We start from the raw sequence: 57,671 nt of genomic DNA, 5'->3' as shown, positions 1-57,671 counted from the left end.
TATAGTAGTCCAACCCGTAAAGAGAGAATACAGCTGATTGGTGATTACTGATATGGAAGCCTTTGAATCCGATGATGGTCATATCGTAGTCCGAGTGGATACTGGTGACGACCTTCTCAAAGCAATAAAAAAGGTATGTCGAGACGAAGCCATTGAGACGGGTGCGGTTATTTCTGGAATTGGAACACTTAACCGACTTGAGATCCATTATTTGCACTCGGAGAATCTTGACGAATCAACCAGCGACCGCAATACGGTCATTCAGTCCGAGGAGTGTTGGGAAATCTCTGGAATCAGCGGGACAATCGCTGATAAACAGCCTCACGTCCATCTGACTGCATTCAATGGCGATCGGACCGTAGTCGGCCACCTTGAAGAAGGCTGTATTGTTAACGCACTTGGTGAAATTGTAATCCGTCCTATTGAAGGTCTTTCTATTATACGCTCACCGAATGAATTTGGTGTTAACGTTCTCAGGCCAGAAGAATAGGGCACAAAATCGCTCTAAGTATAGTCTCTCAACCTGCTCGTCTTTTCTCATCAAATAACCCAAACGCTTTCTAATGCGCCCATTCTCTTGTATAGTATGTTTCAGAGCGCTAGAGACCGCTGGGAAACCCGAGAGCAACGACTAGTACTTGACTGTTTAGCTGCCGGAATCGAGCGGGCTAGACCGACGAATATCATCGATCAGAAAATCACGCTAGATAGTAGAATATTACAGATCGAAAGTTCACAGTATGATCTCGAAGAATACGATAATATATATGTTATTGGTGGTGGTAACGCAGCAGGCCACATTGCTGCAGAACTAACGGCTGTTCTGGACGATATCATCACTGACGGTATCGTCGTTACTGATGACATAGAGCAAGCTGATCCTGTTGAGGTTCTTCAGGGAAGTCACCCGGTTCCTAGTCCAGAAGGGGTTGAACATACACGTCAGATGCGCCACCTCGCTTCCAAAGCTGGGGAAAACGATCTAGTTCTTGCTATTATCGCCGGTGGCGGAAGTGCGCTACTTACTGCACCGAGGGCAGATATCTCTCTCGAAGACATCCAAGAAACGACATCCGAACTGCTTCATAGCGGCGCATCAATTGATCAAATCAACGCAGTTCGAAAACATCTCTCAGAGATCAAGGGTGGGCAACTTGCAAGAGATGCCGCACCATCAACAATCGTCGGTCTAATCTTCAGTGATGTCATTGGTGACGATCTGTCAACCATAGCAAGTGGCCCGATTGCGCCTGATAAAACTACGTTTAGGTCTGCACTTAACGTAATAGATAGTCACAAAGTCACGGTTCCGGATTCTGTCCGACAACTACTCGAAAGGGGCGCTCGAGGTGAAATTGATGAGACACCAAATACGTCTCATCGAGTGTTCGAGAACACGACGAATCACGTATTGGCAACCGGATACGATGCCCTCGAAGGAGCGGCCGAACAGGCGACAGCAAACGGCGTAGAGGCACATATTCTTTCCTCACGTATCCGTGGTGAAGCCGCAGAAGCCGCGCTTACTCACGCTGCCATCTCTGAAGAAATCCTCGAGACCGGTAATCCCGTCGAACCACCGGTTGTCATTATTTCAGGTGGAGAAACCACTGTTACTGTCCAGGGTGACGGGCAAGGCGGTCCGAATCAGGAATTTGCACTGAGTGCAGCCTTGGAGGTACCCACTGATGTCGTTCTAGCCAGTGTCGACTCAGACGGAATCGATGGGGCGACCGATGCAGCGGGAGCTCTCGTGGACGGAAAGACAGTCATCGACGAAGAATTGGGGCGGCAAGCTCTCGCTAACAATGATGCATATGGGTTCCTTGCTGAACATGATGACCTTCTCTTTACGGGTCCAACTGGAACAAATGTCAACGATCTTCGAGTGATCGTTGTCGGAGATATTTAGTTATCATCGATAACGAGGACGTGAATATCATTCACGTTAGTCCCGGTTGTAGTTCCCTCAAGCAGATCTCCGTTCTTTGCGAGAAATTCGGACGTTTTGTCCGTCCCAACAACCTTCCAAGCTTCATGGAGATTCGTAACCGATTGTGAATCAACGATAGCACCACCGTATTTTGAATATCCGTCTATACCATCTGTTCCGATGCTGGCGAGAGCAGCGGATTGGTTGAGTGATTCGTGAAACTCGAGAGCGGCACTGAGTGCAAACGTTTGATTTTGTCCTAGTTCCTCTGATCCGAAAGACGGAGTTGATGTCTGTCCGTTCGCTAGAAGTACTACTGGAGTTTCGATGGGTACCCCCGAGAAATAGCAATCTTCGCCGCTCGCGACGAAGGCCTTCGCTATCTCCTGTGCATCTCCACGAAGTCTCGATGTGATGATATGAGTGTTATAACCTAACGATTCTGCCTTTTTGCGTGCGCCTTCAAGCGCGGTTCTGCCTGTTGCTAGAGTATGGCATGATACCCGTTCGAAGATCTCGTCATCTGATGTCGGCGTCTCCGGATGGGCGCCGTTTTGTCCTCGCTTCAGAAAGTTTCTGATGCGTTCTGGTGGCTCTACTTCATGCCGATTCAGTATATTGATTGCATCACTGTAGGTTGAATTATCAGGTAGTGTTGGACCACTCGCGACAGCTGTCTGGCGCTGACTGATAACATCGCTGAACAATATCGTTACAAGAGATGCAGGAGCAACAGCACGTGCCAGCTGCCCACCTTTGATCGCAGAAAGGTGCTTTCTGATAACATTCACATGTCGGTCACTCACTCCATATGTAAACAGCTCTTTAGTTATTTTTTGAATGTCTGCAAGAGTGGTTTCTGGAACAGGTGCTGTTAGCAGAGGACTACCACCACCAGAAATAATTCCGAGTACGAGGTCATCTTCTTCAACGCTATTGGCAAGGTTCAGGACTTTCTGCGTCCCTAACATTGACTTCTCGCCTGGAAGGGGATAATTCCCTTCAACAACATTGATTCGTTCTGTTTCGACTATATCATCGGTGACAACCACTCCCTCAGTGATTTTATTCCCAAGCAAATTTTCTAATTCTGCGGCTACATGGCCCGCGACGTTGCCACCCCCAGTAACATAGATATTTTTGTAGTCATCCAAGTAGTATGATATGTCGTCTATTTCAAGTAGTCCGTCGTCAATTTTCACTTTATCTGTTATCACCGATCTTGGGTGAGCGGCGTTAATACTCGCGAGAGCACACTTCATCGCCGTCTCACGTAGTGCTGAATTGGCGACAGAGTCACTATTAGGGAACATGGGAAGTCTTACAATATACTGTAGGACAATACCAACGAATATACCTTTCTCGTTCAGCCAAAGAGACTATCCTTCGATGAATCGCACCCCGAGAAGAGATGGCTATCCATGCCCTTACAAACGGTATTAATCCCAATTGAATTCCGAGACACGGACTAAGCAACGATACTGAACATCTCTGCAAATTCATATCTCTGGGTCACTTTCGAGGCATCGTTTACGGGTGTTTAACTCTCATATACCGCATTGCTGCGGCTCTTCCCTAACAAGGTTCTGAGAACGGTCAATTCAAGCGAGTAGCACCGAGAAACTGAGTTACTGAGGAGATCGTTGTTATTGCTTATTCTGGATCCGGTGAACGTCTTGGTGAAGCAGTTGTGCGAATTCTAGACGCACACGCCGAGCGTGATCATCGGAAATCATCTCGTCAGCGTATATTTGGTCAGTGATTGGATGGTATCGTGTCGTGTCGAACCCCATCGTCTCCAGATATTTCCAGACACGCGTCGAGTTCAGACCCTCGAAGAGGCCAAGCAGCAGTTCGTGAACTCGCGTCGAAAAGGAACTGGAGGCAGGTACGCGGGGGAACTCGACAGAGTTGTCGGCGACTGGCTTTCCTGGGCCAACGACCGCGGCGTTGAGAACGTCGGCGACGCCTCCGACCAACTCCTTGGAAAGTGGGCGCAATACCTCTCGCAGCGCGTCCGGGCGCGAGTCAACGACCCTGACGATGAAGACGGCATTACAGGCCAGACTGCACATCAATACTACAGCTATGTCCGCTCATTCCTCTCATACTGCGTCGAGTGGGGCTATCTCACCGAGAACCCAGCCAAACAGCAACACGTCGTGCAGGAACTCCCAGAGCAGAGTCTCGGCGTCAATGACAGCGACGAACAGACATGGTCGGAGCACGAACGACGCCAGCTCGTCGCCTACGTCGATGAACAAGCGCACGCGGCTATCGACGAAGACGGACTAGATGCTAGTCGCCCAGTTCGTGACCGTGCCATCGTCTACCTGCTCGCGTACACTGGCGCGAGGAGCGCCGAACTATTCCGCGATCCAAGTGACGACCGCCGCGATGGTCTACACTGGACGGACTTAGATCCAGATGAAAACCGACTGACAGTCCTCGGGAAGTCCCAAGAGATAGAGTCTGCTCAGTACCCGCCGATGGCCCATACTGCTCTTGAACAACTGAAACGCGTCCAGCGACCGCCCACCGACGACTGGCCAGTGTTTCCAACAGGACATCGGCCAACGCTCTCGGCGCTCGAAAATCGGGCCGACGGTGACCGTGGCGATGATGACCACTCGATGAGTACCTTGCAGCGAATAACATCCAACCACCGAGTATTACAACTACTACAGTCCGGAACATCCTCCAGCGTCTGTGCAACGAGGGCCGTATCGATGTCGAAGAGGAACACGAGTATCTGAAGCCGCATGGAGCTCGGCGGGGAATCAGCAAAGCGCTATACAAAGGGCATGGCCATGAGGCGGCACAGAAAGCACTCCGGCACAAAGACCCCAGCACTACATCGGAGATGTACGCAGATATCAAAGCCGGAGAAGTCGCCGAAATCACTAACGAAGTCCTCACCGACGAGTAGCGTTCTACTTTATTTTATACTATTATCTATTGAATTGCACTGGGTAGAATTCTTTATCTAGTTCTGACCGCGGACTTGACATCTTCTTCCGCCTGAAGGCGGAGGAATCCCGAGGTTGGGATATTAAGGTTTGCAGTCTACCACTTGTTCTTGCGGTTGGAATCCGCTGGACAAGTCGTACAGGTAGACTCCGGGCTGTGCCAACCAGCCGGTACTCCTATCCCCACCTAGACTGGGTGCAGACTCGGAGTTACTTTCTTCTTCGCTGATGTCGAGACGGATGTTCTCCGCCCCGTTCACGTCAGCGTTGAACGCTGCATCGCACGCCTCACAGATGTACAAGCCGCGCTCAATACGCTGGCTCTCATCTTCTCTCCCGCACACAGAACACGTCTTACTCGTGCCACGCTCAGACACTTCCACGACCTCGATTCCCTCAACCTTCGCCTTGTATTCGAGGACTAAGACTCCTCTGAAAGCGGAAGACGAATCGCCTATTCAGATATGTGGTATGGATGCGGAATCGGGATATCCAACACAGATACGAAATCAGGATGCCAGATACGGATACATGAAGCGGATACAGAATATAGATACAAAATACGGCTCTATCTCAAGAATCCGCCACCAATCTACACAACGTTGATACAGAACCCACAGATACTAGCCAGATTCAAGATACAGATTCGTAGTCTAGATACTAGATACAGATACAGGATATGTATACAAGACATGAGAAAAGAAGACGCTGTAGGCTGGTATTCTGCAGGCGGAACAGGCCAAGTTTCTCGGGGTCGTTCGAGACAGCGGGGCTAGTCAGACTGATGAGAGAATGTCGCTCTCTCAGACCACGTGATCCAGGGTGATAACGACGCAAAAACGGCGGCTCAAAACTGTGTTTCTTGGCGTTCGGTGAACGTTTCGTACCCTGCTTCGCCCGCTTCGATAAGGTCGGGGCGAACCTCATTGAGTCCTACTCGGACAAGGAGGCCCAGAACTGAGCCTCGACTTTCCGAGTCCGCAGCATCTCTATTTAGATGATCACGAACATCGGCCCCGACGGCATCGAGTTGGCCCGCCTCGTCGAGGCCACGAATCAGTGCTGCGAGATTCCGATCTCGCATGGTCAGGTTCGTCGGTGCTTCACCAGCGTCGAGCTCGCCGTAGACGTCGGCAATGTACTCCTCCAGCGGCGGGCCCCCAGACTCAGCCTCGCTGTTCTGTTGGGGTTGACTACGATGGCGCTTCTGTTCTTTGGACTGTTCGAGTAGTTCTTCGGGGTCGCGGTCGTCACTAGTGTCGCTCATCGGTCTGTGAGTTGTGAAAGTAACTGCTCGGTGTTCGCACTGTACGCCTCGCGGGCCCGCGTCCCCGTCGCATAGAGTTCATCGTCAGGAACGGCGTATAGCGTCCGGCCAGCGTTCTGGTTGTTGCCGATATCAGCAGTCTTCGTGACAGGCTCACCGACGATCCCCGGATATTCTTCGGACACGTGTGTAACGAACGATTCTGAGAGGGTCTCTTGGCTGCTGATAATCGTGGGGATAATTAGCGCCAGACCGAGATCCACGTCGAGGTCAGCACTGATCTCGTCCAGCGTTGCGTCCAGTTTCTGCAACTGATCACGCTCGAAGGCACCGGGCTTTAGTGGGGCAACCACATTCCGAGCAGCGAAGAGACCGTTGAGGGCGATGTTATCTTCCTTCCCGGGAAGGTCGAAGATGACGAGGTCGTACTGCTCGGCGACGAGGTCGTCGACGAACTCATCGAGTTTCTGGTAGCGTTCTTCGAGTGCAACGTTCGCGAGGTTGTTGTCGGCACCGCCCAGTCCTGGGTCCGCCGGGATAAGGTCCGGCCCCTCGTCGGTCGAGAACGTCATCCGGTCGAGGAGGTCGTCGATGTTATCTCGCAAGAACTCCCAATCATCACCGAAGACAGCCGAGATCGGCGCGTCGATCGAGACACTGCTATCGGTGTCGCTATCCTCCTCACCGATGGAGAGGCCAAATTGTGTGGCCAGATCGTTCTGTGTTCCGGCGAGGTCGACGAGTAGGACCTCGTGTCCCATATTGTGTGCAGCAACGGCGATGTGGGCAGCACTGGTCGTTTTTCCGACGCCACCCTTCTCCACGTATGTTGCTGCCCGTTGCACTGATGCCATATACAGATATTGTATCCATATCGGAGATACAAATATCTACGTCAGACAAATATCATTGGAATGGTTTGTGACACTGAATAGTGGCTCTATTCCTGAGGCTAAGCCTCGTATTCGCTTGTCTACTGAGAACCTCAGAACAGATGCTTCCAGACAGCTGTTGGGTCCGTCTCGTTCAGTTCCGCGTTCGTTTGCATTTTCCGAAGCTCGGTGATGCATCGCTTCGCGACCAGTGGATACACGTCGGCAGGCGTGAACGAGACATCGAGAGTCATCAGCTCCGGCCAGTTCTCTGCCCACATATCTTCGATCACGCGGGGATATAAGTCGTCGTTCAGATGAAGACCAAATTCACGACCCTCTTCTAGAACCATCGTCCGGACCTGTTTGCGAATCCGCGCCGGCGTACAGTAACCGCGAACTACCGCTGAACGGAGCGATTGACTAAGTAGCCTGCTTCTGAATACAGTGAGCATGAGCCCGGTGTCGAGACGTCACGTGCTCCGGATGGCAAGTAGCCTCGGCGTCGCCGGGATAGCTGGGTGTGGCATGACGCCGCCGGGGGCAAACGAATCACAACAGACCAGCAGCACGAACGGGACCGACAATACCAACCCTACAGCCACGACAACCCGCAGGAGGCCTGAGTACGATACTCACCTGGTTCCCGATGAATATCCCACGATGCAGGCTGGCGTCGACGCCACTGAAGCTGGTGATCTCGTCTTGGTGGCTCCAGGCACGTACTATGAAGCGGTCACGGTATCGACACCGGATGTAACAGTGCGGGGACGCGATCGGAATGCAGTCGTTTTGGACGGGGAGTTCGAACGAGGCAATGCAATCGAGGTGGGAGCCGATGGCGTCGCCCTCGAAAATCTCACTGCCCGGTACTATCGCGGGACAGCGTTCTACTGGACCAACGTCGATGGGTTTCGTGGGAGCTTTCTGACCGCATACAACAATGGGTACTACGGAATCTACGCCTACAATGCACGAGACGGACGGTTCGAACACAGTTACGCGTCGGGACACCCTGACGCCGGATTCTATCTCGGTCGCAACCGTCCATACGATGCTGTGGTTACCGATGTCGTTGCTGAACACAATGCGATCGGCTACTCAGGGACGAGTACGGGCGGGCCATTGACTGTCAGTGATTCTGTCTGGCGACATAACAAGGTAGGCATCTTCCCGAACACGCTAGATCGGGCGGATCCGCCTCAGAGTGGGTCCTGTATCGTCGACAACGAAGTATATGCGAACAACAATCCGGATGCACCAGCGCTGCCGTCGTACCCGCTGCTCGGGATGGGAATCCTGCTGTGGGGTGGCTCCGAGAACGTCATCGCCGAGAATCACGTGCGCGAGCACGATCGATTTGGGATCGTCGCCCAGCCACATATCGTCGAGCCGTCGGACAACGAGATCCGGGACAATCACGTTGAGAAGTCACAGGAGGCTGATCTCGCACTTGGGCAACCAGCCGGCGGAGGGAACCGCTTTCACGACAATACGTTCATGACGAGCCTGCCAGCCGACGTTGAAACAGCTGCGAGTGGGGGAAGTGAAGCGGTGACCGACATTTTTACCGCGCTCGAACAGCAGGCACAGGTCGGCGATTTTCCCACCGGTAATTGGCGCGACCAGCCGATTCCCGGCGACCAGCCGTCGATGCCGAATTCCGACGCCCCGCCACGACCAGCTACTAAAGAGTCCTCGTGGGAGGCGTCAACTCCACAAACGGACGGCTACGGTATAGATTAGCACCGCGATTGCGAATCTGTTGACACTGGTCTGATGCGACGGGAATCGCTTTTCACGGGTAACTACACTCAAGACGCGAAAGAATTATTATATATTTTATAGATATGTTGGATTGTGTATCTCTATACGCCTGACGAGATCGACCGGGAACGTGCCCACCATCAAGCGGTCATTCAGGGCGCCGACGATCTTGACGCCAAACGTATCGGAAATCTATGCGAACTCGCCTTCGAGCAGTTCTGCCGTGAGTACCTCCCCGTGGAGATGTGGCACTGGCAAAACGAGGAAGCGATGCGGCGGTGTAACCCCGAGAGCTTTTCTGGGCGCGATTTTGAGGTGTTTGACTATACCGTCGACGTCAAAACCTCCCGAGACGTCTCTGCATTTCGTCCTGCCTCGCTGCTTGAGAAGGACCCCGACGACGACATCGTAGTGCTCGTTTGGCATCGCGACAATGAGGATGCGCTCATCTTACTTGGGTGGGAACGTACTGAAACCCTCACATCAAAGGTTCGGACACAGGAGCAGTACTCCGGCGAGGAGCCAGAGAAACTCGCTCATCTGGCTGCACGGCCAATGAACGAACTGCACGATCTTGGGCCGAACACAGCCCATCTGAACCAGAAACCTGAAAATCCGTTCCGACCTGGTGATCGCGTCGTCAAAGCTGGCGATAACGACGCTTCCACGGCTGTCGTTGTCGAGGTCTTACCACCAGAGAAGAACGCGACACTCTATGGCCAGGAAATGGATGGGGAAGCAGTGAGTGTCGCGTTCCCGAATAGTCTCAATGATGGGCCAGGCAACTGGCGAGAGATTCATCCTGCAAAACTCGCGTCGTACTGTGACGACCAGGATATCAAACTCTACGCGTACAAGCATACGAATCTGCAGCACGCTGAGCGTCCCTTCACCCCCGGTGACTATGTGATTAAGCCCGACTATAGTGATCCTGACCTAGCTATCGTCGCTGCGGTGGACGAGGACGACGTCGCTGTAGTCTTCCAGCATCACCTCGACGACGAACTCGAGGATTCGTATGTAGCACCTGAGTCTCTGTCTGCGGTTTGTGAAGACGCGGGGATCTCCCAGTATTCGTTCGAAGCCGACTCGATGGCGTTTGCGCCGCAGTATTGACCGCTAGCTGACGGTCAATCTCTGTCTACCATCGCTTTGTCTGCAAACAAGGCTGACGCTCAGGATCCTCGCTCTTGTGGTTGACCTCATCGTCCGTCTCGACGTCTTCTGACGAATTGCTCAATTCCTATTTTCTATCCAGATCCGCAATCTTGGACCAGTAGCGAAGCGTAAGTTATGTCCGCTCAGCATGCACGTACTGAAATGCGACGTAGGACTGTTTGCCGAGTTCTGTGGGTTTGACGATTTTCTGTCGACCACGCTCGACGACCTCAATGTATCCTTTCTCCTGCAGCGGTTCCAGAACGTGATTTTCGAGCCGACGATAATACCCGTTGTAGGAATCGCCGTCGTAGTGAGCGGCAAATGGCAGCTCGTTCTCCAATCCATATTCGATGAGATCCTTCTTTCGTACGGAGTAGGAGATGCCCTTGCGAGTGGATTCCTCTTCTTTGACGAGATATCCGAGAATCTCGATTCGCTGTGGGTCGGGTTTTGCAATCGGATAGCTCGGCAGGTCGATCTTCTTTTCGATCCCATGGCCAATGGGCTCGTCGCCCGTTGAGTATGTCTCGGCACGAACGTAGTATGGCTCTGCCACACCGGTCACCATACACGCTATCATCCCGCCAATAGCGGTAATTTTGCTCCCGGTTGCGAGATTGACGTAGACTGTATTGCCCGCCTCGTGTTCAGCAATGATCAGTTCCGAGATGGTCGCAATCGTCTCGTAGAGGTCGAAGATGTCGCATTCGATTTCAGCGCTCTCGATAGGACTCTCAGTGAGGTCTTCTCGAACGTGTTCGTGAAACGGCGGCCGTTCGATACCATCAAGCCAGTCAAGCAGTATGACTTTATCCGCATTTGACTGTCGAGCGGTTTCGACGATACGGTCTCGCTCGAATCCAAACGGCATGATGTGGACGTTTTCTGGGAAATCCATCTGTGTCTGTGAAAGGATCCTCTCCGTCGCCGGTATCGTTCAGAGAGGATGTCGTACAGTAGTGATATCGAACGGTAGTATTGATTGTAACGATACTCCCATACTAACCTTCAATTCCTTCTTTCGATGTTTCTCGGGTATGCAGCCTCAGTTCACGAACAAGCGATATTCGCAGAGAGGGACTAACGGCGTGGGAATACAGTCGACTCAATCACCTGGTCGTTCCGTCCTCGAGCGACTGTATCGAGGCGGTGATTGGTGATGACAGGAACCAGTACGACTCAGTTGGCGCTCACGGCATTTGACCTGTTTCGAGACGAACAACGGATTCGAGTGCTCGAACTCCTCTTGGAAGCAGAGAGTCCCGTGTACTGCCGAGAGCTCATGCAGCAGTTTCAGGAAACGGCAGACGAGCCCGCGCCATCTGAAGCGGACCTCCTCACCGACTTTCACCACGTTCACTTACCGATATTCGACGAGGCGGGAGTGATAAACTACGAGAGAGAGCAGTTGTGTGTTACCGAGATCGACGAAGCGAAACTCGACGCGCTCCTCGAAGCTACGCGGATCGTAGTCGACTCACTCGCCGAGGAGTGATCACGTAGTAGGAGAGCAGTCCTGAGCAGCGGGGCTACGGGGCGATTCGTACGCTCTTCGGTCCAAGACGACGTCACTGTCGTCTTCCAGCATCACCTCGACAACGAACTTGACGAGTCGTACGTCTCGCTTGCGTCTCTGTTCATGATTTGTCGGATTTGTCTCACGACTACTGTCGTGGGCTTCCTCCTTGCATTTATGTGAGGACGTCGGGATCTCCCAGTATTCGTTCGAAGCCGACGCGATGGCGCTTGCGCCGCAGCACTGAGTGGGAGTGGTACTCTGGCGGCCAAATCTGGTGAAGAGTAGTAGGTATAATTCATATAATATGTAGAATAAAGTATAAGTAAATGTAGAATGTGATCTTAGCTGTCACAATGATGGACACAGGGGTGGACCAGGTGAGTGGGAATGAATCCCAACTGCGGTCGAAAGCCCGAGAGATGGCTGAAGATCTCGCGAGGGTGTTTCGAGCACATGATAATGGAAACCGAGAGAAGGCGCTTGAATCGCTTCTTGCAGTTGATCGGCATCAGTTCCCAAAATTAGACGACGATAAACTCGAAGTAGCTGCCAGCGGGTTCGTTGACGCGCTGTGGGCGAAAGACCAAGTTGAATTCCAGTATCTCAGAGATGGTGAAATCAACAAGCAAGGGCTTCGAGAGGCGGACTATTCTCCGGTCACACAGAAACTCCGACAGCGTGCAGTAACTATCGGAGCAGATCAAGAGTATGCAATAAAGAAAGCCGAGGCCTGGCAACAGCACAAAATTGGTGGCGACTATTGGACACCATTCCTGGAGTCGCAAGTCTATGAGCTTCGAGCCGTACTGGATGACCCTGCGTATCCCCACAAACCACGAGCAGGACAAGCAGGACCGGGGCCTGAAGCGATGCGATATGTCCTTGCTTTCGAACTGCACGATATGCACACTGAACGGCACTGGTTGCAAGGCGTCCGCGTAATGACTCCGTATTTCCTCCGGATACTCGCTCATCACAACGGAGGGGGTGACTGACGTGGCAACTCATACGAACGGTGAGGTGAACTCGCCCGTTATTTCCCATTCTAACGATGACACCGCGATTACAGTTCTCGTCGTTGATGACGATCCTGACCTCTTGGATCTCACTGCCACTTTCTTGGAACGAGAAGAAGACGACTTCGAGGTTCTCAGCGAATCGGACCCCACTGCTGCTATCGATCGAGTCAACGACACTGATCTCGACGCGATTGTCAGTGATTATGACATGCCCACGCTGAATGGATTGGAGTTCTTAGCAGCTATCCGGGAAGACCACGACTCAATTCCGTTTATTTTATTTACCGGCAAAGGGAGCGAGGAAATTGCTAGTGAGGCGATTTCGAAAGGAGTAACAGACTATTTGGAAAAGAAGACTGGTCCAGAACAGTACTCGCTACTCGCAAATCGCATCTGTAATGCAGTAGAGCAGTACCATTCCGCCGAGGCACTCAAACAGTCGGAAGAAAAGTTCAGCAAGCTTGTCAAGAATTCTACTGACGTTCTTGGGATCGTCGATCAGAAAGGGCAATTCAAGTATATTTCACCGGCCTGTGAGCACACGCTGGGATACAACCAATCGGAGTTAATCGGCGAGTGTGCATTCGACTACATGCCCCCTGATGACCGACACGAAGCGATGGACGAGTTCTTTGCCGCGATTGAAGATCCGGAGAAAGAACCAATAATCGAATTTCGGTTTGAGGATCCGGACGGTGGGTGGACTATCGTCGAAGCACGCGGCAAGAATCTTTTCGATGACGAGTTCATCAATGGGTTTGTCGTCAATGCGCGTGACATTACAGAGCTCAAGAAACGGGAACAGGAGCTCAAACAACAAAATGAGCGACTCCGCAATATGCGGAAAGTAATGTCTCACGACCTCCAGAATCCTGTGGGTGTGGCTGCTGATTCCCTCGTTCTGTACCGTGACAGTGGCGAAGACAAATGGCTAGATAAAGTCGAGACAGCGGTTTCTCGGATTGATGAGCTCTTGAACAAAGTGACTGCACTCTCGACGGACCAGACCAACATCACTGACACCCAGACTGTCGAACTCCGGGATATCGTCAGTTCAGCCTGGGAAACAGTCGATACGTCTGGCGCACAGCTTCATATCCAGGATTCGAAAGCCTTCGAGGCTGACCCGAGCCGTCTCAAGCAAGTTTTCGAGAACTTGCTTCGAAATGCGGTCGAACACAGCGATAGTGAGATACTCATCGAAGTGGGGACAACCGATGACGGATTGTATTTTGAGGATACAGGCCCCGGTATCCCAGAAGATGAACGCGACGAGGTCTTCCAGTCTGGCTATACGACTGCCCCCGAGAAGACCGGGTTTGGATTGAATATCGTCAAAGAGATCGTCATCGGCCACGGGTGGGAGATTACCATCCGCGAAGGTGATGAGGGCGGGGCCCGCTTCGAAATCGACGGCATTGTCTTCCAGCCGGCTGTCTACAACTGAACGAGCAGTCTGTTCTGCTATTATTTACTCGTGTTGGCGCTGTCTAGATAAACGAAACCGGCAGACAGTGAAACGATGTGCCAGATTCAAATGGCGTGAAACCAGTGTCTGATCGATAAGAGGAAGGACCGGGATCCATGAGAGGTGCGGATTCGCCAATTTCAATACATATCTCAGAAGAGTGTTATAAACCCGAAGGGTCGAAATTAGCCGAAGAAGTTCTGTACCGCAAATTTATTCGATAATTGCGTAACTAGACAGTGCCAGCGATTCGATGACATGGCTGTCGAGATATACTAATACTATCCCCTCCGGTTGATACGTGATAGCGACTTTTATCGGTCGGGCTGATGATGTACTAGCTCAATGACGACTGTGAGATTCGTCGAACAGCGGACGTCCCTCCAGGATGGAATCACACGGCTCCTCGAGTTGGTCGATGAGGAGTTTGTCCCTCCACTAACGAGCGAGAAGCGCTCTTCAGTCTCACGGGCACCTGGGGAGGGTGGTGCGACTGACATCAGCGGCTACATTGACCGATGTCTCGACCGGCCGATGATTGGGGCGTTCGACGACGGCCGTCTGGTTGGCTTCTGTTCGTTCGAGCGGCTTGAAGACTCGGACGCACTTGACGAGTTTACGCCGACGAATCACGTCGAGATCATCGCTGTTGACGAACCACACCGCGGACGCGGCCTCGCGACGCAGATGTATCAGCTGCTGTTGACCGATCTACCGCCGACGTGGCAGGCCCCATCGGTGTCGACCAAAACCTGGAACACGAATGACGCTCACATCGCGGTGCTAGAAAATCTCGGGTTCGAAGAAGTTGCCCGGCTCGCTGAGGATAGGGGCGCTGGCATCGACACGCTCTATTTCGCGCGGCGGGTCTGATCGTCCTCCTCCTACCGACAACGAACTCGTTCCGGCCACAGCATGAGCCATATTGCGACACCAGCAAAGAATAGTGTGAGCACCACTCCATACGGTTGCAATGATGGTGACAGCAAATCGACGATCTCTAGTCCGCCGATTACCACGCCGAGGAACGCGAACATCGACGGGGTGATACTGCGAATGGCAACGTGACGAGTGTCGCGTCGAACGCGGACGATATCTCCACAGACTGCGTCGATACGTTCACGGGCAGTCGATGGCAACAAGATTGTCCTGTCACGGACATCGGTGGCATCGATATCAGAATCCGTCTCGATGAAATGGCTCTCTGGATCGATGGGCCGACACCGGACTGTAGTTTCAGTGTTCTTCGACTGAATCCGAACCCGATCACCATCATTGATTGCGAGAACATCCATTGTATCAGCATTTACCCGGCCAGCCGAACGCCCTTCATCAGCGTTGAGTCCGATGTTGAGACGTAACTGGACCTCGTGATAATCAACAGCCCAGTTGAGTAGCCGATCCATGACTCGGCTGCGAACCCCCTTTTCATCGCTTCCTTCGACGGTCCTCACTGGATGTCTTACATGGAGTGTCGTCGTCTGACCGTCGGCGGCTCGTTCGGGAAATTCTACATTGAGGAGTTTCCGGCAGCGGGTGCTCACTGAGATTTGTCCGGGATCCATATTGACCGATGCTTTCCGTGCTGTCGCCTGAAACCGCGCACCAGTATCCGGGTTATACAGCTCCACAGAATCGCCGTCTGAACTACTGATCGATGCAAGGTCGTCTGGATGCAATCGACACGTTGTCGGCTGGGTACTCTCTGTCTTCGTTGAGAATCGCATGACATCAAGCGGCCCAGAATCTGCGGTGTCCACTGCGGTGACCGAAACCTCGGGTCGTGCATCGTCGGTTATAACCTGCTCTCTGAGAGAGCCACGGAGGTACGCTTTCGGAACTGTCGTCTTTGGTGGGTCGTCTCCTTCAGAGAACGGGAGCGTATACACGATTACGTCTTCGCTCGTCTGTGGACTCGAAAGCGATGCATATCCCGCCTCGGCGTCGGGCCCAAACACGCTGGTAAATGTTGTGGTCGGAAGGACGAGAACGTCCTTGAACTGATCGATAGAGTCTCTGAACGCCACCGTATCGAACTCTTGGCGTGGATGAACCTGAACAGTGACCCCGCTGGTAGTCGGTCCCCGCGGCGTTGTTTCCGGGTTAGTGTTTACAGACATGGCTTGACAGGCAAGGCTATGGCAGCGCAAACTCACTGCCATCAAAATCGAGTGCCGTGTCGAACTCACGCTCAACTGGACCTGTAAGGGTTGTTCGTTCGCCACCAGTTTGAACAGTCAATTCGCCGCCGGGTGGAACAATCGTCAGCTCTGTACCGGCCTGTCTACGGCCAGTTTTGACCGCGGCTGCTGCAATAGCGATCGCACCGGTCCCGCAAGCAGCCGTCTCTCCCTCGACCCCCCGCTCGAAGGTTCGCTGGTGGAATCGATTGTTACCGGGACCTTCGTGGGCGAATGTGACATTTGCACCGTCGGGGAACACGTCGGCGTATCGAATCGGCGGTGCGACAGCTGACAGTTCGACCGCATGAACATCCTCAACGAACGCAACTGCGTGTGGCACACCAGTAGTGACTGCTGTCACCGTGACCCCATTGATAGATTCCGCTATTAGCGGGTTGTCAGTACGTAGCGGAATATCAGCCGATGCAAATGACGGTTCTTGCATCCTCACCTTGACGGAGCGCCCACTCACTTCAGCTGGATGCGGGCCAGCGCCGGTATCGACAGTGACTGTCGTTGTATCCAGCTTGCTCGCAGCCCATTTCGCTGCACAGCGGACACCATTCCCGCACATGTCTGGCGTTGAGCCATCCGGTTGGATATGATGCATTTCTACTCGGGGCGGTGTTCCCTGCTGGAGTGAGAGAAACAGTACCCCGTCGGCACCCTGCACATCAGCTTCCGGGTGTTCAAGTCCAGACTCTCGGTCACAGACCGCTTTGGTGAAGGCGCCACGATCTTCGATATCGGCAGTCTTGTCAACGATGACGAACTCATTCCCCGTCCCGTTCCACTTAGATATACATACCATTTGGCTGTATCCGCGTTAGCAGTAATCCATAAAAACAGTTCCTCCTATGATGGGTCGAATAGTTAACAAGCTTGGGAAGCAAGCAGCTCTTCGGTCTGATGTCTTGCTCGATTCAGAACTGCTCGTTACACCAAAGAGGATGTCACCCAAACTAGCAGAGCTAGCAGCAATCAGAGAGACAGCAATCGGCGTTTCGCAGATCAGACCGACGTACTTTAGCATGTCTTCAACAATACATTTTTACGCACCACTTGTGTTCCAGATGTTATGTCTATTACGCGGGCAAAGCCACTTGATGCTCTCTATGCGGAGTGTACGGACTTCGATCTCGTTCTTGTCCCTGATGCCCCGCTGGCGAGTGCGTTGAATCGCCAGCTCGACAAACCACATTTTGGACCCTTTGCGATTACCCCACGTCGACTGGCTGCGCAGCGACGGGAAGCAGCTGAGGATCGGCTTGCGTTTCTGGAGGTCATCGAACAGACGGCCCTTAGCTGGAAGGAAGCCTCCTATGTCGTTGGGAATATACTCCAGTGCTGGGAGCACCAGGGTACTGTCGATGCGATCTTGGAGTACGAGGCATTCGATACGGCTGCGACCCGCACTGCGGTCGAGTGTATCGCCGACATGGATACGACATCGCGTCGTCTGACTGAATATGAGATCGATGCCGAGACGTCCGTCGCAGTCGTAGGATACCAGCAGTTTACCGAACTCGAACGGTCAATCTTGCCTGCCGAATACGAGACTATCGATCAGTTTACTGACGACGCGTTCGACCACCCGCCGTTCCGCATTCTCGACTCGCCAGCCGCGATCGTAGATACACTGCTTGAGACCGTGACCACGGACAACGCAGACGAGGTCGGGGTCGTACTCGACGCAGCTAGCGACTATTCGTCGCTGGTCGAATCGGCACTCGATGCTGCTGATATTCCCTACTACGGCGGCCCTGGCTTCACTGACGAGCCACACCATCGAGCCTTTCTCCAACTGCTTCGGAGTGCTCATGCGGGCGACGAGACACCGGTGAGCGACGTCAGACCAGTATTGACCCAGCTGGGACTGTCGATCGACATTGAGCACGATGAGAAGCGTCTTGTGGATCTCGACGAGTCAGCCGCCGACTGGCTGGTGGAGTTCCGTGATGGGCTCAGTACTACGACATTCGATGCGGCTATCGATGCGTACGAAGCTGTTACAGAGAGCCAACTCGATGCGTTTCGTGCTGAACTTGCGACGCTTGGACTACTAGACACCTACGTCACCGAGGCAGCGGTCGACCGACTCGAATTTTATCTCCAGACCTACGACGTCCCGATGAACCGGGAGAACGACGGTGTACTGCTCGCGGATGCGAAAGCCGCCGCCCATGTCGACCGGCCTATTATGTTCTATCTTGGCGTCGACGAGGACTGGACCCACTCATCGCCCCGTCGTCCATGGGTCGATAGTGACCAGGAGTTCGAGCGAAATATTCGGCAGTTCCAGTTGCTCTTGCAGAACGGCGTCGATCAGTATTATCTTGTCCAGGACACTGCTGGTGGGACACCCGTAACGCCGTGTCTCTATTTCGAGGAGCTGGTCGACAAGTCCTTCGAGCGGTTCAGCGATCTCGAGTCGATCCCATACTCACGAACGGCTCAGACCACTCAAGATGGATTTGAGACGGAGCCACTAGATGTTCCGACAGAGTCAGTCGAGACCATCAGCCAATCGAGTCTCAGTACCTATGTCAACTCTCCTCGTGATTACTTCTATAGCCGGCTCGTCGACGGGCCCGACAAAGACCACTTCGCCGAAGGAAATCTCTTCCATGACTTTGCGGAGTTCTACGTGGCACATCCCGATCAGATTACCGAGGACGAGCTCGATGCAGTCGCGGATGTCATGCTTGAGGAAGTTGCCCCGTTCCTGCGGCGTGTGGATCGAGATGTTCGGCGCACCGAATACCGCCTCGGGCTCCAGACGATCGTCGAGTATCTCGACAAGAATCCACCGCAGGGTGAGGCGTTTCTCACAGCTGACGGTGGCTGGGGAGAGAATTTCTTCGCACAGTATTACGACCGGCCAGTCGAGACGCCCCACACGGAGTGCTGGTTCGAAAACGACGAGATTAGTCTCAAGGGGAAGATCGATCTCGTCCATGGCCCGGCCCAGCTCCTCGACTACAAGAGCGGGTCGAAGCAATCGGCCTACTCGGTGGTCAAAGACTCGTCACTTGATCCACCAAGTGATACGCCGAACTTCCAGGCGTTGCTGTATCTGGCCCACTATCGCACTGAACAGCCTGATCAGAAGCTCCAGTTCACGTTCTTCCATTTCTTGGAGACGCTCGATGATCTTGTGACTGGTGAAGCGTCACTGGACGACTGTCTTACGACGGTATCGTACTATCCGTGCTCCTATGGGGAGTATATCGCGCGGCCAGCCGTCTTCACGGAGCTACAGGAAGACGCAGCGAACGACTGCAATAAGACCTTCTCGAAGATAGACTACGAGACGTACCAGACTATGCTTGAGGCTGAGGAGTTCCCAGCGACACGCGACAGCGACGAACTCATCGCCTCCCCATTTGGGCAAGCGCTTATCGAGCGCATGCAGGCAGACGTTGGCGACTACAAGTACGTGAGTAAGGGTTGCAAGCAGGCGCTACGGCACTTGCTCCGGATCCGTAACCAGAACTACTTCACCAACGATGTGGGTGCCTTCGAGGAATTCGTCGAGGATCGGCTTGATGAGTTGAACGCCCGTCGGGCTGGCGACGAACGGTTCCCAGTGGAAGGACTGGGCGGAGAGCCAAACTATCGGTATGTGGATCACCGGGACTGCATTCTTGAGGGGGCCTCACGATGACATCGCCGAACGACCAACAACAGCAACTGATCGACAGTACCGACGGACTGCACGTTGTCGATGCCGGAGCGGGGACGGGCAAGACGTTCACCGTCACGCGACGATATGCCGAAATCGTCGGCCAAGACGATGTCGAGCCAGAGGACGTCCTATTGGTGACGTTTACGAACAACGCCGCGACCGAGATGAAAGACCGCATCGTCGGCCATTGTGAGTACGGGATGCGTGACCTCTCGGAAGCCCCGATCCAGACGTTTCACAGCCTCTGTCACGACATTCTCATGGAACACGGCTTCGAGGCCCCGACGCATCTGGGCATCGACGATCGGATCACGGGGTCGACACGGCTCCTCGAGGATGAAAACGTCGAGCAGACACAGTTTCGGGAGTTTATCCGTCAGTTTGCTGATGCCCATCCCGAGTACGACGATCTATTTCGAGCTATCGAGGAGCCAGACGAGCTTCTGGGTTTGCTCAAGCAGCTCGCCGCGAAGGGCGTCTTTCCGACGGCTGATGGCTGGTATCGCGGTGGTGAACGCCATCTGGATGGGGATTTTGCGGCCTTCAAGGATGTGTTCGACGAGCTGAACCAGCCACGGAACGGCGGGAGCAAGCAGTCCCGGCTGCGCTCGAAACTCGGCAGCTACGGAAAAGATACATGTTACCAGCCGGATGCGCCGGCGAAAGCTGCGCTTCGTGGCGAACGGGGCACAAAGCAAGTTCCCGAGGATGTTGCCCAGCAGGTGTTCGAGGCCGATCGGGAGGTGCTGAAGCAGTTCGTCCACGACGTCTATTACGAGTATCTCGAATTCGCGCTCAGTCGGAACTACCTGAACTTCAGCTTTCTCCAGTTGTTTGCGTTTGTCCTGTTGTGTGAGGACCACCAGCTCCGGGAGTCGATCGACTACGAGTACACGATGATCGACGAGTTCCAGGACTCGAGCGCCATTCAGTTCAAGTTGGCTCTGTTGCTTGCGGGTACGAACAACCTCTGTGTCGTCGGGGACTGGAAGCAGAGTATCTATTCGTTCCAGTATGCGGCTGTCGAGAACATCACTGAATTCGAGGCGCGACTGGATCACTTTGTCGCGGATCTGAACGAAGATTATGAGCGAGTCTCGTGGGAGCTCCGGCCAATCACCGATCTTGAACTGGTTGAGAACTACCGTTCGACACAGGCCATTCTGGACTTTGCCGAACACAGTCTGGTGACACCCGCAGCGAGTTCAGACGAGGTCGATACTGCGGCAGTGCAGGAACGCATCGTGTCGCTCTCGTCCAATACGGTTCATGAAAACTCCCGAATCGAGGCACTCAGTCACGAGGACGAACACGAAGCGGTCCTGACGAAATTGCAGGAAATTGTCGGCAACAGTGAGTACCAGGTCGAGGAGGACGGTGAGTTGCGGGCGCCGGAGTACGGCGACATCGCCGTGCTCACGCGAACCCGTGACTTCGGCCGAGAGCTGCTGGCCGCTGCTGACGAGTACGAGGTGCCGATGGCATACGAGGGTGGGATCGAACTGTTCCGGACCGATCCGGCGAAGCTGTTGTTAGCATGGTTGCGGGTTCTCGAGTCCAATGCGGAGCGTGGCTGGGCAGTCGTCCTTGAGGAGGCTGGGTATACGCTAGATGAAGTGCACCAACTTCTCGAGACCGAGGCATATCCGGCCAATATGCAGACGTTCAAGACGGAGTTAGAGTCCTTGGAGACGGTCGGTGGGGTTGCCAAGCGAGTGTGTGCTCGGTATGGCTACGACGGAGCGACGGCCGACGTCTTGTTGACGACAATCCAATCACTGCACAGCACGACCACCGTAACTCGTGGTGAGCTTATTCGCTTTATCGAACGAGGGATCGAGAGTGGCCAGACCCAGGACGTACATGCCAGTGCTGGCGTGAACTCGGTGACTGTCCAGACGATTCACGCCGCGAAGGGGCTCGAACATCCCATTGTTGTGCTGGCGAATATGAACGAACGTCGGTTTCCGCCATCGGGTGGGGATAGTGGGGTAATCACGTTCGATGAGCCGATCGGAGTACGCCAACGGAAGGTCTTCGGTGCGGATCATGGCCATCCCCACATCTACGATACCTGGCGGACCGACGTGTTGCAGAAGTGTTTGCCACGTGGCTACGACGAGGAACGGCGGTTGCTCTACGTGGCGATGACGCGTGCGGAGAGTCATCTCGTCTTTGCGGCTGGCGGGAAGCCGAATACGTTCTTGGAGGAACTGCCTGTGGAGATCGAGTCGATGGAACCCGATGTTCAGGAGGATGGTGTCAGTGACACGGCCCAGAAGCGATTGCAGATTTCAGTGCTGACGCCGGACGGACCGGTTGGCCACTCACCACATACGTTGATGCGTGATGATGTGTTCGACGACGTTGAGGATGGGCGTGGGACGGAGTTTGGGACGCGAACGCACGAGTTCGCTGAGCAGTATGCGCTTGGGGAGGACGTTACGCCATCGAACGCTGATGAGCGTAACGTTGCGACGTTGCTTGATTCGCTTGCCGGGGAATTACGGCTAGAGGAAGATGTGTATCTGCCGTTGACTGTCGACGGTGAGCAGGTGACGATCTCCGGGATCGTGGATCTCGTGCATATTCGGGATGGGACGGTGGAGATCATCGATTTCAAGACCGATCTTGGGCGACACGGTGAAGGGGAGTATCGGAAGCAACTCAGTGTGTACTACCACGTCGTGGACGAGTGGTTCGATGAGCGGGACGTGACGGCGAGTCTGTTCTACACTGCCGAGGGTGAGCGGGTCGGGATAGAGCCGCTGTCAAGGGCGAAGCTGGCGAATCTTGCGAGGGCAGCGATGGCAGAGTAAGGAGTCCGCTCACGAACGATCCAATCATTTTGCACATTACGCAAGGTATTGCGTGATCTGCAAGAGAGTGCTCGAGTGTGTCTCGACTTCCCACTTTCGGAGGAGCGAATCTTCTAAATCATAGACTAGAGCGAGCGCGTGACCGGATCGTCCGACTGTTGCAGACGGTCATCGCCGAGGCCGTCCGGCAGCACAAGGAGAGGGAAGGAGGTCACCGCCCTCGCTATACTGCCGCCTCCGGCACTTCCTGTAAAGGTCCCACTCTTCATTCAGCAAGATGGCTGTCACGGGGGATCGGGAACGATCGGTGGGTCGTCTGAAGCAGAGGCATCGATCTTGGCGTGTTCATCATCATGATGTGGGGGTATTTGAATGGCTGGGCTGAGTGTGTCGAGTGCATCCCCCGCTTCGAGCGTGTCGACCACATCCTGGGCCGTGTACGTCTTGCCAGCCGCTGTGTGGGGGACGACACCGGTAAGGTCCTGAGAGATAGACAGGGCGAGACAGAGCACTGGGGTGACGAGTTCATATCGAGTGTCCCCCGTCATGGTCGAATTAATGTGGCGGACGGTGAACGGCGGATGAATCTTCGCGTTGTGACTTGCTGCCCACTGTTCGAACTGTCTATAGATCTCCAGGACCTGGTCGTTCGCGGTGGCATCAAGGTCCACTCTAGACGGCCACGAGTGGACTGTTAGCTCCGTCACAACGCCAGTGCTGGCCAGGTCGTGTAACCGCGCAACCAGTCTATTTACTGACTCCGGACGTGGGTCCGCGCGCACATAGCAGTCGATCTTGAGATTCTCACCCCTTCCATCGATCATGGGTAATGTTACCAATGAACTCCATTCCTATACAAGTTTCTTCTGAATAGCGACTTGTCATATTGACGACTGGGGACAACCGCTATTAGATACACACGTACGAAACGGCTGTTTTATGGCATATGAGGGCACCCCAGTTCAATATCTAACCCATTCGCTCGTGATGATTTTCACTCAATAATCTATTTCGTATTAGGTGGAGAATATATACACAGGGTTCGTACTAGATACTCTGTCCTATGGTTTCCTGGCATTTTGAGAGATCACTTGAGTGGGGGAATGCTGTGTGGGCATACCTGTTGGAGTGCCACTTGGCCGCAACTCGTGCCGCTTTCGCTGTTGCCGGTGTCTCTCCCACTGAGACCGACTCCTCCGAGCCAGCTTCCCAAGTCGAGCCAGGCGATACCCTCCCTAGTTGGGATGTCGAGCAGACTGGTACCCGTCGAGCACACCTCAGCATCGGCGATCGGGTTACATTCACGAAGACGATTACAGACGAGGATGTCCGGCAGTTCGCCGCCGCCAGCGGAGATACGAATCCGCTCCATCTCGACGACGAGTTCGCCGAAAAAACTCGCTTTGATGACCAAATCGTTCACGGCACGCTTGTTAGGGGCTGATCTCTGCGGCGCTGGCACGGCTGCCCGGCGTGACGGTCTATTTCTCGTAAGCTTTAGAGTTCCACAATCCAGTCCGGGTGGGTCACTGGGTAACAGCAGAGTGTGAGATCGTCGAAGACCTGGGTGATGCCCAATACCGGCTCTCGACGCGTGTCGTCAACGATGTCAGCGTGCTCATTGACGGTGAAGCGGTGGTCCTGATCGACGAACTCCCCGAGGAGGGGACGGATGAGCGCGCCTGGCCTCCTCCCCGTCGTAAACAGTAGTTGCCGAACTAGCTACCGACTCAATTCGTAGTCGGCAGTAGGGGACTCCGTGCTACCGCATCAGTTGAACGACAAAATCTGGAAGAGACCGTCGAACAACCAGTGCTCTAAAACCCCCAAAATGACTTCTCAAAGTACCACCTATGTCAAATACGTGGAACCACACGGTGTTACCGATAGAAATAGTAATTCATTCCAATGAAATTCCAATTCACTGAAGAGCAACGGCGACTCCGAGATGAAGTCCGCCAGTACGCACAGGATGTCATCAAGCCACAGGCTATTGAGTTGGACCAAGCAGAGGAATATCCAACTGAAATCCTCAACGAGCTTGGTAACCGCGGATACGCAGGCATAACGCTACCGGAAGAATACGGCGGGTTGGGCGAGGGTATGCTTGAACTCTCGATTATGACCGAAGAACTGTCCGCCGCACTCATGCCCGTCGCAAGCGCGCTCGCCCTGCATCTCGGTGTCGCCGAAGCCATCCAACGATTCGGCACTCAGGAACAGCGGGATACCTATCTTCCGTCGATGGCCACGTACGACACTGTCGGGGTTCTCGGATTGAGTGAAGAGAATGCCGGGAGTGACAAATCGGGGCTGGAGACAACTGCCGAAAGGGAGGGCGACGAGTGGGTCTTGAGTGGACACAAACAATGGCTCACTAACTTCCTCCACGCTGATTACGTCCTTACGTATGCGAAAACTGACCCCGAGCAAGAGAGCCCCCACAACATTACCGCCTTCCTCGTTCCGACCAGCGAATTCGACGTTGAGCAGGTCTGGAATACGCTCGGCGCTCGTACCGTAAAATCTCCTAAAGCAACACTCTCAGATGTACGCGTCCCGGACCAGCAGCGAATCGGTGAGGTTGGAGAAGCCTATATCCAGCGCAACAACCTCCAGACGGGAGTGAATGTGCCAGCTCGTGGCGTCGGAATCGCACGCGCTGCACTCGATGATACAGTCGCGTACACCAGTCAACGAGAGCAGTTCGACCATCCCATCGGTGATTTTCAGGGCGTCAAGTGGAAGGTTGGCGAGATGGCCCAGCGGGTAGATACCGCACGACTGCTGACGCTGCGTGCAGCGGATCGTGCTGACCAGGGGCACGACACGACCCGAGAGTTCAGCATGGCGAAGGTGGTTGCGACACAGGCAGCCGTAGATAACGCCAACGAAGCCATGCAACTTCACGGCGGCATCGGCTACACGACGGAAACACACGTGGAGCGGTATCTCCGAGACGCTCGACTGCTGACGATTGCTGGCGGACCCAACGAAGGCCACAAGGATACGGTCGCTGAGGCTGTGTACGCTGACCGCCCCAAATAGGACACAAATTATGACTGAGACATTTAGATTCGCAACTGAAGCGGTTCATCGAGGTGAAACGACTGGTGAACAGCAGTATCTCTCGGGGGATGTGGTGTCACCGATTCACTTGGCTACACACCACGAAATGGAGGCCCCTGGAGAGCCGAAAAACGGATACAAGTATGCCCGGTTTGGAAACCCGACCCGAGATGCACTGGAATCGCGGCTCGCTCGTCTCACAGGTGGGTCAGAAGCTATCGCATTCAATTCCGGGACAGCAGCGATAACGACGACTGCTCTCGCGCTCTGTGACCCAGGCGACCACCTCGTAGCGTTCGATGGTGTGTATGGCGGCACGAGGCTGCTTCTTGAGGATCTATTTAGGGACGTATTGGGCGTCGAAGTGGAGTACGTAGACGCAAGAAGCCCAGAAACCGTCGAAGAACACGTCAGAGACGATACGGCCCTCTTGTGGATGGAATCTCCTACGAATCCGCTGTTGAAACTGTGTGATCTCTCCGAACTGGCTAATGTAGCCGAGGCGCATGAAATTCCACTTTGCGTGGATAACACGTTTGCGACCCCATATTTACAACAACCATTAGAATTGGGCGCCGACGTCGTCGTTCATAGTACGACAAAATACCTGAACGGTCATAGTGATTCGACAGGTGGTGCTGTCGCCACAAATAATTCGGCGATAGCAGACAGGGTTTCGACGCTGCAAGAATACGTCTTCGGGAATGCATTATCGCCATTCGACGCGTACCTCGTGCTACGAGGAATGAAGACACTCCCACTCAGGATGGAACAACACGAAGCGAACGCCCAAGCAATCGCGGCGTTCTTCGCTGACCACCCCAAGGTACAGGTGGTCCACTATCCAGGCCTCGAATCGCACCCCCAACACGACCTCGCCAGGCAACAAATGGAGGGGTTTGGCGGAATCGTCTCCTTCGAGTTAGACGCTTCGGAAGCCGAAACTAGAGCTTTCATCGAGGAATTAGAAGTATTTACTGTAGCTGTGAGTCTGGGCGGTGTAGAATCTCTCGTTGATCATCCGTGGACGATGTCTGCATCGTTTATTTCACCGGAAGAGCGACGTGCTGCGGGGGTCTCCGACTCATTAGTCCGAATGCCTGTGGGTATTGAGGATAGCACCGATCTGATCCATGACATCGAGCAAGCGCTTTCTTTGCTATAGCATCCGAGCTCATTCGCTAGTCCACAGAAGACAGTTATTCCCCCGGCTGCAGATCGTAGGTCTATTGAGCGGCTACTGATTATGAGCTCGATGCGACTAACTCTTCGGCCCCTTTGGTCGCTCGAATACGGACGGTTTCGTCCCGATAGAAGAACTCCTTGAGGGTTGTGGTCAGATACCGGTGAACGTCCTTGCCAGAGTCAAGATTCCATCGAGACGCTAACTCTCCATTGCTGGTCGGTTGCATCGTGACAATATCGCTGAGCCGGGCGAGATCTTCTGGTGGGAGTTCGGAACTGCGGCGCTCTTTGTCTCCGCTGGTGGCTACCACCACATCGCTGCGAACACATGGAACCATCATATCGGTTGAACGGGTGGTTTCTTGACCCAGGTTGTGATCATGATTAATGTACCGGGCAAGGTGTTGTTACGCTACCCCCTGTCACTGATCGGGGGCTTGTGCGGACTCCTATCCTTCGCTAGATCCAGTTTGTGGTGGTGCGAATTACGAGCATACCAAGTACGAGCCAGGTCAAGAGTACGAGGCCAGCCATGATCCACCGGGCACGTCCGACGTCGACCTCCTCGTCAGCCTGTGCCCGGCACTCATCCATGAGCTCGTCTGGGATGAGCCACAGGGCGATCGTTACGCCGACAGGAAGCACAACTAACTCGTCAAGATAACCTATGCCCGGAATGAAATCTGGAATCGGATCGATTGGGCTGACAGCGTAGGCGATGATCAGCGCGATTATGACCTTCGCTATTAACGGCGTTCGGCTATCACCAAAGGCCAGATACAGGGCATAGACCTCTGTTTCCAACTCTTTTGCACGGTTCTTCCACGAGTCGAACGCCATTGCACATCCATGCTGCCTCCACAGACTTAGCTGGCCATCACAGCATCAGTGCTGCATACTCCGTTGTCTGCACACTCCGCTTGACTCGCTCCGTCCCTGTGGCCGCTGCGATGGGTGTCCACCAGTACACTCTCACGAGAGAATCGCCGAGTCACACAGTGAGACTGGACTCGATGAGCGGTCCGAATGTGCCGTTGTGACGGCCGTGATTGGACGGTTTGTGTCCTGTTCGGTGGGGAGGGTGTCAACGTGTGTGGATTATCGCTGTCGCTGGTGGCAACTCACCGCAAGACGCACAGGCGAGTGCTGTGGAAAACTGTGTATTCTGTGCTCGTCGATGATATGATGGTGTAGGCCGGTGGCTTGGAGCGGTGTAGTGGACACTGGGTCGACTCGTGAGTGATAGCGATGGCTCTCCACGGGTTTCTGCTGGCTGGTCACACGACTTCTACCAGCAATTCCTGACGGTGAACTGGTTACTGCCACTTTCATCGAGAGCATGCGTATCTTTACCACACTTCCGGGTGTAGGTGCAGTATAGCCAGCAGTGCGACACCGGCTACCGAAGACACCAATGGCAAAGACAGCATGTACGGAGTGTGACCGTGAGTTTTCGTACGATACAGGACGGGAAACGCCGCGTGCGCCGATGCGGTTCTGCCGGTACTGTGGTGCCGAACTGCCACCACGAGAGGAGTGGTGACCCGCACTCGCTTTCGGGATCGATCGGTTCCAAACGGTTCGAACCAAATGTACGGACATCAAGGGGACCGCGCAAGATACCGACGACCTGCTCTCGGAGATTCAAGCGGACGTCAATACCCAGCTTAATCACATCACTGCCGAGCTTAGCAAGACTGGAAGTGAGGAGTAGATTACAATCCCATACCGAACGCAAGAGGGGGTCTCGGGTAGTCTCTCGCAGTACTCTGCCTCAGGTAATCTGCTCGATTAACTCGAATCCATTTTTGAACTGAACACGACTGTCGAATCCGTTGTTTGAGAGCGCAGAGACAATTCCCTCGCCAGCATCGATATCGGTTGTCACGACGCATGCACACTCCACGTCACCCGCGTCGAGACGTTTTGCCGCAACGGCAGCGAGTGCGGTATCTGCCTTCTCGATCTGATCTTCCCGTCGGTTCGACGACTGCGCGATGAACGTCCGTACGTCATCCATCACCTGCGAAACAGCACTGTTCGTGTAGTCCGGTTCCTCGGCCACCGTCACCCAGCCTGCATCGATTGCGCTGTTAATTGGGGTTTGACCTGGCGTACTCCGGTCAGGAGCACCACCGAGCTCGTCATACACGCGCTGTGGGATCACAAACGAAAGGTCGTTCCGCTGGGCGAACCGCTTGAGTGCGGTGTATTTGTTGTTCTGCTGGCGGCCGCAGGCGACAAACAACCCAGTGTCCGCAATCCAGACGATATCCGCCGCTCTCGGATCGAAGGACTCACTCATCGCTGCTGCCCGTCAATCCTCGTCTTCAGGCGCTCTCTCACGAGCGCTCTGAATATCATCGAAGTACGGATCGACCGTCTGCATATCGAGCACGACCTCCCGGAGGGCTTGCAACACAGCAATGGCGAAGGCGTGCTGAAGATCGAGTTCTCGAGCAGCTACCCGTTCCGACATCACTCCTTCGGCGTACGGAACTGCGTACGTGAGTGTGGCCGCCAGTTTTCCGAGCCCGTGCTTTTCAAGCAGAAGCGTAAGATCCTGATCTCGGGGCGAGCGGCCAAACGCTTCGATCAGGGTCGGGGTCACCGTGTATTCGCTCCCATCGAGGGTGGCGGTGAGGGTAATTGGAACCGCTGCATACGTGTGTGTCTTCTGCGCTTCATCTCGCGTCAGCACCCCGAGCTCGACAAGTGTCCCTGTATCTGAATACGCGGTCGTCCGTGGCATCTCCAGCGTGTCAGCGATGTCGTCGATGGTAACTTCGCCTTCACGGAGGACATATGTATAGAGGCGGGCCAGCCGTGGCTCTTCTAAGAGCTGAGCGACCGACAGAAGGCCATTGACGGCTCGTTCGGGATCGCCGGCAGCTTTCGACATACAATTCATACTTCGTGTGTTGCGTGATAATGGTTGGGGAGCGAGCGAAGCAGTAGTTCATCGTAGCGCGGTTTGTGAACCGTCCCGGCCGGGACAGTGTATGATTTCCCTGCTGAAACACGGCGGGGAGTGCCCTCGACGACCGTCAGTTCGCCCGAAAGGACCTCGAAGGTCTCCTCGTACTCGACGTGATAGTGTTCCGACGTTCCCTCGCCAGCGCTCAGATAGAATGCGCTGTGATACTCGCCACCCGTGTTCGCGGGGGGTCAAGATCGGCAATCCACTGGTCGACGGTCACAGCTGGCGAGAAAATCGTCATCCCACCGGATACGGAACACGCGTTCAAGAACACGGGACCCGCCGAAATAAATCGAAGTCGAAGTCGGTGATGTCGTCTCTGAGACGGTTCTCTTGTGTGCTGACGCTATTCTCTCTATTCAGCACGCAAATTCTGCCAGGTACTGAGAATTTCAACAGAGCTGGCACTGCCTAGTTTAGCATCTCGTCATTCAGTCAGTGTATTTCCATCAAGCGATGTTTATCGTCGCTACACTGGGTCCCAGCGGTAGCCACCCCACTCCTGGCTCTCGGGATTCTCGCTCTTGAGGCCGACCTCGGGGTCGCGCAACTCCTCGATGTAGACGGGTTCGATTTCGTCGCCTGTCTCGACGTCTTCGGTGGTCACCTGTCCAAGTGCTCGAACTGCCTCGCCGTCTACGTCGAACTCGACGATAGCGAGCGTATTTGGCTGTCGGACGCCCGGCGGCGTCGCGGTCGACTTCGTCCACGTCACGACCTCTGCGGTTTGTTCGGAGAGGTCATGTGTCTCCGCTTGTGGGTCACCACACTCCGGACAGCGCGGGTGAGTGGGATACGAAATATGGCCGTTCGGGCATTCGCCTGCAACCAGGGTCATTGTGCGGCCTCCATGATGGTGGTAATGATACAGTTGCCGAACCCACCGACGTTACACGCCAGCGCGGTGTCGGCTTCGACCTGTCGCGGGCCGGCCTCGCCGACCAGCTGTTCGTATATCTCGACACCTTGAGCGACGCCGCTGGCACCCAGCGGGTGGCCCTTGGACTTCAGGCCGCCCGAGGTGTTGATGGGCAACTCGCCGTCTTTTGCCGTCTCGCCGTCCATCGCCATCTCCCACGCGGTCCCCTGTTCCGCGACCCCGATACCCTCCAGCTGGAGGAATTCGAGGATGGTGAACATGTCGTGGAGTTCGGCCACGTCTAAGTCCTCCGGGCCGAGGTCAGCCATCTCGTAGGCCTGCTTGCTCGACTCGACGACGCCGCCCATGATGGTGGGGTCGTCGCGTTCGTGGACGACATGGGTATCCGTCGCGCCGCCGATGCCCGAGACAATTGCATATTCGTCGGTGAGCTCCTTTGCTCGCTCCTCCGTCGTGAACAGCATCGCGGCGCTCCCGTCCGTGATCGGACAGAAGTCGTACAGCCGAAGCGGGTCGGCGATGATAGGTGAGTTGAGTGCCGTCTCCACGGTGATCTCCTTTTGGAACTGCGCCTTCGGGTTATCCACGCCGTTCTTGTGGTTCTTCACGGCGACGCGGGCCAGCGACTCCCGCGGCGCGTCGAACCGTTCGAGGTAGTTTCGGGCGGTCAGCCCGGCGAACGAGGGCAGGGTGATGCCATGTTTGTACTCCTCGGGGTGGGTACAGGAGGCGAGGATGTCTGTCGCCTCGCCGGTGGTCTTGTGGGTCATCTTCTCGCCGCCGACCAGCAGCGTCATCTCGCTGGCTCCGGAGGCAACCGATTGCCACGCCTCGTAGATGCCCGCACCGCCTGACGAAGAGGTTTGATCGACGCGTTCGGCGTACGCCGGCAGGACCCCGAGGTCATGAGCCAGCATGTTCATCACGCCCGTCTGGCCCTCGAACTCGCCGCTCGCCATGTTCGAGACATACAGGTGCTCTATCTCCTTCGGAGTCACGTTGGCGTCGTCCAGACACTCCTCGCCTGCCTGCGAGAGGAGCCCCTGAATCCAGGCGTCACGCTGCCCGAACTTCGTCATCGACGCGCCGATTACTGCGACTTCCATACGTAAGCCCACTCGTGGGTGGGGGATATTCGTTATGATTGACCAATCAAACAGTATTCATTTTTACGGGTGGTAGATAAACACTGTTAACTCCTCGTTCGTGACGGCCCGTTCTTGTTCCTCGTTAGGCGTATCTGATATGATATTTTCTAGATAGTATGAGCACAACAGCATATCGGACATTCTTTCTCGCGGTCTCGAAGATGTAGGAGTGGTTCACTCCGAAGGAACGCCTGTGGAGACTGCGCTCCCTGTGGACACGCGGGTATCTGCAAAGCGCGTCGTGGAAGCAGGAAGCTCTACCCTCAAGGAGCGAACGGCGTCAGCCGTGAACGATAGGGTAGGGTAGTTCACTCGCTACCCTCCGGTACTGTGGTTTTCTTCTCGTCGATAAAGGTGTGAACCTCGGATGTGACGCGATCAGGTGCTTCTGTCGGCCCGCCGTGACCGACGCCCTCGAACTCGAGGAACTGACTGTCCGAGAGGGCTTCATCAACCGCACGGATGCCATCTCGGAGGTGGGGCGGTCCCTCGGTTCCGGCCAGCAGGAGTGCTGGCGCGTCGATATCTAGTGACTCGGGGAGCCGGTACTGTTCGATGGCGCGGTTGATCCGCGCGATGTTTTCGGTCAGAGCGACGATGTCGGGCCAGGGCGGCCATTCGGCGAGCCACCCGTCGAGATCCTCGATGTCGCCACCGTGCATAACCTCGCGGATGTAGAATTTCATGGCCTGTCGGCGGTCTCCGTTATCGATTTGCGTCTGCATTTGCGACGCGAGATCGGCTCGTTCTCTGTACTCGCCGACGAGGACTGCCGGTTCGTACACGATGAGTTTCTCGACTGGTGCTGTTCGGGCGGTCTCAATCGCCAACAGGCCGCCGAACGAGTGCCCGAACAGCACCGGGGTTCCATTGACGGCATCGATAACTGCACGAACGTCCTCGACCCCACGGGCAAGGCTATACTCTGCAGCATCGCCACTTTCCCCGACGCCCCGTCGATGGGGAACGATGACGGTATAGTCTTTGGCGAATCGAGGAACTATCGGCTTCCAATACTGGGGGGAGGAGCCACCATGGAGGAGTAGTAGTGGCGGTCCCGCTCCATGTCGTTCGAATGCGATACTGGTCCCATCTGCTGACGTGACTGTCTGCATAGGTGCATCTCTTTGGTCATGTGTGAGTGGTGAAGACCTGTCTCTCAATCATACGGTAGTTTAAGTAGAGAGTTCGGTTGAAGCATTCGCGCCATATCTGATTTCTCGTCTACCCATCGGAGGAGTGAATTTAAATACAGCTCCCTACTATTGATTCCAGTGAGTTCCGATCGAGTTACCCTCTCTGATACCCTCTCCGCCATCCAGCGAACTGGATCAGTGTCGGAACCCGTAACTACCTCTGAAATCGCCGAAGAATTGGAGACCACTCAGCGCACCGCCTACAGTAAACTTGAACAATTGGCCGAGCAAGGCGCTATCCAAGACAAAAAGGTCGGAGCGCGAAACCGCATCTGGTGGATAGACGATGCTACGCCTAACCAGCAAGAGTTCAAATCTGAGTCCGAACAGGCGAAGGCTCTCAATCGAATCTCGAACGGCTTCTGTGCACTCGACGAGCAGTTCCGATTCACGTATATCAACGATCGTGCCTGTGCCCTGCTCGGCCTTAATTCCTCAGCCATCGGTGCACGTCTTCATGATGAGATTGACCTAACAGATGACTTCGAGACAGCTCTCCGCGATGCCGTCGAGACTGTCGAGTCAGTCTGCAGAGAGGACTACTACGAATCAGTTGATGCGTGGTTTGAGAGTGCTATCTACCCCTCCGAAACTGGCGTCTCAGTCTATTTTCGGGATATCACCAAACGCAAACGACTCGAACAGGAACTCCGTACCGAAAAAGAACACTTCCGGGTGGCACTCCAGAACGCGCCGATTGTCGCGTTCCGGTTGGACACCGACCTCCGGTATACGTGGATTGGAAGCCCCCATGAGGACTTCGAGGACATGGAGGTCATTGGCAAACGTGACGACGATCTCCTCCCGCCAGAACCAGCAGAGAAAATCATGGCTCCAAAGCGCAAAGCACTGGCGACCGGCGAACCCGTCCGGGAAGAAGTGACATACGAGTTACCGAGCGGGATGGTGTCATATGACCTCGCCGTCGAACCGCTCCGCGATGAATCAGGGGAAATCGTCGCGCTCACCTGTTCCTCGCTCGATATCACCGAGCGAAAGGAGCGCGAGCAGACCCTTGAAGAGCAAAACGAACGCCTCGAACAGTTCGCCACTATGCTCGCGCACGAACTTCGAAATCCTGTCGCTATCGGCCAAATATACACCCAACGGTTGTCAGACGCTGATGAAACCATTGCGGAATACATTACAGAGGCATTCGACCGCATCGAGAATATGGTCGACATGATGTTGATGTTGACGCGTGGACGTGGAGCGGTCAGCGACTCAACGCAGGTACAACTCCGTGCTGCAGTCCGAGAGACGTGGGAGGAACTGGAAACAACTGACGCCTCACTCACCGTAGAGGGCGACTTTGTATTCGAGGTAGACGAGACGTTCGCCCGCCATTTCTTCCGAAACTTGTTCGAGAATGCTATTGAACACGGTGGGGCAGACGTGACTGTCAAGGTCGGGGAATTGCCGAATGGCTTCTTTATCGCTGATACTGGCAGTGGAATCCCTGCAGGGGAACGTGAAGAGGTCCTTGAGCCGGGCTATACGACCACAGCGGAGCAGGGCGGCACAGGGTTGGGACTGACATTCGTCCGAGAATTTGCCGAGGTGTACGGCTGGGAGTATGCAGTGACTGAGAGTGCTGCGGGCGGCGCCCGATTTGAGTTTACGAACATCGAGTGACCGATCTGCACACCTCTCTAACGAGTGTTTCAAAATAACGAGGACGTCCACTCCCAGAGGTGTATTCTTGTTCTGACTGATCACGCAGAGAACGAAACGCTTTGTGGACGTGCCGGCGTAGCATATACGAGGAATATCGATGGCACGACGCGAAGATATCGACCGACTCTACAGCCTCCTTGCAGATTTGGAACAGACCGTCGGCGGGAAACAGCAGCTCAAGGACTGCACCGGCTATATGGACTGGCCCGACCGAGGCGTCTACTTCTTCTTTGCACCGGACGAACACCGCGAGGCCGGCGACCACCTTCGACTTACTCGCATCGGGACGCATGCTGTGTCCGAAGGCAGCAGTACCTCGCTCTGGGACCGGCTTCGAACGCATCGCGGAGCAAACCGCGGAACCTACGAGGGAGGTGGCAATCATCGCGGCTCTGTCTTTCGCAAACGCGTCGGTGAGGCGTTGGTCGAACGCGACGACCGACACAAAGAGTATCCTCAGTGGGGCGAGGGATCGAGTGCAAAGCGCGACCGCCGGCTCGATGAACTCGAGATGGAGCGGCGAGTGAGCGACTATCTTCGGAACCTGCCCTTTCTCTGGCTGAACGTTGACGACGAACCAGGCGCCGAAAGTCACCGGGCCTACATCGAACGAAACACGATTGCACTCCTTAGTAACTACCAGCGAACGGCTGTTGATGCTCGCTCAGATGAGTGGCTCGGCCAATACAGTCAGAGTGAGAAACTTCGCGACTCCGGGTTGTGGAATGTGAACCACGTCGATGAGGACTACGACGCAGAGTTCTTGAACCTGTTCGCAGAGCGAATAGAAGACACGTCGCCAGTCTGAGAATCAACCACCATCGTGGCGACAAGACACGTTAACAGCAGAGTCACGCAGAACGGAGGTGTCCGATGGAGGCGGTCACTCTACAGAGCCAGTGTTTGCTGCAAGTACGCGAGTGATGTAGGCCTGCCTCCAGACTAACCAGCCTCCAAAACTAATTGCAACCAATCCAAGGACGGTCAGTCCGACCGCGTCCCAATTTGTCGTCTTGAGCGCGCAGTCCAGCGTTTCCCGTGCACACGAGCCAAACAGTTCTCGTCGGAAGGCCCCAACGGAAACGAGTCCAAGTCCCACGACGATGGCAACAGTACCGACCAGTATCTTCTGGACGATATCCCGCCGGGTCGACGGGTTGGCGAGTATCGATTCCCGGACCCCTGGACGTGGCCCGGTCAGCTGGGAGAACACAGCGGCTCCGAGCAGAAGGAGAGCTGCCGGGACAAGATAGAGTCCGATCGACATCATCCCCAGGATCGACAGTCCTCCCAACAGCAGCGCAGCAACCCAGACGAGCGGTGTTCGGTTCGTCCACGCACCAATCCCACCGACAAGTGCGAAAAGAATGCTGAGCAGCACAATCCCGGAGTAGAACACATCCGCAAGCGGATTCGGAAGCAGGAGGACAGTTACTGCAACGCCGGCAGAAAGGATCGCAAGAGCGCTCAATAGACGACTGACCGTCTCGCTTGGTCGGGTCTGCGACGCTGAAGTCATGCTCTATTGTACCCCCTGTACTGTTGCCATATCGGTTGAACGGGTGGTTTCTTGACCCAGGTCGTGGTCATGATTAATAGTACCGGGCAAGGTGTTGTTACGCTACCCCCTGTCTCTTCCGACACCCCCTGTCATTTCTGCCAAAGACGATACTCATGTAGCAATTGGTCACGCACATCATCAAGAATACTCATCTGCTGACTCTGCACATTATTTCAGTACGGCACTCTGAACATCAAGCTAACAGCCTCCTGACTGACCCACTCGTGACGGAGAGATGGTCGCTACGGCTCTCATTGAATCCATGCGCACCTTTACCACACAGAAGGGCGTAGTTGCGACGTAGCCAGCAGTGCGATACCGGCTACCGGAGATACCAATGGCAAAGACAGCATGTGCGGACTGTGGCCGTGAGTTCTCGTACGATACAGGGAGGGAGACGCCGCGTGCACCGATGCGGTTCTGCCGGTACTGTGGTGCTGAACTGCCACCACGAGAGGAGTGGTGATCCGCACTCGCTTTCGGATTGCTGCCGACACGCGTTCTCACGGGTTAGGTTGAGGCGACGGTAAATACGTTGACACTAGCGACTGCTTTCGCTAGTACGTCTCTGGTCCGAAGGTGTCTGCTTAGAAATCGTGTAATTCGCGATGCTGTTGAAGAAATAGTCGATGAGGTGCTAGCTCTTCATTTGCTGGCTGTCTGATCTGTGAGTCTTCGAGTTGCTTGAATTCGTGATACCCATCACGCTTCGGGGCGGCGGCGACCAAGAGAGTATAATCGTCGCTGACTGCAAGCCAGCCAGTGTCGAACGCCCAATGGTGGAGTTTGCATAGTGCGAGGCCATTGCGTGGGTCGTCAGCTCCGTTTTTCTGCTTTGGATAGATATGTGCAGCTTCGACTTCGGGTGTCCCCGCTGGTGTCTCCCGATGTTGACCGCAGATCGCACAGCGATTGTCGTAGGCGGCTTTCACGAGCCGAGCGAACGTCTGATCACGGACGCGACGTTCCTGTTCGGTGAACTCCTCGCTGTCGCTCGTGAGCTGTGGCTCGTCGTTTAGCTTCGCTTGAAGGTCTGTCTCGACGGCCTCAACGTCGATCTCGAATGTGAGGCGATATGTCCCAGCGTCGTCGAGAAACTCAATGTCGCCTTGATCTCGGAGGACCTGGAGTTGTTGGTGGATTTTCGTTCGGATATTGTTATTGTCCGGAAACGCTCGAGCGAGATCGGCGGCCGCAAAATCATAGATTTCATCTAAGGTAACTCTCCTGGAGGTGTGGGTCTCACAATATTGCTTGAGTTGTTCTCGAACTGCTGTCGTCCAATCTATGCTGTCCGCTTGCTGATGGGCCATCGTAAAAACGAGCACCTCTCGGCCACCACGGGTCTCAAACTCCCAGTCGAGAACGTCGACGAGCCCTTGATACGCCCAGCCGGTAGCCTCCGTTGCCTGGTAGAAGAAGTGGACTGGAATGTCGGTCTCGATGGCATCGATAAGGACCGAATTCCCGGGAGAACTCGTGCTTTGGTCGCCTTCGAGGCCTTCGCCGATGTACTCGAACTGGCCCTGTGTAACGGCATCGTCGTAGGGGCCATCCTCGGTCGCGAACACGAGTAGATACTGGTTGTCGGTTGCGTCCCGTCGAGGGTTGATGCCCGAGATCTGATAGCCAAACCCCGTATCGAAGATAGTCTCGATATCTGCTTGTGTGAGTCGATCGCCGATCTCGACGGCCGGTGGTGAGCTGTGTGTTGCGTGATACGAGTCAGTATGCTGGTGTTTGAGTGCATCGCGGCCAGCGTCCGTGAGATATGTTGTATCGCCTTCGCGTGTAGCATAGCCCAGGACTTGCAGCCACTCACGATGACGGATCGCTGGCCCGGGTTTCGTCATCTCTGCCTCGTCGAACTCATTGACCAGGATATCCATGAGGTCGGTGTCAGTACGAGGGTCCTCGGCGAGAGCCTGCAGGATCGTGTCGAAGCCTTTGACGCCCTCAGAGAGAGCGGCGTAGAGTATGCTGGGGTCTTGGTCAGCAAGCCACTGCTCGCCGTAGTGGGCCAGTTTGCAGCCAGTATCCTCGAGATGGAGCAAGTCGATCGCATCGAGGAAGGCCAGATGGTGGTTGATGGCCTCAGGACTCGATGCGCGAGTGTTATTGATTACCCACTGGATGAGCTCTTCGCGGGTCGGTGAGGTTGTGTGGACGTACGCCAAGCAGGTGCGAAGATTGTCCAATCGGTTCGTCACGCCGCCGTAGAAGCGGTCGGTGGTCATCCGGCGGTCGTCTGTCACTAGAGTGCGAATTGATTGCGGGTTATGTAAAGGTCGTGGGATATTCGTGTGACAGCGTCGGTTACAAGTGGGCGGGGCCAGCTGTATGCCGAGGCACATCACATTCACCCACTGGGCGCCTCGCCGCCTGGTATTGATACCGCCAAGAACATCCTCGTGCTTTATCCGACTCATTATGCCGATTTCGATTACGGCTGTCTGACTGTAGACCCCGAGACCTACGAAGTTCAGCATAGCTACGAGCCCGCATTGAACGACCGACGGTCGTTACTGGGGGGATGGACATGATATCGGTGCCAAGCAACTGGTGTATCACAACGGAAAATCTTCGGGTGAGCGAGTACTATATGGTGATTGTTTTGACTGCCTAGAGAGGGTCTGCAATATCTGTATACAGTATACAGATACAAGATATGGCTCACTCTACGACTGTTACCCAGTACGTCACGATCTACGCTGAGTAGGTCGAGAACATGCTGCTTCAACCCCATACAGGTCCACCAGTAATGCTGTCCATTGAGTGATGGCGTAGGTGCTCCATCACGCTTCAACAGCCAAGGAACCGCCTGTAACCGATGATTCTGTGCTTGCCAGTTCGTCATCGCACCAAGACACTGGAATACACTTTTGATAGATGAATGTTAATACACAACATATAACATGACGTGGACAGACCCACCGCCGAAACCAGACCCCGACGACAACCTATTCGAAGTGTGTCCAGTCGCCCGTGCGTTCGAAATAGTCGGCTCCAAATGGCGACTTGCAACACTCCGGAGCCTGCATCTGTATGGTGAGCAGCGATTTAGCGAGCTCCAGGAAACAACGACTGCCGATTCGGCTACGCTTTCACGAATACTCAGCGACTTAGAGAGACAGGGACTCGTCAGTCGTCGACTGGAAGACCGGCCGATCGCCACCTACTACGACCTAACCGAACGGGGGGAAGCGCTCAACGATGTCTTTGCGGAATTCGAGGAGTGGGCGTTTGAATATACTGCTGCGGAGAAGCCTGCTGTGGAGTTACCGGAGTAGGTCGCCGAGTCAGTCGGAGTGCGGTTTCGAGATGTTACTTGGTTGTATGGCTATCACTGACTTGCAATCTTATCACAAAAATTATACTTTCTACCGGGTCGACATCCTCGTTGTGGTCACACGGACCACGGAGGCGACCAGCTATGTCAGACTACAGCCCGACGCCCGAGCGGATCCTCGAGCTCGGCCAGGGGTTCTGGGCGGCGAAGGCGTTACTGAGTGCCACCACACTCGGTGTTTTCACAGAACTCGACCGCAACGGCCCCCAAACAGTCGAAGAGTTAGAGAGTACAGTCGGCCTGCATCCACGGAGTTCACGGGACTTTCTCGATGCACTTGTCGCGTTGGATCTGCTGGACCGCGAACACTACGAGTATCGGAACACCCCAGAAGCAGCGGCGTTCCTCGTCGAGGGGAAACCGGCGTCGTTCGTCGGCTGGTTCGAGATGGTAACGACCGGTTGTACCCGTTCTGGGGGGACCTCGAAACAGCTCTGCAGACTGGACGGCCACAGAACGAGCTCGACGACGATCAGACCCATCCTTTCGAGGGTGTCATCTACACCGATGACGAGATTCTCGAACAGTTCGTCGGTGCGATGACCAGCTTTAGTATGGCTGCTGCTGACGTCATCGCCCACGAGTTTCCCTGGGCGGACCACGACTCGGTCGTCGACTTAGGAACAAGTGAGGGTGTGGTGCCAAAGCGTATCGCCGAAGAGAACGACCATGTTCATGCGATCGGTGCGGACCTCCCGCGAATCGAACAGTACTTCCAGAACTACGTGACGGAGAGTCCCGCTGCAGATCGCATCGAGTTCCGCACCGTCGACTTCTTCGCCGACGAGGCACTGCCCGCTGCGGACGTCTATATTCTCGGTCACATTCTCCATGACTGGCCGCACGAGGAGACGAGAGCGATTCTCTCGAAGGTGCACGACGCGGTCACACCCGGTGGCGCTGTCGTCGTCTACGGCACGATGATCGACGAGGAGCGTCGGGACGCGGCGCTGCCGTTGCTCATGAGTCTGAACATGCTCATCGAGACACCTGCGGGATCGGACTACACTGCCGGACAGTGTATCGAGTGGCTCCACCAGGCTGGCTTCGAGGGCGGGGAGGCAACACCGCTGCCCGGTCCCGAGACGATGGTCGTCGCCAGAAAATAACACACACGAGGAATCCAATGTCCCACGAAAGTCACACTGACGACTCCGAGCGACGAACCGACTCGACGACCACCCGTGGTGATACGGATGGGGCCGCCGAACAGCCGCATGCGATGCCGGACGTCGGGCGACGAGCAGTGTTGCAAGCACTCGGGATCGGTGCCTCAGTCGCAGTTGGGAGTGGCGTCGTTGCGGCCGATCACGACGACCCACATCCCCCTCGCATCGATTCACATTACGGCTACGCGACGCCGGACGCCAACGCTGTGCCGGAGCGACTCGCGCCGGATCACACAGTCGAACTCCACGTCGGTGACCCGGTTCCCCAAGAACATGGTCCGCTGTTCCATTTCGAGCCGACGGGACTTGCTGTAGATCCCGGTGACATCGTCCAGTTCAGTGTTACCACGCCTGATCATACGATTACGGCCTACCATCCGGCCCATGGGTACCAACGCCGAGTCCCTGTGGACGTCCCGCCGTTTTCCTCGCCGGTCGTCAGCGCTGGTGGGGCGTGGTTGTATCGGTTCGAGGAATCGGGGCTGTACGACCTCTTCTGTGCACCCCACCATATCCTTGGCATGGCCATGCGAGTCGTCGTCGGTGACCTTGCCGAGGAGGATGTGCCCGGATATGAGGATACCTTCGAAGGGACCGAAGGGCCACCGCCACTGTTGGCGCCCTTCAGCAAGCAGTTCCTCGAACATGAACTCGAACGGTTTAGTGGTGGGAACGAAGACTGTGAGTGGGTGTGGCTGACCCCACAGGAAGTACTCGACACGGACGCACTCGACCCAGGTGCTATTCAGGCCGACGATGGAAGAGTCTCGTTCGACGAGGTGCTTGCGGATATCGAACGGATTCACGGGGGTCACTCACATGAGTAGTCACGGCTCGTTCACAGCCTCCCAGCGGGGGCCCCAATAAACCCGCCCGCATTATTGGGGGCAAGGCCGAGGGCATTGCGTCCCGTTTGTTCAGCTGTGATGTGTAACACAAACAGTGCTACCACGACGGGTGACGCCACCGACGGATGCTGTGGCGGCACCGAACAGGACACTGAAGCCGCACGTGGCTCCGGTCACTGGTTAGGCGACGCAACGCTAGACCAGCAGCTGCCCGAAGACCTGCGAACGGTGCTTGGCCGCTTTGTCGGCGATGAGTCGGTCGAGACACTCGCAGACTGGAGCGAGCAGATCCGGCGGCAAGCCGGCGGTGGGGCCATTGACGTTGCCCAGCTCTGCCACACCGACGAGGACACTGCCCATTGGGGTGTCATGGACGGCGAGCGGTACCACTTCCAGTGTTTCTACGACGCGATCATCCTCGCTGCGCTGGAAGACAACCCAGTTGCCATCCATACTGTCAGTCCCGATGGAGTGACCATCGAAGTCCACGCCGTGGGGCGCGAGGAACTATCGGTCACCCCCGACACGGCCGTCTTCTCGCTTGGCATCGCGCTGGACGCCCACGAACAGTCCGGCGGTACCCCGACGCTGCAGGACGGCTACGCTACTATCTGTCCATACGTCAAGGCCTTCCCCGACCGCGACGCGTACGAGACGTGGGCTGGCGACGTTCCTGCTGTGACCGTGGCGATGCTACTCTCGGGGGCAGCGGTGTTCGCTCGGACACTGATTCCGGAGGACGACGATGGCTAAGACTGACGGCGGCGACGATGAAGCGTCGACGGTCGCAGATACCAAGCGGGCGTCTGTGCTCGCCGGCCAGCAGCCTCACACGATTGCCGATGTGAAGGAAACCTATCGTGAGCAGGCCACGACGATGGCCCGGATGGACTGGCTGAACCGGGCGTTCAGTGGCCGCTATCGCCGTGCGCTGTTCGGCGACGCCACCGGCCGCGTCCTCGATGTTGCCTGTGGTGTCGGGACCAACGCTCAGTACCTCGGCCACGACGCCGAGTACGTCGGTATCGATATTAGTGGGGCTGTGCTTACAGCGGCACGACAGCGCCTCGACGACACCCCGCGAGAGACAACGCTGTACGAAATGGATGCACAGGAGCTCGACTTCCCGGACGACAGCTTCGATACCGTCATCTCTTCGCTGTCGACCTGTACGTTTCCTGATCCAGTAGCGGCGCTTTCGGAAATGGGGCGTGTTTGTGCGCCCGATGGACGGATTCTCTTGTTGGAGCACGGCCGGAGCAGCGTCGGCCCCATCGCCTGGTTGCAGGACTGGCGGGCAGACGCTCACTTCGAGAAACACAACTGCCGATGGAATCAGGAGCCACTCGCTGTCGTCGCCGCGTCGCCGCTACGGATTAGTGAGTCGTCGTCCGCGTTCCTCGGTATGATTACCGCGATCGAAGCCTGTCCTGGGTAACGACTGTGTAGGTTCGTTTTAATGACTGCCCAGTATACTGGGCACAACGCTGTAGTTGCTGCTCATTCGATTGGGAGGTATGCGAGAGGCAGAGGTCAGTATTACCGACAATGAATTAGCGGCAATGGGGATTGCGGAGCTCTTTGCGATCGTTAGCGAGGCGGAGCTCCTCGCATTCGAGGCGCTTGCCTGTCGCGGGAACGGCGCTGTTGTCCAGATTGAAGTTGCGACGCGGTGTGACGAGACGGCGCTTGCTGGGCTCGAATACGTGGACCAACTCAACCACGTCGCTGCACGGGATGACGCTCACGTGTACGTGATCTCGTTTACCGCGCCCGACCTGCCAGCAAGTCTCGCAGAGACAGCTGCGGAGTTGGTCGGCACCTGTGATCCAGATGTCGATGACCACAGTGCGACACTATCGCTTGTCGGGCCACAGGCGGCGATTGCCGGGCACCTTGACGACTACGAGCAAGCGGGTGTCTCGCCGGCCCTGCAGCGACTCGGTGAGTACGATGGCTCTGCTGGGCTCCTCGACAGCCTGACCAGTCGCCAGCGGGAAGTCATCGAGACGGCGTGGGAAATGGGGTTCTACGAGGTTCCAAAAGACGTCTCGGCAGAGGAGATCGCTATCAAATTGGGCCTTGAGTCCTCGACTGTCAACGAACATCTACAGCGGGCCGAACGGAACCTTCTGACGCAGATTTTCTGAATACAGACTGATAGCGCATACCTCCGTCTTCAGGCGGAGGTCAAGCGATAGGCATAGTACAACAACCTCCGGGTTCCGCTATTACTGGATTTCCCACCGATTCACCACCAGTATTAACATTCCGTAGCCAATAGTGTACAGCACAGATGAAGACCACACGGCACGCCACTTACAACCTCAATTACCACATAGTGTGGCTGCCGAAATACCGCCAATCGGTACTCGAAGGCGAGGTTGCCGACCGTGTGCGAACCATCCTCCACGAAATAGCCGACGACAAAGGCGTCGAGATTCTCGACCTCACTGTCCAGCCCGACCATGTTCACCTGTTCGTTAGTAGCCCGCCGAAGAACGAACCGGCACTACTCGCCAACTGGTTCAAGGGCATCTCCTCGCGCAAGTACAACCACCGATACGCCGACCACGACAGTGAGAAAATCGGATGGGCACGAGGCTACTATGCAGGGACCGCCGGGCATGTTTCGAGTGAGACAGTCGAGAACTACATTCAACAGCACAAGGAGGGCGACTCATGACGGAACTCACCAAGACGCTGGAACTGAAACTGGTAGAGCCGAACGTCCACAAGCGGCGGAAACTTCGTGAGACGCGAGAGGCGTACCAGCACGCCCTCCAAGACGCCTTCGACGCCCGATGTACCACGCAGACCGAAGCGAACGACGTAGTGATCAACTACGACCTAAGCGGGTACGCGAAGAACGCGCTCAAGCAGTACGTCCCGCAACTTACGACGACGTACAACGCGGACGAGCTTTCTGAGGATCATCCTGTTCGGTTCACTAACGAAGGGCCACAGCTTGACCACAAGCCTGAGAATGCCATCGAGTGGTACGTCAAAATCCCGCACCACGAAGACTACCATCTCTGGATGCCCGCCAAATCGAATCCCGAACAACGGGACTGGTTGGAAGCATTGAACGTGGGAGACGCCACGATGGGCGAGAGTCGGCTATTCGAGCACGAGGGGACGTGGTATCTTCACGTCACCGCCACCCGCGACGTAGCGGAACGCTCCGAGGTGTCCGCCGAAGATCGGACGCCTATCGGAGTGGACATCGGGGAAGCGTCACTCGTCACGGTGTGTCACCGCGACGACCACGGTTCTCCGACCGCGCCCGAACTGTGGGCCGACGAGGGTAAGACCGTTCGTCGGCTCCGCAAGACCTACTTCACCGCCACGCGCCGACTCCAGATGCGTGGAAGCGAGCGTATCACGGAGTCCTTCGGGGACGACGTGTGGAACCAGATAGACGACATACTCCACACCGTCACCCGCGAGGTCGTGGAGTACGCCGAGTCGGTCGAGAACCCGGTTCTCGTTCTGGAAGACCTGACGTACATACGGGAGTCGATGGACTACGGCGAGTACATGAACCGGCGTCTCCACGGCTGGGGATTCGCCAAACTCCACGCACAGATACGCTACAAGGCCGTCGAGAAAGGTATCCCCGTCGAGACGGTGAACCCGCGCAACACGTCGAAGGAGTGCCACGCGTGCGGTGAAGTGGGGTATCGCCCGCGACAGGCGACATTCAAGTGTACGAACGACGGTTGCTGGATGAAGGAGTACCAAGCGGACGTAAACGGCGCGATAAACATCGCAGACCGCTACCGCAGCGGAGAGAGCCATTCAAGAGAATACACGGATGGCGATGACTCGGCTGAGGATGGGGGGCGTTTGACCGCCCCGCAAGACACCCAAGCCGATGCTACCAAGCAAGAGACGCTTGGGACGTATGCGTCTTGAAACCAGAGGGCCACGCTCGGCCTGAAATCCCGCGGTGGGATTCCCGCGTCTTCAGGCGCGGGAGGAGGTCAATGTTGTTGCGGTTCTTACGGACTCTAACTATAGTCTACGATTCGCGCTCTTTCTTCAAACCGCATGATGGCTAGATATCAACAATATGCCACATATGAATGAATGTAAATTAGGCAGTTGGGCTGGAGAGAGAGTTTAGATTTAATCGAGGAAGCGGGTTCCTGATGATGTCCGTATTTTGAAAAGGATGAGATTCTCGACGGCCCTTCTTGAGGGACAACCGACGTGAGACTTGAACCACCATGCACTAAGTGGTAGATAAGTAACTATTTATTAGCAGCTAATCGTCATGTAGATGTGGCAACTACAAATAGCATTCAAGTCGATACGGCTACAGATCGAGTTGAAGTTCAAGAACTGACGATTCACGATTCCGACCTCGCGGAATATCTCTCGCAGTTCGAGGAACATGATCGCGAACGGGAGATTACACGCGCGTTGCGAGTCGGTGCTACGACGCTTGAACTTGCGGACACGTCCAAAGAAGTCGAGTTCGTCAAACGCGAGTTCGCGGAGATGGAGGAGGCGTTCAACGAAGAGATCGACGAGGTTCGAGAAGAACTAGAAGACAATTTTGGCGACGATGGACAAGTCGCAACGCTCCTCGAGACACATCTTGGTGACGAGGGAAAGTTACAGCGCCACCTTGATGACGCACTTGGTGAAGATGGAGAGTTTGTACAGCGACTTGATGACGAGCTCGGTGAGGATGGCCAACGATTCCAAGAGGCACTTGACCCCGACCGAGATGGGACGCCGATCAACCGGCTAAAGGAGTTTCTCAGAGAAGAGGTGCGTAGCGAGCTTCGCGATGAGATCCGGGAGCTCCAAGAGAAGCTAGAGCGAGAGGATGCTGCAGAAGAGATGCGACAGCAGACGCCGCTCAAGGGAGAAGATTTCGAGGAGGATCTCGAAGCACTGCTGGACGACCTTGCCTACGGGACGAACAATATGGTCGAGTATACGGGTGAGACAGAGGGAGCGCTCTCCGGCCGGCAGATTGGGGACTTCGTCTTCACATTAGGTGATACGGACCAGCGGATCGTCATCGAGGCCAAAAGCGAGCAGAATTACACACAACCGAAGATCAAGGAGGAGTTGGCGGAAGCGATCGAGAACCGTGATGCTGACTATGGCATCTTCGTCAGTGAATGTGAGAGCTACGTACCGGACAAAGTTGGCTATCTCCACGAGTTCGACAACGAAATGCTCGTCGTGTGTTTGAGTGCCGACGAGGATGACAGCATTGACGCTCGGCTCCTCAATATTGCGCACAACTGGGCTCGGATGCGGACGGTGCAGGCCCACGTCGACACTGGTGACTCGCTTGATACGGAGATTATCCAGACGCAGGTTTCGGAGGTCCGAGATACAATCGATCGGTTCCAGACTGTTCGAACCAAGTGTACGGACATCAAGAGCACAGCTCAGGATATTGACGACCTCCTCTCGGAGATTCAAGCGGACGTCAATACCCAGCTTAATCACATCACTGCCGAGCTTAGCAAGACTGGCGCTGAGGACTAGGTTACAACTCCATACCGAACACAAGAGGATTTCTCAGGTGGCCTCTCGCAGTACCCTGCCTCAGGTACTCTCCTCGATTAACTCCAAGCAATTTTTGAACTGGACACGACTGTCGAATCCGTTGTTTGAGAGCGCGGAGATAATCCCCTCGCCAGCATCGATATCGGTCGTCACGACACATACAAACTTCACGTCACCCGCGTTGAGACGTTCTACCGCTATGGCGGCGAGTGCGCAAGAAGAGAGGCAGCGTCATGCAAGAAAACACATCAACATTTGACCCACAATCCAGCAGGATCCGTTCACGAGCGCCGCAATCTTTTGGCACATTACGCAAGAGATTGCATAATATGCAAGATGATGCTATCGGTTCGGCGTAGTCGGAAGTGGCACGGGTTTTCTCGTTGCGGTCGTACACCGTACCGATGACGGAGTCATCTAAGTTGAAGACACTCCGAAATGTGGCCTCCTATTGTTGGCTGCCTCCGCTATGCTGATATCGAGCACCTGTTAGTCGGTGACTGTGATCGTGCGCTCATTATCAGCGTCAGTCTCTATCAGTCGCTTGCCCTTGGGGTGGATGGTTCGAGTATATGGCTTTATTGAAACCCTCGCTCAGTAATAGGTCTCAGTTAGGGACTTTGACTGTCAAATCGAAACTCAATTCAAATGATCATCAGTCGGCCAATGTCAATTCCGAAACTATCGAACCGCCAGTATTCGAGTGACAGGTCTACTGCGATCGATGTGACACAGTAAAATTCTACAATAACTAGGCGTCTCTATCCAGCAAACTCAGTGCAATTAGATGTCATGATCAACTGCCCAGTCGATGATCGCTGACGCGTCGGGCAAAGTCAACCGATACCCCTGCAGGTGATACTCATCACCTGCCTGCGTCTTAGTGATCATGTCGCCAGCACCCTCGAGGTCCTCAGCCCCGGGCTGATCGAGGATCACGCGTGAGTCCGTGTTCGAAGGCAGCCGGAAGCTGATGCGACAGGGGAAGTTGGCCTTGATCTTCCCGGAGACGATGTCGGCCGAGGGCCGCTGCGTCGCTAGGAGGATGATGAAGCCCAGCGCGCGGCCGACCTGTGCCAGCCGCGTCACGGCGTCCTCGAATGCGTCCTCGTCCTCGACAGACATCTTGAGGTCCGCATACTCGTCCACGACCACGACATGGTAGGGTAGCGGATCCTCGTCGAGCAGGTCGGCATTCTCGTTCAGCTCGGCGACGGACGGAACACCTGCAGACCGAAGCACCTCCTTGCGCTCCGGGAGCCGCTCGTTGACGAGCTGCAGGAGTCGCTGAGCACAGGCGTTCGGCGTGTCCTCGTACGTTTGGACGTGTGGCACCGAAGCAAACCGGCCGAAGTCGACGCCCTTCGGGTCGAGGAGACTCAGGGACACCTCGTCGGGCGTGTGGGTCGCCACAAGGCTGCAGATCACCGCACTCAGGAAGTTCGACTTCCCGGAGCCGGTCGCCCCGGCGATGAGTGCGTGGCGCTCGTCGGGCAGCGTCAGCGCGTGGTGCTGCCGTTCCGTGTCGACACCCAGGGGGATCGTCAATGGCTCGACCAACTCTTGGCCCAGTGTCTCGAAACCCTCGCGGAGATAGATGTCTTGGGGGTTATCGTGGGGAATCTCGAGCCGGACAGCCCCTTTCGACGGGTTAGGTTTGCCGACGATGCTCCCATGAGCCTGGATGTGGACACTGAGTGAATCGAGATTGTTCAGGACACCCTCGATCTTCTGGCCCTCCTTGGGCAGCACGTCGACGCCGATCTTCCGGGGGCCGATCGAGATGTTAGAGGGGTTTGGCGGGTGCACGTCGACGCCCAGCGACTCGAAGCCATCGTGGATGTTCGAGGCGAGTTCACCCTTGTTGATGTCGGTGGTGGGCTCAGGGCTCTCGGCCAAGTTTCGCGTGACTGCCGTGAGCCGTTCATTGATTCCGTCTGCCTCGGACTCGGGCGACGTGGCGTCGCCGGCTAACTCAGCCGCCTCGACAGCATTCGAAGCCCCCTGATCGCCCTGTTCGTCGTCGGGGGAGTCTGAAACTGTGGCAGTCTCTGTTCTAGACCCATCCGCCGAATCGCCATCGGAAGCCGTCTCTCCCTCGTTGGCTTTTGGCTTGGTGGCACCATCAGAACTGGCATCTGCGGCCACTGCTTCATCAGTATCGGCTACCTCGGTTGAATCCATATCAGCTTCCACGTCGGATTGAGTGGCACTCGTGCCAGCCGTATCGGCGTCGTCGTCAGTCACAGACGTATCGCCATTCTCGGCGAGCTCGGTTTCGGGATCCTCGACAGCCCCCACGTCATCGGTCGTTTGCTCAGCATCGTCGCCGAGCGTCAGTTCGTCGGTCATCCTTGCCTCAGGCTCGGTATCCGCAGTGGGATCCGCTGTGCCAGCTGTCTCAGCTGCGTCAGCAGCCGTTTCGATTCCGGTTACCGGCGGCTCAGTCCGATCAGCGCCTATTGATTCGACGTCGTCCAACTCAAAGGACAGCTCCTCTAGGTCGAGGTCGGGCAGGACGCCCCCGATGTCAGTCTCGTCGAGCAGCCGAAGCGCCTTGATGGGGGTCTCGATGGAGCGGACACCGTCTTTCGATTTGATCTTGGAGTAGGGTGCGTCCTCCCTAACCCGGATCACTTCGCCGATATGACCCTTGGAATCCTCGAGGAAGTGGACCGAGAAATCGCCCTCCAGGAACGAGCGACGGCGGGTCTCGATGGTCTCGAGCGTCTCGGATTCAATCACGTTGTAGCTGGCCATCCTGCGGGCGACGTCGAGGACGACCTTCCCGAACTCACCGTGCAGGATCGCATCGTCGGCGTGCTGGTCGTCAGGCTGGAAGATGTCCGTAAGATTGTCGAGTGCCCCCTGAATCTGCTCGCGACCAGTCGAAATGTGGGACCCACCGCCTTTGGTCTCGACCAGCCAGAGCTTCAGCGCAGTCCGCTCTGGATCGCGTGGAATGCCGACGAAACAGAGATCGTCGCTGGCCTTCCCTGTGCCGTCGTACTGGAGAAGCCCCTCGTTGGATCCCTTGTACGACCGGTCATGCCTGGAGAGTTCGTTCAGACTGAGTGGGACCCAGATGTGGTCAGGGGCCGATCTGTCCAGCAGGCGCTGACTCAGCGCTAGACCACCGACAAACCCGATGGTCTCGACGACCTCGGTCTCTTCTGCCTGCTGGAGATCGAGCGCTAGTTCCCCATCGATCGCGACCAGCAGCGAGAGCACTGTCTCTGGGTCCAGCAGGTTCCCCAAGTTCGCATCGTCCAGCGCCCGGGTGAGGGCTGTGAGATACGGCGTGCGCTTGTTCGTCGACGTAATGACGTCGTAGTCGGGTGACGAGGAGTCGTACTGGTCGCTGTAGTGGATCATCACCCGGCCGTCGGCCGACTGAAGTTCGGCGTCCGAACGGACGTAGAAGTCGATGCCGACGTTCGGCTGGACGTGGACGACCCATAGGGAATCATCCCAGAGACCCGTGAGATCGGTCCCCTGTTTCGACTCGATGTTCTTCTTCACCGTCTGGTGGGGGTGGTAGGAGTTGTTCCACTTGCCGGCCTCCAAGGCGTTCGTCCGTTTGGCGACGTCGTAGATCAGCCCCGTCTCCGAGTCGTCACAGCTGAAGCCGACAGTGTAAACCGTGTCCTTTCCAGTCGATTCGACGTCGATCGACTCCCGGGGAAACAGCGCCCCGTTCAACATCCCCGAGGGAAGCTCACCGATGTCGATGACGCCTGGGTTCTCATCGAGCAGCCCCCGGAAAAACGTCAGGTGGGCCTCGTGCTGGTTGCCCATGTACTCACCAGCGCGCACGTAGGTCACGTGTGAGCGCAGCCGATCCACGAGCTCGTCGTTCTTCTTCTCGAGGTTCTGCCGGAGCCGCGATTCGGCGCTCTCCGTGAAGAACCGCTCTAGGGCCTCCCCCTCGGAGTCGTCCCCGTAGATGCGAAGGAGGATCCGCGGTGGATGTACGTCCGTCTTCTCGATCTTCCTGTAGAACTCGTAGAGACCCTTGACGACCGGGCGGAGATCGCCCATGTGGATCAAATTGAGTTCGATGTTCCGGCCAGGGTGAAGCTCGAAGAGCGTCGGGAACGCCTGGACAAACGTGTACAGCTTGTCCCGGACGACCCGCTCCATGTAACGCGGAGTGATCGACCCGGGTGACTCGATCGGCGAGTAGACCGTCCACAGCGGGTTGTCGGCGTAGGGTAACCCCCGCAGGAGACTCTCCTTCGAGCGGTCAATCGTCCGGTATGGGTGCAGCCCGTTGGCGTTGAACTTCGAGATGAACTGGTCGCGTCGGAAGCCCGCGTTCGTCCCCCCAGGGAGCAGTTCCGAGTCCCGCCAGGTTGCAATCCGCAGGCCGTAGGCGAGCAGAAGTGGATGGAACGGCGTCAGCCACACCTTCTCGGTCGTCTCCGACTTGATGGTGCAGACGTCCCGCAGGGGCTCGTACGGGCCGAACACCTTCTGTGAGTCGATGGCATCGATGGCCTCGACATACGCATTGACGACAGCCTCGACGCGTGTCTTCGTCGGGTTGTCCCACGAGTCGGTCGACGGCGTTCGGCCGCGGTCCTCGAGGTGGGTAAAGAGGTCGTCATATGCCTGCTGCAGCGCGTCGGGGATATTCGAGTCGTCGCCCGTCGGGTCGCCGAAATCGACCTCGTCGCCCTCGATTAGGCGTGGCAGCAACGTGCGATCGTCGATGATCTGCTCCTCGATCTGGATGAGTTCGAGCGCCTCGTCCTCCAGTCGGATGCCGTTGTCTGCCGCCGTGTAGATCTCACCCCGATCGGTGTCGATGTCCATCGCATCCGGGAGCGTGAGATCCTTGGCTGCCCAGCGGTCGGGCTCGACGATCGCTGCGAGCATCAGCGGGAACGTGACCGCCTCGGGGTCTGCTGTCGAGACTTCGGTCAAGAAGTCGATCCGGATCGGCACGCCCTCCAGCGGTGCGATCTGACACGTCACTCGCTCGACCACATCCGGGGGGTTCGGGTCGATCGTCAGCGGTGAATCGAACGTGATTGTATTGTCTTCACGGAGATCAACCTCTTTGGGTTCCGACTTGAATCGGAGGTCCTCGAGAGCCTGAAGTGAGATCTTGTCATCGCCATTCGAGATGAACGCCTCGGACTCCATATCCACATCGAGCGAGACGCTCTGAGTGGCCGTGAAGAACCAGTCCGGAACGACGGCGAGTTTGAATACGTGAGTTGGCTTCCCACGTTTGGTCTTCTTGCCGACCCAGAACAACAGTTCGCCGAACCAGGGTCGGTCGTCGGGCAGATCCTCGATCGTCGCAGTGACGATCTCGTTGCGCTTGGACACCCGACCGACCTCGTCGCCATCCGGCCCCCGAAACTCACGCGGCGTGTCCTTGATGTCGTTGACGAACTCGGCGCTGAGTCGCACTTCACCGTCATCAGTTCTGGCGAGTATGGACCGCTCGATCCAGTCCGTGTCGATCGGCTCGTACAGGCGATGATCGGTCGCATCGACAGACAGTGAGTCGAAGCGAATCACGCCACCCTTCTTCGTGCCCTTGCGCGCCTCGGAGTGGCCGATCTCGGACCAGTCGTGTGAGTCGAGCACCTGATCAACGAACGACTGCTTGTACTCAGAGGAGAGTCGACTTTCCGTATCCGTTCCGGCTCTGTGGGCCCGCTGCAGTTGTTTGGCGTGATCCCGGTTGTCCTCAAGGGACTCCTCGATCATCTCCTGCAGCGTCTCCTCGTCCTGCTGCTGGTCGAACCAGTCCTCGCCCAGTGCTTGGTCTTCACGTATGAACTGCGGCAGTTCGCTGATCAGGTCCTGGAGCGCTAGTGCGTCCTTCTGGTCAACCTTCGCCCGAATCTTACAGAGTGTCTCGAGGACTTCGACGTCCTCTGTGTAGCCGGCCTCCTCACGCAACGAGGTGAGCAGGCCACGGAGCAGCGCCCGCCCCTGCGGACTGTCACATGTCGACGGATCGAGGACACTGTCGCGGAACGACTCCAAGTTGATCGGGGCGTCGTCACCGAAGAGCTCCTCGGACGCCTCCAGCGTGTCCAGACTGGTGTCGGTCTCCAGCACCATGATCATCGAGCGGGGCGTCTCTGTCTCGACAGAGGCCGAAATTTCGTTTCGCATCCGCGTCGCGAACCCTTGAGTGACCTGATATGGGGCTGCCGTCGAGCGATCGTCGATCTCCGGGACCACTCGGATGATGTCCACCGGAACGCCATCGGCCGTCTCGTAGGTCGGCAAGGCATCCAGATCACCGGAACCGGGATTGGCGACGGCAGCCTCGCGGTCACCGGTGAGTGTGTCGACCAGCCCAGCGGCGTAGGAATCCGCAAGTTCACCGCTGTGGAACTCGGCAAGTAGAATCTGGCCACCTCGCGGTGGGTTTGCCTCCAGATATTGCTTGGTGTGGTTCGCAAGTTCCTGTTCAAAGAGACCGGACATAGACAGCACCTCCACTGTCGCTCTGACGGTCGATCATTCCCATCTCATCCAGCTCTTCGAGGGCTCTGTTGTCGCTCTGGGAGTCGAGATAGATCCCACGGCGTTCGAGATAGCTCACGAACTCGTCGTAATGTGTGTCGTTTTCATCCATGGCGAATAACCTGGCAAAGAACCGCAACGCACCGCGATTCAGTCGGAACGTCGGACCGACTTTCCGCTGTGTCCGCCAATACTTACGCTCACCGCCGTCACCGAGCTGGCGAACGACGTTAACGCCCATCGATATCGGGGTCTGATTCGACTTCTTTTTCCCTTCGTAGTAGCTCCGGACCGTCCGTGTCATAGCCTGCGCTGCCTCGGGCAGTGTGTTGATCCGCTCAGGGTCGTCCACGTACCCCCGAAGCTTCTCGATGCACTTCTGGCGAGTCTCGTCTGGAAGCCTCATCGCCTCCGAAAGTGTGAGTGCCGCCAAATCGTGCCCTGTCTGCTCGTCGGCCACCTCGGCGATCACGTTAAGCACAGAGAGGCGTCCCCAAGAGTCGTAAATGTGGCCCTGAATGCCCCGCTGATCCCGCTCGTACCACTCTTGGGAGAACTGGCGGTCTTTTGACGCCTTCTCGTCCCACATGCCGAAGTGAACGGGAAGAGTGCCGGGCGTGTACTCCTGTGCATCGTCAGCCAGCGCCGAGAATTCCCGCTCCAGATTCAGCGCCAGCTGGACGTAGTACATCATGAAATAAAAGCAAAACAGGTCCTTCGTCGACCCCAGCCAGTTCGATGGTGAGTCGTACTCGTCCTGTAGCCACCGGCGGAGATCGTCCTGAAACGCCTCTGCACAGTCGTTGATGTACGGCCGCAACGGTTCGGTTGCCGGTTCTCCGATGTCATCAGTCTCGATCTTCGCGGCGACGTCGACGAACACCTCTTCGAAAAGGTTCGAGGGCTCGAGCCCCTCCAGGCGGGAGACAAAGTCCTCATGTAGGTCCCTGTTGAACTTTGGCGGGTCTCCAGCTGTCATCAGCATCCGATACCATTGGCCCCAGTTCCGGGTCTCGTGGGGCTGAATGTGCTCCGCGATCGTCGGATGGAACGGGATGACGTAGCGCTTTGCCTTCTTCCCGCGAGCACCGCGCGCGCCGGTGGTCGTGTACGTTGCTTCGAAGACATCCCAGGCCTGGTCTGCGACCTCGTCGCTGACCGCATCGTGGGCCTCGAAGGTCGCTTGGATCTCGTCCATCTCGTTGGTCGTCGGTGAGGACCCGAGGACGCCAGCGAGTATCTCGGAGAAGATCGCCTCTCGGAGTGTCGCAGCTGGGGAGGTCGGGAAGAAGCCATCGTCGATGACCCGACTGATGCGCCGGCCCAGGCTTTTCTCGGCATCGCTCATCGGTGATCACCCGAGACGATCTCGATGTCATCGAACCCGGCCTCCCGAACCCGGAACAGCTCCTCGTCGAGCTTGTTGACTACGCGGACGAGTTCGTGTTTGTTCGTGAACTCCGACAAGCGGGACTGGATCAGGCGCATCCCCTCCGACCGCTCCATGTCCAGCGCATTCGGGTTGTACCCCATTCCGATCTGACCCATCAGCTGATAGAGCTCGAACGTCACCGGCACCGGGACGGTGACATCGGTCCCTTCCGGTTTGAGGACGATCCACATCTGGCCGGGGGTTGTCTCTTCGGTAGTCTGTCGGACCGATTCGTCCTGGTCGGGCGTGGGCTGGGTCCACTTCGAGAGGAACCGATAGTCCGTCGACTTCACGCCGTCGACGAACTCTATGTAGTCGCTCTCATTGGTTGACCCGCTCCACCCCTGAAGTGAGGTTATCACGGTGTCGAGTACCTCCGTCGAGTGACTCGACGAGACGCTCGTCTCACTCTCATCAGTGTCACTTTGGTTCAGATAGGTCAGAGCCCCAATGAACTCCTGGAATGTATCGGTTTCGAGTTTCGTCTGGATGCTGCCGCTCACGACCGATTCGTCAAGGAGGTAGACACGGCGTAATGCCGTCCGAATCTTCGTCGCCACGTCGGCAGTCTCTATGAGCGGAGTCTCACCGAGCAACTCCCGGAGCCGATCGCGATCCGCTCCCCACCCCAGGAGCTCCTGATCGAGACTGACACTTGAGTGCGCTGCGGGATCGATGTACCCAGCGTTCTCTTCACCGCTGGAACCGAGGGTATCGAACACGCTATTCCACAGCAGCACCTCCGGTGAGACCCTCTTTGGGTCGATAGCCGCACCGACTGGACAGTCACCGGCCTCATCGACTCGCTGTAGCGACGGTGGCAGGATCATCGAAGAGATCTTGTCCAGGATTGACCGCGGGTTCAGATACGCGGTCTCGATGATCCCACTGGCGGCGATCAGTCTGGTGATTTGCTCTCTGACGATGGGCTTCGCAAACTGCGCCGCGTTGAAGTGTAGCGGGCAGTCCTTGGGGTTAGGACAGCGGTCTTGCTCTCGTCTGAACGCATCGTGGAACGGACTCTGTGGGTCCTCGAACGCGAATTTTTCGACGATACTCTCCAGGAGACCCTCACCAAGGTGGCCGGGTGCTGTCTCGTACAGTTTTCGGTGCCCGAGATTCAGGACCTCGATATTGGCCTCCGGATCTGTGTACTCACGCTCAGTACGAACCTGATCGATCCCGGCCCAGATCTCCGGAAACTCCTCGGCATGCCCCTGCCGATCGAAGAAATCGATTGCCAGGCCGAGGTTGATGGCGATCCCAGACCGGGAGCCACGCCCCGACGCACGCCGCTCCTCGGCACGGTCGAGGAACCGCTTCAGGGCCGCGTCGTACGTCTCGTGCTTCGAATCGGACGCCGTCGCGTCCATGCAGATGTGCGACTCGTCGAGCGGATGGCCCTCTGCCTGGGCCTGTTTGTAGGCTCTTGAGAGCAACGCGCTCTTGCCATCACCGGCGCTGCCAGTGATGACCAGCAGACGCCCGTCTTCTGTATACTCATCGACGAAGAAGTCAGTGAGCGTTTCGTCTTCGCGCGTTGGTACGTAGAGATCCTGTCTGAGCTCGTTCCGGTCGATGTGTCCACCGACGATGGCGCCTGCCTCCCCCATTTGACAGGAGCGGAGCAAGTCGAAAAGTGTCCTATCTGCCGTCGATGTCGCACGAGCAACTGACCGGCTCATGTTCCTCCATGCATCTGTTGAATCCACTGCATTGATGACCTCAATCTTTTGATTGATTTCATATGATCTTTTCGTCCTGAATTGCAGTCCTGGCTATCCTGATTGTCACCAGTCGTGGAATTTCACCGAACAAAGCACAGTAGAGTGTCAGATGGCTGCTTTCCTCCAATCTTCGCAGTGAGAGTATCCAAACGGAGAACATATTTCGTGAAATTATTGCCAGTTCGGTCTTACTAATTCAACCTTACAGAGTAATCTTAGGACCTGTATAACAGCTTGTATTGTGTCTGTGTGCTGACGAGGATGACAGTATTGACGTCCGGCTTTCCACTGTTGTGCACAACTGGATTCGGATACGAACTGGACCGTCTCACGTCGAGACTGGAGACTCGCTCAATACAGAGAGGATCCGGACACAGGTCAGGGAGGGCCGAGAAATAATCGGTCGGCTTCTGCCGATTCGGACCAAACGTACGACAGCAAAGCTTCAGCTGCAGGATATTGACGACCTATCCTCGGAGACTCAGGTGGACGTCTCTGGCCAGCTTAATCGGATTACTACTAGAGGGCTGACGATAGTGGCCATCTGTATACAGATACAAGATACGCTTCAGTCTCATAAGGATTAGCCTGAAAGCGGCGAGGACGAACTAACATGAGACCGTATACCGATGATTCATCACAAGAGCGATAGTTTACCTCGTAATGCGAATCCACCAGTTCGATGATGTCGCTGCTGACCGGGCAACAACTGCAGCTGAATACAAACCAATTGTTCCAGCTGGTGATGC

The 57,671-nt window shown here is 55.9% G+C and carries 47 protein-coding genes and 4 pseudogenes (1 of these 51 running past the window's edge); 29 read left to right on the top strand and 22 right to left on the bottom strand.

Annotation, left to right across the window (positions count from 1 at the left end):
• The first annotated feature begins 52 nt into the window (after nt 1-52).
• Both E4S61_RS15715 and E4S61_RS15710 read left to right on the top strand, forming a co-directional pair.
• Nucleotides 53-490: a PPC domain-containing DNA-binding protein gene (locus E4S61_RS15715; RefSeq protein WP_135304904.1), complete on the top strand. Its 438-nt coding sequence runs from the start codon at nt 53-55 to the stop codon at nt 488-490.
• 96 nt (nt 491-586) lie between these two features.
• Nucleotides 587-1,912, top strand: a complete 1,326-nt coding sequence (locus tag E4S61_RS15710; RefSeq protein WP_135304903.1) for a glycerate kinase type-2 family protein — start codon at nt 587-589, stop codon at nt 1,910-1,912.
• On the opposite strand, the gene E4S61_RS15705 is transcribed toward E4S61_RS15710, so the two are convergent.
• Complete coding sequence (locus tag E4S61_RS15705; protein ID WP_167768533.1) at nt 1,909-3,195, bottom strand: glycerate kinase type-2 family protein; 1,287 nt, start codon at nt 3,193-3,195, stop codon at nt 1,909-1,911. The genes E4S61_RS15710 and E4S61_RS15705 overlap by 4 nt on opposite strands.
• A 504-nt stretch (nt 3,196-3,699) precedes the next feature.
• Between E4S61_RS15705 and E4S61_RS15700 the strand changes: the two genes are divergently transcribed.
• Together E4S61_RS15700 and E4S61_RS26720 are read left to right on the top strand one after the other, a co-directional pair.
• Nucleotides 3,700-4,689: a tyrosine-type recombinase/integrase gene (locus E4S61_RS15700; protein ID WP_135304901.1), complete on the top strand. Its 990-nt coding sequence runs from the start codon at nt 3,700-3,702 to the stop codon at nt 4,687-4,689.
• Nucleotides 4,590-4,862, top strand: coding sequence for a tyrosine-type recombinase/integrase (locus E4S61_RS26720; RefSeq protein WP_135304954.1), 273 nt, complete (start codon nt 4,590-4,592; stop codon nt 4,860-4,862). The genes E4S61_RS15700 and E4S61_RS26720 overlap by 100 nt, the downstream gene beginning before the upstream one ends.
• Before the next feature lie 123 nt (nt 4,863-4,985).
• Here E4S61_RS26720 and E4S61_RS15690 read toward each other — a convergent pair.
• The 4 genes and pseudogenes from E4S61_RS15690 to E4S61_RS26715 form a co-directional block, all read right to left on the bottom strand.
• Nucleotides 4,986-5,324 (bottom strand): annotated as a pseudogene (locus E4S61_RS15690) (transposase); the annotation flags it as partial.
• Nucleotides 5,325-5,749: 425 nt separating this feature from the next.
• The gene (locus tag E4S61_RS15685) at nt 5,750-6,169 is read right to left on the bottom strand and encodes a hypothetical protein (RefSeq protein ID WP_135304900.1); all 420 of its coding nucleotides are present in this window, start codon (nt 6,167-6,169) and stop codon (nt 5,750-5,752) included.
• The gene (locus E4S61_RS15680) at nt 6,166-7,023 is read right to left on the bottom strand and encodes a ParA family protein (RefSeq protein WP_135304899.1); all 858 of its coding nucleotides are present in this window, start codon (nt 7,021-7,023) and stop codon (nt 6,166-6,168) included. Before E4S61_RS15680 ends, E4S61_RS15685 begins: the two co-directional genes overlap by 4 nt.
• A 131-nt stretch (nt 7,024-7,154) precedes the next feature.
• A pseudogene (locus E4S61_RS26715) lies at nt 7,155-7,445 on the bottom strand (hypothetical protein); the annotation flags it as partial.
• Between the two features lie 259 nt (nt 7,446-7,704).
• Here E4S61_RS26715 and E4S61_RS15670 point away from each other — a divergent pair.
• Nucleotides 7,705-8,787, top strand: coding sequence for a right-handed parallel beta-helix repeat-containing protein (locus E4S61_RS15670; protein ID WP_245180773.1), 1,083 nt, complete (start codon nt 7,705-7,707; stop codon nt 8,785-8,787).
• Between the two features lie 114 nt (nt 8,788-8,901).
• Nucleotides 8,902-9,924 (top strand): hypothetical protein, encoded by a 1,023-nt coding sequence (locus E4S61_RS15665; protein WP_135304896.1) that lies wholly within the window; start codon nt 8,902-8,904, stop codon nt 9,922-9,924.
• Nucleotides 9,925-10,099: 175 nt separating this feature from the next.
• On the opposite strand, the gene E4S61_RS15660 is transcribed toward E4S61_RS15665, so the two are convergent.
• Nucleotides 10,100-10,867 (bottom strand): HFX_2341 family transcriptional regulator domain-containing protein, encoded by a 768-nt coding sequence (locus tag E4S61_RS15660; RefSeq protein ID WP_135304895.1) that lies wholly within the window; start codon nt 10,865-10,867, stop codon nt 10,100-10,102.
• Nucleotides 10,868-11,128: 261 nt separating this feature from the next.
• On the opposite strand from E4S61_RS15660, the gene E4S61_RS15655 reads away from it, so the two are divergent.
• From E4S61_RS15655 to E4S61_RS15640, 4 genes are all read left to right on the top strand, one after another.
• Nucleotides 11,129-11,464, top strand: coding sequence for a DUF7344 domain-containing protein (locus E4S61_RS15655; RefSeq protein WP_135304894.1), 336 nt, complete (start codon nt 11,129-11,131; stop codon nt 11,462-11,464).
• Between the two features lie 443 nt (nt 11,465-11,907).
• Entirely contained in the window at nt 11,908-12,483 is a 576-nt protein-coding gene (locus tag E4S61_RS15650; protein ID WP_245180771.1) for a hypothetical protein, read from the top strand.
• Nucleotide 12,484: 1 nt separating this feature from the next.
• The gene (locus E4S61_RS15645; RefSeq protein ID WP_135304892.1) at nt 12,485-13,954 is read left to right on the top strand and encodes a PAS domain S-box protein; all 1,470 of its coding nucleotides are present in this window, start codon (nt 12,485-12,487) and stop codon (nt 13,952-13,954) included.
• A 366-nt stretch (nt 13,955-14,320) separates the two neighbouring features.
• Nucleotides 14,321-14,848: a GNAT family N-acetyltransferase gene (locus E4S61_RS15640; protein ID WP_135304891.1), complete on the top strand. Its 528-nt coding sequence runs from the start codon at nt 14,321-14,323 to the stop codon at nt 14,846-14,848.
• A gap of 11 nt (nt 14,849-14,859) precedes the next feature.
• On the opposite strand, the gene E4S61_RS15635 is transcribed toward E4S61_RS15640, so the two are convergent.
• Both E4S61_RS15635 and dapF read right to left on the bottom strand, forming a co-directional pair.
• Nucleotides 14,860-16,002 (bottom strand): hypothetical protein, encoded by a 1,143-nt coding sequence (locus tag E4S61_RS15635; protein ID WP_135304890.1) that lies wholly within the window; start codon nt 16,000-16,002, stop codon nt 14,860-14,862.
• A 109-nt stretch (nt 16,003-16,111) separates the two neighbouring features.
• Nucleotides 16,112-16,969 (bottom strand): diaminopimelate epimerase, encoded by an 858-nt coding sequence (gene dapF / locus E4S61_RS15630; protein ID WP_135304889.1) that lies wholly within the window; start codon nt 16,967-16,969, stop codon nt 16,112-16,114.
• 267 nt (nt 16,970-17,236) lie between these two features.
• On the opposite strand from dapF, the gene E4S61_RS15625 reads away from it, so the two are divergent.
• Nucleotides 17,237-19,825, top strand: coding sequence for a PD-(D/E)XK nuclease family protein (locus tag E4S61_RS15625; protein ID WP_135304888.1), 2,589 nt, complete (start codon nt 17,237-17,239; stop codon nt 19,823-19,825).
• The gene (locus tag E4S61_RS15620; RefSeq protein WP_135304887.1) at nt 19,822-22,665 is read left to right on the top strand and encodes a UvrD-helicase domain-containing protein; all 2,844 of its coding nucleotides are present in this window, start codon (nt 19,822-19,824) and stop codon (nt 22,663-22,665) included. The genes E4S61_RS15625 and E4S61_RS15620 overlap by 4 nt, the downstream gene beginning before the upstream one ends.
• A gap of 284 nt (nt 22,666-22,949) precedes the next feature.
• Here the strand turns inward: E4S61_RS15620 and E4S61_RS15615 are convergent, their stop codons facing one another.
• On the bottom strand, nt 22,950-23,489 hold the full coding sequence (locus tag E4S61_RS15615; protein WP_342447927.1) for an HTH domain-containing protein: 540 nt from the start codon (nt 23,487-23,489) through the stop codon (nt 22,950-22,952).
• 296 nt (nt 23,490-23,785) lie between these two features.
• On the opposite strand from E4S61_RS15615, the pseudogene E4S61_RS15610 reads away from it, so the two are divergent.
• The 3 genes and pseudogenes from E4S61_RS15610 to E4S61_RS15600 all read left to right on the top strand — a co-directional run bounded on the left by E4S61_RS15610 (nt 23,786) and on the right by E4S61_RS15600 (nt 26,899).
• Nucleotides 23,786-24,375, top strand: a pseudogene (locus tag E4S61_RS15610) (MaoC family dehydratase).
• A 198-nt stretch (nt 24,376-24,573) separates the two neighbouring features.
• Complete coding sequence (locus tag E4S61_RS15605; protein WP_135304885.1) at nt 24,574-25,713, top strand: acyl-CoA dehydrogenase family protein; 1,140 nt, start codon at nt 24,574-24,576, stop codon at nt 25,711-25,713.
• A gap of 10 nt (nt 25,714-25,723) precedes the next feature.
• Nucleotides 25,724-26,899 carry a trans-sulfuration enzyme family protein gene (locus tag E4S61_RS15600; RefSeq protein ID WP_135304884.1) on the top strand — a complete coding sequence of 392 codons (1,176 nt, stop codon included), beginning with the start codon at nt 25,724-25,726 and terminating at the stop codon, nt 26,897-26,899.
• Nucleotides 26,900-26,978: 79 nt separating this feature from the next.
• Here the strand turns inward: E4S61_RS15600 and E4S61_RS26710 are convergent, their stop codons facing one another.
• The 7 genes from E4S61_RS26710 to E4S61_RS15570 form a co-directional block, all read right to left on the bottom strand.
• A complete protein-coding gene (locus E4S61_RS26710; RefSeq protein ID WP_394346454.1) occupies nt 26,979-27,257 on the bottom strand; it encodes a DUF5797 family protein in 279 nt (92 codons plus the stop codon).
• 121 nt (nt 27,258-27,378) lie between these two features.
• Nucleotides 27,379-27,759, bottom strand: a complete 381-nt coding sequence (locus E4S61_RS15595; protein WP_135304883.1) for a YkvA family protein — start codon at nt 27,757-27,759, stop codon at nt 27,379-27,381.
• Nucleotides 27,760-28,693: 934 nt separating this feature from the next.
• Nucleotides 28,694-29,224: a hypothetical protein gene (locus E4S61_RS15590; RefSeq protein WP_135304882.1), complete on the bottom strand. Its 531-nt coding sequence runs from the start codon at nt 29,222-29,224 to the stop codon at nt 28,694-28,696.
• Between the two features lie 12 nt (nt 29,225-29,236).
• Entirely contained in the window at nt 29,237-29,821 is a 585-nt protein-coding gene (locus tag E4S61_RS15585; protein WP_209309520.1) for a DUF7437 domain-containing protein, read from the bottom strand.
• A gap of 5 nt (nt 29,822-29,826) precedes the next feature.
• Nucleotides 29,827-30,045, bottom strand: a complete 219-nt coding sequence (locus tag E4S61_RS26705; protein ID WP_135304953.1) for a cupin domain-containing protein — start codon at nt 30,043-30,045, stop codon at nt 29,827-29,829.
• 323 nt (nt 30,046-30,368) lie between these two features.
• On the bottom strand, nt 30,369-30,737 hold the full coding sequence (locus E4S61_RS15575; protein WP_135304880.1) for a Zn-ribbon domain-containing OB-fold protein: 369 nt from the start codon (nt 30,735-30,737) through the stop codon (nt 30,369-30,371).
• Nucleotides 30,734-31,885 carry a thiolase family protein gene (locus tag E4S61_RS15570; protein ID WP_135304879.1) on the bottom strand — a complete coding sequence of 384 codons (1,152 nt, stop codon included), beginning with the start codon at nt 31,883-31,885 and terminating at the stop codon, nt 30,734-30,736. The genes E4S61_RS15575 and E4S61_RS15570 overlap by 4 nt, the downstream gene beginning before the upstream one ends.
• 166 nt (nt 31,886-32,051) lie before the next feature.
• On the opposite strand from E4S61_RS15570, the pseudogene E4S61_RS26195 reads away from it, so the two are divergent.
• Nucleotides 32,052-32,234, top strand: a pseudogene (locus E4S61_RS26195) (RNA-guided endonuclease TnpB family protein); the annotation flags it as partial.
• Nucleotide 32,235: 1 nt separating this feature from the next.
• Here E4S61_RS26195 and E4S61_RS15560 read toward each other — a convergent pair.
• Nucleotides 32,236-33,042, bottom strand: a complete 807-nt coding sequence (locus tag E4S61_RS15560; RefSeq protein WP_135304878.1) for an alpha/beta fold hydrolase — start codon at nt 33,040-33,042, stop codon at nt 32,236-32,238.
• Between the two features lie 159 nt (nt 33,043-33,201).
• Between E4S61_RS15560 and E4S61_RS15555 the strand changes: the two genes are divergently transcribed.
• A complete protein-coding gene (locus E4S61_RS15555) occupies nt 33,202-34,758 on the top strand; it encodes a PAS domain-containing protein (protein WP_135304877.1) in 1,557 nt (518 codons plus the stop codon).
• A 139-nt stretch (nt 34,759-34,897) separates the two neighbouring features.
• Nucleotides 34,898-35,608 carry a hypothetical protein gene (locus E4S61_RS15550; RefSeq protein WP_135304876.1) on the top strand — a complete coding sequence of 237 codons (711 nt, stop codon included), beginning with the start codon at nt 34,898-34,900 and terminating at the stop codon, nt 35,606-35,608.
• 75 nt (nt 35,609-35,683) lie between these two features.
• Here the strand turns inward: E4S61_RS15550 and E4S61_RS15545 are convergent, their stop codons facing one another.
• Both E4S61_RS15545 and E4S61_RS15540 read right to left on the bottom strand, forming a co-directional pair.
• A complete protein-coding gene (locus tag E4S61_RS15545) occupies nt 35,684-36,319 on the bottom strand; it encodes a hypothetical protein (protein WP_135304875.1) in 636 nt (211 codons plus the stop codon).
• Between the two features lie 629 nt (nt 36,320-36,948).
• Entirely contained in the window at nt 36,949-38,616 is a 1,668-nt protein-coding gene (locus E4S61_RS15540; protein WP_209309519.1) for an HNH endonuclease, read from the bottom strand.
• A gap of 660 nt (nt 38,617-39,276) precedes the next feature.
• On the opposite strand from E4S61_RS15540, the gene E4S61_RS15535 reads away from it, so the two are divergent.
• The 10 genes from E4S61_RS15535 to E4S61_RS15495 all read left to right on the top strand — a co-directional run bounded on the left by E4S61_RS15535 (nt 39,277) and on the right by E4S61_RS15495 (nt 47,244).
• On the top strand, nt 39,277-39,651 hold the full coding sequence (locus E4S61_RS15535) for a winged helix-turn-helix transcriptional regulator (protein WP_135304874.1): 375 nt from the start codon (nt 39,277-39,279) through the stop codon (nt 39,649-39,651).
• Nucleotides 39,652-39,794: 143 nt separating this feature from the next.
• Nucleotides 39,795-40,253: a methyltransferase family protein gene (locus tag E4S61_RS25935; protein ID WP_209309518.1), complete on the top strand. Its 459-nt coding sequence runs from the start codon at nt 39,795-39,797 to the stop codon at nt 40,251-40,253.
• Entirely contained in the window at nt 40,145-40,819 is a 675-nt protein-coding gene (locus tag E4S61_RS25930) for a methyltransferase (RefSeq protein ID WP_245180781.1), read from the top strand. Before E4S61_RS25935 ends, E4S61_RS25930 begins: the two co-directional genes overlap by 109 nt.
• 17 nt (nt 40,820-40,836) lie before the next feature.
• Entirely contained in the window at nt 40,837-41,706 is an 870-nt protein-coding gene (locus E4S61_RS15525) for a cupredoxin domain-containing protein (RefSeq protein ID WP_209309517.1), read from the top strand.
• A gap of 99 nt (nt 41,707-41,805) precedes the next feature.
• A complete protein-coding gene (gene merB / locus E4S61_RS15520; protein WP_135304873.1) occupies nt 41,806-42,480 on the top strand; it encodes an organomercurial lyase in 675 nt (224 codons plus the stop codon).
• Nucleotides 42,473-43,165 (top strand): class I SAM-dependent methyltransferase, encoded by a 693-nt coding sequence (locus tag E4S61_RS15515; protein ID WP_135304872.1) that lies wholly within the window; start codon nt 42,473-42,475, stop codon nt 43,163-43,165. The genes merB and E4S61_RS15515 overlap by 8 nt, the downstream gene beginning before the upstream one ends.
• 79 nt (nt 43,166-43,244) lie before the next feature.
• A complete protein-coding gene (locus tag E4S61_RS15510; protein WP_135304871.1) occupies nt 43,245-43,877 on the top strand; it encodes a helix-turn-helix domain-containing protein in 633 nt (210 codons plus the stop codon).
• A gap of 146 nt (nt 43,878-44,023) precedes the next feature.
• Nucleotides 44,024-44,413, top strand: a complete 390-nt coding sequence (tnpA, locus tag E4S61_RS15505) for an IS200/IS605 family transposase (RefSeq protein WP_135304870.1) — start codon at nt 44,024-44,026, stop codon at nt 44,411-44,413.
• Nucleotides 44,410-45,645, top strand: a complete 1,236-nt coding sequence (locus E4S61_RS15500; protein ID WP_135304869.1) for an RNA-guided endonuclease InsQ/TnpB family protein — start codon at nt 44,410-44,412, stop codon at nt 45,643-45,645. Before tnpA ends, E4S61_RS15500 begins: the two co-directional genes overlap by 4 nt.
• A gap of 369 nt (nt 45,646-46,014) precedes the next feature.
• Nucleotides 46,015-47,244: a V-type ATP synthase subunit I gene (locus tag E4S61_RS15495; RefSeq protein ID WP_135304868.1), complete on the top strand. Its 1,230-nt coding sequence runs from the start codon at nt 46,015-46,017 to the stop codon at nt 47,242-47,244.
• Between the two features lie 804 nt (nt 47,245-48,048).
• Here the strand turns inward: E4S61_RS15495 and E4S61_RS15490 are convergent.
• The 3 genes from E4S61_RS15490 to dptF are packed head-to-tail and all read right to left on the bottom strand — an operon-like array spanning nt 48,049 to nt 56,808.
• Entirely contained in the window at nt 48,049-53,724 is a 5,676-nt protein-coding gene (locus E4S61_RS15490; RefSeq protein WP_135304867.1) for an FtsK/SpoIIIE domain-containing protein, read from the bottom strand.
• Nucleotides 53,708-55,111, bottom strand: coding sequence for a DNA phosphorothioation-dependent restriction protein DptG (gene dptG / locus E4S61_RS15485; protein WP_135304866.1), 1,404 nt, complete (start codon nt 55,109-55,111; stop codon nt 53,708-53,710). The genes E4S61_RS15490 and dptG overlap by 17 nt, the downstream gene beginning before the upstream one ends.
• A complete protein-coding gene (gene dptF, locus E4S61_RS15480; RefSeq protein WP_167768531.1) occupies nt 55,108-56,808 on the bottom strand; it encodes a DNA phosphorothioation-dependent restriction protein DptF in 1,701 nt (566 codons plus the stop codon). Before dptF ends, dptG begins: the two co-directional genes overlap by 4 nt.
• A 777-nt stretch (nt 56,809-57,585) precedes the next feature.
• On the opposite strand from dptF, the gene E4S61_RS15475 reads away from it, so the two are divergent.
• Nucleotides 57,586-57,671, top strand: the beginning of a protein-coding gene (locus E4S61_RS15475) for a PDDEXK family nuclease (protein ID WP_135304864.1). The gene runs 1,030 nt beyond the window's last position; the window shows 86 of its 1,116 coding nt (coding positions 1-86); the start codon lies at nt 57,586-57,588; its stop codon lies beyond the right edge, outside the window.

Source organism: Haloarcula amylovorans, assembly GCF_004681185.1.
Classification (GTDB): Archaea; Halobacteriota; Halobacteria; order Halobacteriales; family Haloarculaceae; genus Haloarcula; species Haloarcula amylovorans.
This window is presented reverse-complemented; position numbering and strand designations above follow the sequence as displayed.

Bases quoted from the DNA above. Each gene is read 5' to 3' on its own strand.
- E4S61_RS15575 (WP_135304880.1), bottom strand. From the start codon at position 30,737: ATGACCCTGGTTGCAGGCGAATGCCCGAACGGCCATATTTCGTATCCC.
- E4S61_RS15640 (WP_135304891.1), top strand. From the start codon at position 14,321: ATGACGACTGTGAGATTCGTCGAACAGCGGACGTCCCTCCAGGATGGA.
- merB (WP_135304873.1), top strand. From the start codon at position 41,806: ATGTGTAACACAAACAGTGCTACCACGACGGGTGACGCCACCGACGGA.
- E4S61_RS15535 (WP_135304874.1), top strand. From the start codon at position 39,277: ATGACGTGGACAGACCCACCGCCGAAACCAGACCCCGACGACAACCTA.
- dptF (WP_167768531.1), bottom strand. From the start codon at position 56,808: ATGGGGGAGGCAGGCGCCATCGTCGGTGGACACATCGACCGGAACGAG.
- E4S61_RS15650 (WP_245180771.1), top strand. From the start codon at position 11,908: ATGGCTGAAGATCTCGCGAGGGTGTTTCGAGCACATGATAATGGAAAC.
- E4S61_RS15525 (WP_209309517.1), top strand. From the start codon at position 40,837: ATGTCCCACGAAAGTCACACTGACGACTCCGAGCGACGAACCGACTCG.
- E4S61_RS15500 (WP_135304869.1), top strand. From the start codon at position 44,410: ATGACGGAACTCACCAAGACGCTGGAACTGAAACTGGTAGAGCCGAAC.
- E4S61_RS15515 (WP_135304872.1), top strand. From the start codon at position 42,473: ATGGCTAAGACTGACGGCGGCGACGATGAAGCGTCGACGGTCGCAGAT.
- E4S61_RS15490 (WP_135304867.1), bottom strand. From the start codon at position 53,724: ATGTCCGGTCTCTTTGAACAGGAACTTGCGAACCACACCAAGCAATAT.
- E4S61_RS15700 (WP_135304901.1), top strand. From the start codon at position 3,700: ATGGTATCGTGTCGTGTCGAACCCCATCGTCTCCAGATATTTCCAGAC.
- E4S61_RS15685 (WP_135304900.1), bottom strand. From the start codon at position 6,169: ATGAGCGACACTAGTGACGACCGCGACCCCGAAGAACTACTCGAACAG.
- E4S61_RS15595 (WP_135304883.1), bottom strand. From the start codon at position 27,759: ATGGCGTTCGACTCGTGGAAGAACCGTGCAAAAGAGTTGGAAACAGAG.
- E4S61_RS15570 (WP_135304879.1), bottom strand. From the start codon at position 31,885: ATGGAAGTCGCAGTAATCGGCGCGTCGATGACGAAGTTCGGGCAGCGT.
- dptG (WP_135304866.1), bottom strand. From the start codon at position 55,111: ATGAGCGATGCCGAGAAAAGCCTGGGCCGGCGCATCAGTCGGGTCATC.
- E4S61_RS15670 (WP_245180773.1), top strand. From the start codon at position 7,705: ATGCAGGCTGGCGTCGACGCCACTGAAGCTGGTGATCTCGTCTTGGTG.
- E4S61_RS15600 (WP_135304884.1), top strand. From the start codon at position 25,724: ATGACTGAGACATTTAGATTCGCAACTGAAGCGGTTCATCGAGGTGAA.
- E4S61_RS15615 (WP_342447927.1), bottom strand. From the start codon at position 23,489: ATGATCGATGGAAGGGGTGAGAATCTCAAGATCGACTGCTATGTGCGC.
- E4S61_RS15550 (WP_135304876.1), top strand. From the start codon at position 34,898: ATGGCACGACGCGAAGATATCGACCGACTCTACAGCCTCCTTGCAGAT.
- E4S61_RS15655 (WP_135304894.1), top strand. From the start codon at position 11,129: ATGACAGGAACCAGTACGACTCAGTTGGCGCTCACGGCATTTGACCTG.
- E4S61_RS26710 (WP_394346454.1), bottom strand. From the start codon at position 27,257: ATGGTTCCATGTGTTCGCAGCGATGTGGTGGTAGCCACCAGCGGAGAC.
- E4S61_RS15585 (WP_209309520.1), bottom strand. From the start codon at position 29,821: ATGTCGAAAGCTGCCGGCGATCCCGAACGAGCCGTCAATGGCCTTCTG.
- E4S61_RS15590 (WP_135304882.1), bottom strand. From the start codon at position 29,224: ATGAGTGAGTCCTTCGATCCGAGAGCGGCGGATATCGTCTGGATTGCG.
- E4S61_RS15545 (WP_135304875.1), bottom strand. From the start codon at position 36,319: ATGACTTCAGCGTCGCAGACCCGACCAAGCGAGACGGTCAGTCGTCTA.
- E4S61_RS15625 (WP_135304888.1), top strand. From the start codon at position 17,237: ATGTCTATTACGCGGGCAAAGCCACTTGATGCTCTCTATGCGGAGTGT.
- E4S61_RS15660 (WP_135304895.1), bottom strand. From the start codon at position 10,867: ATGGATTTCCCAGAAAACGTCCACATCATGCCGTTTGGATTCGAGCGA.
- dapF (WP_135304889.1), bottom strand. From the start codon at position 16,969: ATGGTATGTATATCTAAGTGGAACGGGACGGGGAATGAGTTCGTCATC.
- E4S61_RS25935 (WP_209309518.1), top strand. From the start codon at position 39,795: ATGTCAGACTACAGCCCGACGCCCGAGCGGATCCTCGAGCTCGGCCAG.
- E4S61_RS15715 (WP_135304904.1), top strand. From the start codon at position 53: ATGGAAGCCTTTGAATCCGATGATGGTCATATCGTAGTCCGAGTGGAT.
- E4S61_RS15620 (WP_135304887.1), top strand. From the start codon at position 19,822: ATGACATCGCCGAACGACCAACAACAGCAACTGATCGACAGTACCGAC.
- E4S61_RS15710 (WP_135304903.1), top strand. From the start codon at position 587: ATGTTTCAGAGCGCTAGAGACCGCTGGGAAACCCGAGAGCAACGACTA.
- E4S61_RS15705 (WP_167768533.1), bottom strand. From the start codon at position 3,195: ATGAAGTGTGCTCTCGCGAGTATTAACGCCGCTCACCCAAGATCGGTG.
- E4S61_RS15560 (WP_135304878.1), bottom strand. From the start codon at position 33,042: ATGCAGACAGTCACGTCAGCAGATGGGACCAGTATCGCATTCGAACGA.
- E4S61_RS15605 (WP_135304885.1), top strand. From the start codon at position 24,574: ATGAAATTCCAATTCACTGAAGAGCAACGGCGACTCCGAGATGAAGTC.
- E4S61_RS15510 (WP_135304871.1), top strand. From the start codon at position 43,245: ATGCGAGAGGCAGAGGTCAGTATTACCGACAATGAATTAGCGGCAATG.
- tnpA (WP_135304870.1), top strand. From the start codon at position 44,024: ATGAAGACCACACGGCACGCCACTTACAACCTCAATTACCACATAGTG.
- E4S61_RS15680 (WP_135304899.1), bottom strand. From the start codon at position 7,023: ATGGCATCAGTGCAACGGGCAGCAACATACGTGGAGAAGGGTGGCGTC.